We start from the raw sequence: 57,671 nt of genomic DNA on the forward strand, positions 1-57,671 counted from the left end.
ACCTTGCTGGCCGGCCTGGTACGCGCGGTCGGAGCCGATCAGGCCAGCGCCGCGCGCATTGCCGGGGCCATCGTCGATTGGCGCGATGGCGATTCGCTGAGCCAGCCGGGCGGCGGTGCGGAAGACCGCGATTACGCCGATGCCGGGCTGCCGTACGGCGCAAAAGACAGCCCGTTCGAAACCCAGGGCGAGTTGCGACTGGTACTGGGCATGAATGGCGAACTGTATCGCAAGCTGTTGCCCAATCTCACGCTGTACAGCGGACGTTCGCGGCCGGAAGCGCGCTTTGCGCCGGGCCCGGTGTTGACCGCGATGGGCCTGGATGCGCAGCAACTGATGGCGCAGCGTGACGCGCCGCCGGGTTTGCCGGGCAGCGAGGCGACGGTGGGTGGCTCGGACATTTATAGTATCGAGAGCCGGGCACGACTTAGTCAGGGGCGCGAGGCGGTGTTGCGGGCGGTCGTGTCCACCAGCGCGTCCCCATTACCAGGGTCGGCCTACACCGTATTGCGTTGGGAAGAGGGAGCAGCAGTGCAATGACCGCATGGCGGGATACCTTGGGTCGCATCGGCTTACGCGCCATGCCGGGGGCAGGAGGCTTTTGGCGCTGGTGGCAACAATCGCTGCTGGCCTGGTTGCCGCAGCGTTGGCAGTGGCAGTTGGGCTTGTCCCAGGCACGCCTGTTGTTGCAACCCGATGGCGATGCGTTGCAATTGCTGCGCCAGCGCGATCACAGCAGCGACACCATCGCAAGCCTGCCGTGGCCGGTGCAACCGCAGGAAGTGAATGCCGTGCTACCGCCCGCGCTGGAAGGCCTGCCGCGGCATTGGCTGTTGCCGGCGGCGCATGCATTGCGCCGGCCTTTGCGCCTGCCCGCAGCGGCAGCGGCGCGCTTGCAGGATGTGGCGCGCTTCGAGATCGATCGGCAAACCCCGTTCACTGCCGACCAGGTGTATTTCGACGCACGCGTGCTAGATGTTCGCGAAGACGGCCAACTCGATGCCGAACTGGTGGTGGTGCCGCGGCGCATGATCGATGGCCTGGCCGGTGTGCCAGAGGCGTGGAGCACTGCGTTGTCGGGCATCGATGTCGCCGATGCGCACGGCCTGCCGTTGGGCGTGAACCTGCTTCCACCAGCGCGGCGTCTGCGTCGCAGCGACCCGATGCAGCGCTGGAATCTGTTGCTCACTGCCGCCGCGCTGGTCTTGCTGGCGGTGGCCGGTTGGCTGCTGCTCGACAATCGTCGGCAGGCCGCCGACGATCTGCGTGCCAAGGTGCAGGCCAATGCCGCGCGCGCGCGCCAGGTCGCCGCCGAACGCCAGCAATTGCTGGATCTGGTCGAAGGTGCGACGTTCTTCCAGCAGCAACGCACCACCCGGCCTACCTCGGTGGAAATCTGGGACGAGCTGAGCCGGCGTCTTCCCAGAGGCACCTATCTGGAAAAATTCTCCGTCGAAGGCGGGCAATTGCAGTTGATTGGATTGAGCAACGAAGCCTCCTCGCTGGTGCGTCGTCTGGAAGGCTCGCCGCTGTGGCGCACACCGTCGTTGACCGGCGTGTTGCAGAGCGATGCCGGCCGCAACGTCGACCGCTTCACCATTACCGCTGAGCTGGTCGGCCCCGACGCCAAGGAGGCGGCCGATGCCACGCAGCGTTAAGCGCGATCGCTGGATCGCTTTGGGTCTGTTGTTGCTGGTGACCGGCGTGGCTTACCTGGTGCTGGTGCACCCGTGGTTCACCCAACCGATGATCGCGGTGCAGGACGATCTGCAATCGCTGCGCGAGCGCGAGTTGCGCGTGCGCGTGCAGTTGCAGCAGGCCCCGCAGGTCAGCCAACGGCTGCGCCAGGCGCGCCAGACATTGGAAAGCCGCCCAGGTTTTTTGCCGGAAACGTCCGCCGAACTGGCTTCGGCAGGTTTGGTGCAGCGTCTGGAGCGCGCGGTGGTGGAGGCCAGTCCCGGCAACCGCAGCTGCGCCATCAGCAACCGCTCGCCGTTGCAGCCGGAAAGCAAGGACCGCTTCACCCGCGTCGCGGTGCAGGTGCGTTTGCGCTGCGGCACGCCGGAATTAGCCTCGGTGTTGTACAGCCTGGAAAACGGCACGCCGCGGCTGTTCGTGGACAACCTCAACGTGATGGCCCAGCGCTACCAACTCTCGCCCAACGAGAGCGGCAACGGCCTGGATATCGCCTTCGAACTGGCCGGTTATCTGCGGCCGGGCGCCAGTGCCGCACCGCTGAACACCGACGCCGCGCCCGCTGCTCCTGCCGCCGCGGAGGCCAGCAATGCGCCTTGACATGATCGGCCTGCGCACCTGGTTGTTGGCCACTGTGGTCGGCTGGGCATTGCTGGTGTGCGTGCTGGCCGTCGCCGGTCTGGGCAAGCGCGTCGAGCTGTTGCCCGACGACCCGGCACTAGTGCAGCGTCTGCCCACGCTGTCGGCACCGGCACCGGAACGCTTGGGAGCGTTCGAGAAGTATTCGGAAATCGCCGCGCATCCGGCCTTCGCCGAAGACCGCCTGCCGCATCCGTTCTTCCTGTCCGGCAACGATGCCAGTAGCGCCGCATCGACGGTACGCCTGACCGGCGTGCTGCTCACATCCAACTTCAAGATGGCTACGCTGACCCTGGACCCGCAGGACTCGGTGCGTGTACAACTGGGCGGCGAGGCGGTCAAGGGCTGGCGGCTGCTCGCGCTGCAGCCGCGCAGCGCAACCATCGAAGGTCCTGGCGGCACTCAGACACTGGAGCTGCAGGTGTTCAACGGCCAGGGCGGACAACCGCCGACCGCCAATGCGGTCGCTCCCGGCGCCACCCCACCGCTACCGCCGGCCGACGCTGCGGCTGCGCTGGTGCCGCAGCCGCAGACCCAGCCCGCCGCGCCGCCACAGCAGCTCGGTGGGCAGGCAGCGCCGACGGTGCCGCCGCAGCGCAGCGACGGCGCCCAGGAAGCTCCACGCCCCTCCGACGATCAGATGCGTGCCATCCGCGAACGTATCGAAGCCCGACGCCGCCAGCTGCAACAGCAGCGCCAGAGCGGCTCTACCCCCGGTCAGACCCAGTGAGTGAATGCATGACCCCGCGCCTGTTTTCCGTGTCCCTGCTGATTGGCCTGCTGGCTGGTTGCGCCACCACTCCACCGCCGGACGTGCGCCGCGACGCGCGCCTGGACCCGCACGTCGGCGCTGCCGGCGCCACCCAGAGCACTGCCGAGCAGCGCACGGACGGCAACGCCAGCGCCAAGCCCAGCCCGGTGATCCGTCGCGGCAGCGGCACCATGATCAACCAGAGCGCAGCTGCCGCACCGTCGCCCACGCTCGGCATGGCCAGCAGCGGCAGCGCCACTTTCAATTTCGAAGGCGAATCGGTGCAGGCGGTGGTCAAGGCGATCCTGGGCGACATGCTCGGCCAGAACTACGTCATCGCCCCCGGCGTGCAAGGCACCGTGACTCTGGCCACGCCCAAGCCGGTGTCGCCGGCGCAGGCCTTGAACCTGCTGGAAATGGTACTGGGCTGGAACAACGCGCGCATGGTGTTCAACGGTGGCCGCTACAACATCGTGCCTGCCGACCAGGCGCTGGCCGGCACCGTCGCGCCCAGCACCGCATCGCCGTCGGCCGCACGCGGTTTCGAAGTGCGCGTGGTGCCGTTGAAGTTCATTTCCGCCAGCGAAATGAAGAAGGTGCTGGAGCCCTACGCGCGTCCCAACGCTATCGTCGGCACCGACCCTGCGCGCAACGTGATCACCCTGGGCGGCACCCGCGCCGAGTTGGAAAACTATCTGCGCACGGTGCAGATCTTCGACGTGGATTGGTTGTCGGGCATGTCGGTTGGCGTGTTTCCGATCCAGTCCGGCAAGGCCGAGAAAGTCGCTGCCGATCTGGACAAAGTCTTCGGCGAACAGAGCAAGACGCCCAGCGCCGGCATGTTCCGTTTCATGCCGCTGGAAAACGCCAACGCAGTGCTGGTGATCACCCCGCAGCCACGCTATCTGGACCAGATCCAGCAGTGGCTGGACCGCATCGACAGCGCTGGCGGCGGCGTGCGTTTGTTCTCGTACGAGTTGAAGTACATCAAGGCCAAGGAGCTGGCCGATCGTTTGTCGGAAGTATTCGGCGGGCGTGGCAATGGCAACGACTCCAATGCCTCGCTGGCACCGGGGTCGGAAACCAGTGTGCTCGGTGGTGCACTGGGCAATCGCGACAGCAGCATGGGCGCCAGCTCGGGCATGACTGGCGGCAGCCTCGGCGAGAGCGGCGATGGCAGCTCGTTAGGTGGCAGTAGCGGCAGTGGCAGCAGCAGTGGAGGCTTGGGCAACGGCAGCCTGCAGCTCTCGCCGCGCAGCAATGGCAATGGCGCGGTAACGCTGGAAGTGGAAGGCGACAAGGTCGGCGTATCGGCAGTGGCCGAAACCAATACCTTGCTGGTGCGCTCCACGCCGCAGTCGTGGAATTCGATTCGCGACGTCATTGAAAAGCTCGATGTGATGCCGATGCAGGTGCATATCGAAGCGCAGGTGGCTGAGGTCAGCCTGACCGGCGATCTGCAGTACGGCGTCAACTGGTTCTTCGAGAACTCGGTCAATGCCTCCACCGACCCCAACGACGTGGGCACCAATGGCACCGGCATCGGCGTCGGCGCCGGTCTGCCCAGCGCCGCCGGGCGCAGCATCTGGGGCGATATCGCCGGCAAGGTCACCGGCAGCAGCGGCTTGGGCTGGACCTTCCTCGGCAAGAATGCCGCGGCGGTGATCACCGCCTTGGACAAGGTCACCAACCTCAAGCTGCTGCAGACCCCGTCGGTGTTCGTGCGCAACAACGCTGAGGCCACGCTCAACGTGGGCACGCGAATTCCGATCAATTCCACGTCGATCAACACCGGGCTGGGCAGCGACAGCAGCTACTCGTCGGTACAATACATCGATACAGGTGTGATCCTTAAAGTGCGCCCGCGGGTAACCAAGGACGGCATGGTGTTCCTGGACATCGTGCAGGAAGTGAGCACGCCCGGTTCGCGTCCCACCGCCTGCACCTCCGGCGAGACCGTGGTCAACAGCTCGGCCTGCAATGTGGACATCAACACGCGCCGGATCAAGACCGAGGCGGCCGTGCAGAGCGGCGACACCATCATGTTGGCCGGCCTGATCAACGACAGCACCAGCGATGGCAGTTCCGGCGTGCCGCTACTGAGCAAGTTGCCGGTGGTCGGCGCGCTGTTCGGACAGAAATCGCAGGAAAAGCGCCGCAACGAAGTGATCGTGCTGCTGACCCCGACCATCGTGCGCAACCCGCAGGAAGCGCGCAATCTCACCGACGAATACGGGCAGAAGTTCAAGGCGATGGAGCCGTTGCCGGCGTTGGGCAAGAAGTAAGTGCCGATGGCCCTGCCCATCGTGTACTGCCGGTTGATGTGGACGATGCGGCGTTGGATTGTCTGCCTGTGCGTCTGGGGCAAATGCCCCAGATGCGTTCTGAACTCATCCGCTGGCCGGTAGTCGGGTGCGATTGGCGTACTCGCTGTCTTGAGCATGTTCTACACACGCTGCTGACGATGGAAGCGGAGGTGCCTCTATATCCGGGACGCTGTTTTCATAGTCCTACTGTGTCATAAATAGGTTATCCTGCAAGCAGTCTCTCCCACGGCGGGATCGTGATGGCCGCAGTCAGCAACAAAGCGCGTTTCTCCGCTTATCTCGATGAACTCTCCGCCGCGCTCGGTCATGCTGACCGCACTGCGGGCCTGCGAGGCGATTGCAGTGCGTTGATGCTGCCTTTGGAGCGCAAGAGTGTTGAGCCCCTGGCTGCTCATCTGGATCCGCTTCGAACCAGGGCTCGCCATCAAGCCTTGCACCACTTCGTGGCCAAATCAGAGTGGTCCGATGCGGCCATGTTGGAGCGGGTTCGTCAGTACGTTTCGTCGCTGCTGGATTTGAAAGACGAGGTGTACTGGATCGTGGACGACACGGGTTTTCGCAAGAAGGGCAGGCATTCGGTCGGTGTGGCCCGACAGGACTGCGGCGAGATCGGCAAGCAGGACAATTGCCAGGTGGCCGTGAGCGTATCGTTGGCGACGCCGGCAGCGAGCATTCCGATCGCTTTCAGGCTGTATCTGCCTGAAGACTGGGCCAGCGATGCAGCACGCCGGGGAAAAGCGGGAATTCCCCACGAGATTGAGTTCGCGACCAAACCGCAGATCGCACTGGCGCAGATGAAAGCAGCCCATGCCACGGGAGTGGCGCGCGGCACGGTGTTGGCCGATGCAGCCTATGGCAGCAATACGGCCTGGCGTGACGCGCTGGCTTGCCTGGAACTGAACTATGCGGTGGGAATCGTGTCGAGCGTGAAAGTCTGGCCGCCCGGACAAAGGCCCGAATCGCCGGCGGCGTGGAAAGGCCAAGGCCGACCTCCGGTTCGCCATCGTCGTACAGCCGACCATCAGCCACAGTCGGTGCAAGCGCTGGCGCTGTCGTTACCCTCCCGCGCCTTCAGGACAGTCGCGTGGCGGGAAGGCAGCAACGCACCGTTGTCGGGACGTTTCGCCGCCGTACGCGTACGTGCAGCACAAGGTGATCGCTTGCGTCAGGAGGAATGGCTGTTGATCGAATGGCCCAAAGGCCAAGACAGGCCGACCCGATACTTTCTGTCCAACCTGCCGGTAAACACGCCGCGCAAGGATCTGGTAAGGACGGTCAAGGCGCGCTGGTGGATTGAACGCGATTATCAGGATCTGAAACAGGAATTTGGCCTGGATCACTACGAAGGCCGTGGCTGGCGGGGCTTCCATCATCACGCGAGGTTATGCATCGCTGCCTATGGGTACCTGGTTGCTGAACGCTTGCGCGGGGCGCATCAAAAAAAACCCTCGGAATGCGCGGAATCTCCCTTACCCGAGAATTACCGACCGCGCGGCAAGGCAATCGCGCGCCCAGCGCCACGCGAGCGACTCGATCGCGACGCTGCGCTGGACAATCGCCATGGACATCGCAGCGGCACTACTTGACCGGATGCCTCCGCATCTGCGGATTTACTGACACAGTAGGACTAATGGAAGTGTTTCGATTCCACTTATATCTGAGAATTCATCGACATTGTGGCAGATGTGGTCAGCAGGTGCGCTTGTAGAAGAGATAGGGAAAACTTTCTGTGACAATAATCATGTCGCTACAGGCGAGACTTATACGCAGCGACACGAGAGTTACTACGATGCAAACTATCCTTGGTGAGGTAAATATCATGTTTAATAAATTTGGTCTTGTAGTGGCTCTTGCTGCTTTTTCATTTGATATAAGTGCATTTGAAGAAATAAAAGATAAGAAGTGGGAAGAAGCCTCCATCGAGACCCAGTCTCAGGCGCTCTCATTCGTTGAAGACGTTTCCCGTGCACGAAGTGCGGGTTTATCTGTCGCCGCTAGCGAGATAGGCGTTTCGGATACAGTAGCTGCTTCTAAGACCAGCGATTTGCCAAAGATCCAGCATGGCACACAGAAGCGTTTCGGAAATGTACTCTTCGACACTCAGTTGCGAGAGGAAAACGGCAAGCCAGTAGTTATCTTAGAAGCAAGTCAGGGCTGTATACATCGGGACTTTGCAAAGCAGAAGCTGTTGCTTGGAAGGGTGGTCTCGCCACCGCTGGCTAACGATCCCAGGCCGACGTTCGGTTACGCGCTTTTTTCCGGGGGATCGGCAGCGACAATGTTTTTCGATGCGACAGGATCTAAGTGTTTGACAGGCGTTAGAATTGAGGATCCCACAAGGCTAACGCGCCAGATTCGCGAAAGTGAACTGGAAGCAGGTAGGAAATGATCAAGTTCTAACGCTTGATGAAATAAAAGTGTCGCCGTCGCAAATGTAGGCGGCACTTTTAACGAGTCGTCCCTGAAAAACCCTTTTCAAGCGCCAAGTGCCGTCGGTGACAGCGGCACGGCGCTAAATGACGACCATCCCATCGCCCGCCTCCAGGCACGCAAAAACGCGATCCAGCGCAGCAGCCAGCGCAGGGTGTAGCCAGCGGCGCAGCCGAGCACGTGCAGCGCATCGCCTTGTGCACCTTTCAGCCTGCAGCGAGGCAACCTGCAGATGTCCGATCACCGGCTCCACCGCCTGCCGTCGCTTGATCCAGCGCCATTGCCGTCGCGTCAGCGTCTTGGCTTTGCCACGATGGAGCACCTGTACCCCATCGACCTCGCGTCCGCGATCGCCAAGGTCCACGATCGCCACCGTCGGGGTGACATTCACATCCTGCAGCAACCCGCGTGTCTGCTCCAGCTGCTCGGCCAAGGTGTCGCCGTCGTACGGATTGCCCGGGAAGCTGCGCGCACCCACGACCAATCCCTTGCAGGCGGTGACCGCAATGCCGACCTTGACGCCGAATGCGAACCCCTGACGCGCCTTGCCCTTGCCGATGTATTCCACTTCCGGGGCATGCAATGCGTACAGTTTTTGTTTGTCCTTCGGACGCTGCGTGTACAGCCGTTGCGCACGTTCCAGCCAGACCGCGATGCGCTCGCGCACGCCGGTGTTTACCTGATCGAGTTTGCGTTGGATGTCGCGTACGAGCCGTCCCAGCACTGTGCGTTGATGTCGCAGGATGCGCTGCATGACCCAGGCGCTGCCGCCAGCGCGTCAGCGAGCTGGGATCGCACGGCAAGCGCGTCTGGAACACGACTTCGCCGGTGAAGAACTGCCAATACGGATTTTCCAGCCAGCGCTCGCACACCGCTTCATCGAACAGGTCGTCGGCGTGTTTGAGGTACAGCAAACCGGCGATCAGCCGCGCCGGCAGCGCGGGACGACCGCCACCGGCTGGCGTGGCCGGAAAATGTGGCAAAAGCGCCTGCTCCAACGCCGCCCACGGCATGCGTTGGCTCAATTGCACCAACGGATGACGCAGATCGATCTGGTTCTCCAGGCGCGAACGAAACAATTCGTCGGCGGGTCTGTCTTCGGCAGCAGGACGGCGTGTACGCATCGACGGAAATTGCAAAAAACCAGCCCTCAGCGTCGCGAAAACTGGTAGTTCTGGCACGCCTGTATCGCCAACAACGCCTTGCGGTCATTGGCTGGTTGGGGTTTTTCAGGGACGACTGATTACCGCATGTTTCGCGCGCGATGCCGCGATTGCCACCGCCACGCCATGGAGCAATGTGGGCGAGGCCTGCAGCTGGCCGCGGCTGGGCGAACTCAACCCGATGCCCGACGCACCCGAGCGGCTTGCGGTTGCCTGTGCCGCGATGCCGCCGCTGCACCCGGAACTCCCGTCGGCGATTGGGCATGCGGTGCTGTTGTACCGAACTGCGCGACGCAAGGCTGGTGGCCTGGACGCTAGCAGTTACGGCTCCTGGTACGCCGCGCTGGTGGATTTGAGTCTGCGCATGGGCGGGCTGGGCTGGCGCAATGTGTTGTGCGACACCGCTTTCGTCGCCTCCCCACGCGAGGGACGCCCGGCTGACGGCGATATGGATGCCTTGGCCACTCGCTGGCCGGCCTGGCATGCGCGCCTGGCCAACTTCCTCATGCACGACCCGCTGCGCGCACAGCGCGATCAACTCGCGCAGCTGCTGGCCGATTTACCGCCGTCGCATCCACAACGCAGGCTATTCGACGCGTAGCCGTCTCGCGAACGCGCCGGCCAGAGTTGTTGGGGCCGCCGGCAGCGTCGCATGCTCTGCATCGATTCCCGATTCCCGATTCCCGATTCCCGATTCCCGATTCCCAGCGCTACAGCGCAGCCCGCGTCGGCGCCTCGGTCCGCACCACCACCTCTAGTGCATCGTGACGCCAGGATTCGATATCCAGCTCCACGGCGCGACCGTCTTCGGCAAAGCTGATCCGCTGCAGACGGAAGCATGGCGTGCCGGGGGTAGATTGCAGCAGCATGGCTTGCGCGGCATCCAGCCCGGCCGGATGCATCGATACCTGCGCGCGGCTCAGGAACAACCCGAGTTTCTGGTTGAACACGCTCGACAGCGACCCAGCAAGATCGTGTTCTAGCAGGCCCGGCGACCACGCCGCAAGCACCACGTTGGTTTCCAGCAAAACTGCGCGACGATCGATCCAGCGCCGACGTTGCAAGACGAACACGTTTTGATGCGGGCTATCCAATCGCAACGCCGCAGCGTAGGCAGCGCCCGCAGGTTGCCGGGTAGCGCTCAACAATTCGGTGCGTGGCTTGCGTCCTTGTGCGGCTACGTACTGCATGAAACCTGCGATGCTGGTGGGGTCGTAGCGCACGCGCGGTGCGCTGACGAACCAGCCGCGGCGGTTTTCGCGGTAGATACGGCCTTCGGCTTCCAGCAGCTGCAAGGCCTCGCGCAAGGTGATGCGGGTGCACCCGAAACGCTCTGCAAGCGCGCGTTCCACCGGCAGGCGTTGGCCCGGACCCCATTCGCCAGCGGCGATCTGCGCGGAAATCACTTCGGTGATGGCGTGTTGGCGCGACACGCTCATGCCGACAACTGCCGACGCACGACACGAACGATGGACGAGGCAGTGAGGGTAAAGAGGTGCATGGGGGCGATGGTAAAGAAGAACGCGTGGGCAAACAGCGCCTAGCTCAGCTGGCACCCGCCAGGTTCCGGTTCTGTTGGGTTTTCCAGCTGCGCCATCCATACACTGCCAGCAGCACGAAGCCCGCGTAGAGCAGGGCGGTTGGATACAGGCCCTTGCTGACGAACACGCCCACGTAAATGCAATCGAGCACGATCCACAGCACCCAATTGGCGATGCGTTTGCGCGCAGCCCACACGCTGGCGACCAGGCTGAAGCTGGCTAGCGCCGCATCCAGCCACGGCAGCGCCGCGTCGGTGCGGCGATGCATGTAGGCCCCGAGTGCGGCGGCAAACGCAGCGCCGATGCATAGCCAGACCCAGAGCTCGGCGCGTGGTATCGGCAACGGGCGAATTCGCATGTCCGCAGCTGTCCCAGGTTGCCAGTGCCACCAGCCGTAGAGCTGGGTCAGTACGTAGACGCCTTGCAGCAGCATGTCCGAGTACAGCTTCCACCGATAGAACAGCCAGGCATACAGCGCCACCGCCACGATACCGACCGGCCAGCACCAGTAAAGGCGTCGCGCACTCAGCCACACCCCGAGCAGGTTGATCACAACGGCGATGGATTCGAGCAGTGACATGGAATGCCTGGGGGGAAGGTGCGGCCAATAAGCGGTAGGCGCAGGGGTCAGAAATCCACCTGCACCGTCAAACGCACAGTACGCGGCGCACCGGGGAACAGGTAAGCATCGCCTTGGTATTCGCCGGCATCGCGCCAGTAGCGCTTGTCGAAGATGTTGTCCACGTTCAAGCGCCAGGTGGTCGCAAGGCCGCCCAGTGCAGTGGCATAACGCGCTCCCAGGTTGGCGACCGTATACGCCGGCACGCTGGCATTGCCGCGTCGGTCGGCGTACTTGCGCCCGCTGTACTGCACGCCGGCCAACAGAGCCAAGCCATCGACACCGGGCAGGTTGTAATCGGCCTGCACGCTGGCGCGCAACTTGGGCACGTTGATCGCCTGGTGGCCTTCATACTCGGCAATGTCGGTGTCTTCGGCGCGTGCGCGGATCGCCGCGACGCTGGCGAACAGGCGCAACTGTCTGGTGGCCGCGCCATCGGCCGACAGTTCCAGGCCACGGTCGTTCAGGCGGCCTTGCTGCACATAAAGCAAGCTACCATCGGCCTGCGGTTGAGTGAACTGATAGGCCTGGCGGATGTCGAAGAACTCCGCGCCCAGACGCAGGCCCTCCAGCTCGATTTTTGCGCCGGTTTCCAGCTGATACGCGTTGGTAGGTGGCAGGATCGCGTCGGCGTTGTCGGCAAACCACGGTGCGGTGCCGCCAGCGGCCAGGCTCTTGGCGTAGCTGGCATATACCGACGTCTGCTGCTGCGGTTTGAACAGCAGCGCGGCCTGCGGCAGCACGGCATTGTTGCGCGTGCGACGTTCCAGTACGCCCTCGCGATCGAAGGCGCGCTCGTCCAGACGCACATAACGCGCGCCCAGCGATAGCTCCCATTGCGACCCGAAGCCGATGCGGTCGGCCAACACCAAGGCACGCTGACGGCTGTCCAGACGGCGCTGCTTCGGGTCTAACGGCACGTCGGTTTGCGCGAACACCTCCGGGTCGCGGTCGATGCTGCCGCTGCCGACGAATGCGTTGACCGAGCCATAGCGATCGATGGTGCGGCGCAGCAAATCGACGCCGATGCTCAGGCGGTGATCCAGCGCGCCGGCGACCACATGGCCTTCCAGCGTGGCGCGCAGTTGATCGTGCACGCGGGTGTCGTCGGGGCTGCGATAGTCGTAGACGTCGTACTCGCCCTGCTCACTGAAAAAGTTGGGCATGGCGAGATCGGAGCAATTCGCCGCGCCATAGCAGCCCCAGGCAAACGCAGAGAAATCGTTGATCACCGAACGGCTACGCGAGGCGTCGGCAGTGGCACGCCAGTTATCGTTGAATTGGTAGGCGTAACGCAGCTGCGCATTGAGCGAATCCATCTCCACCGGCCGCGACCACGGCTGATAGCCGAGCAAACGATGCACATCGATATCGCGCGGGACCTGTGTGCCGCCCAGCAATTGATAACCGGGCACCGAGCGTTGTTGCCGGTGCTGATATTCCACGTCCAGCTGCAGCAGCGAATGCGGCGTGATCTTCCACTCCCCTGCCAGGGAGAGGAAATTGCGATAGCCATCGGTATGGTCGACATAGCTGTCGATGTCTTCGTGCGCAGCGTTGATGCGCAGGCCCAGCGTGCGCTCTGCACCGAACCAGTCGCCCAGATCGGCGGCGACATAGCGCGCGCCTTGCTCGTCGATGCCCAGGATCACGCTGCGCACATGCTCGGGCCGCTTGGTGCGGTAGTCGATCAATCCGGCCGGCTCGTTGACGCCGGACTGCAGCCCGGCCAAGCCTTTGAGAATCTGCACTTGCTGCTTGTTTTCCAGCGCGATCGATTGCTCGCCCACCGCGTTCATGCCATTGATGCGATAGCTGTTGGCGGCATTGAGCGAGTACCCGCGCACCACGAAATTTTCGTAATAGCCGATCGGCGCGTATGCATCGCCCGCTGACGCATCCGCACGCAGCACCTCGCTGAGCACGCGCGCTTGACGGTCGAGCAATTGCTGTCGATCGATAAGGGCAATCGAGGCGGGCGCATCCAGCAGGCGGGTTGCGCCAAATCCGGTCAATGCCGTGTTGGCATCGCTGCGCTCGCCACGCACGTTGACCGCATCCAGCTCCACCGCATCGGCATCGGGTTGCTGCTGGGCAAACGCAGGAGTGCTGCAGCACAGCGCCAGCGCGAGCGCGCGGCGGGAGAGCAGGTTGGTAGTAGAGACAGGCATGCGCAAGACTCGAAAAGTGCAGAAGTAAACGCTCATGGCAGCTTGCGCGCACGCGCCTGCAGATGCTCAAGCAAGTGCTGGCCATCGGCGCTGGCAAACCAGTCCGCGTGACCAAGCAGATAACGGTAATAGGCGATGTCGGCATTTGCAGGCGAGCGGGTGATACCGGCGAAGTATTCGATTTCGCTCAGGGCGAAGTCGGTATGCACGATGGGCAACAGTGCCGCCAGGCAGCGCAATTGGGTCGCGTCCAGCGGGCCATGTAGCGTGTAGCCATCCAGTAGGGCATCAAGCTGGCTCAGCTCGGCCTGCGCGCGCGCGCCGGTGTCCAGTCGCAACCATGGGATCAGATTGCGTTCGATCGCGGTGGCCAGGTCGAACAGCGCGCTGTTGCAATCGCTCAATCCGAAATCGAAGATCGCACTGACCTGGATGTGCCCGTAACGGGTTTCCCAAAGCAGGTTGGAGGCATGCCAGTCACCGTGGGTCCACAGCGGCGGCATGGCGCCCGGCGCCGACAGCAGCGGCCATGCATGGGCATGCCATGGCAGAACATGGGTAGCCAGGTCGCGTTGCCAGGGGCGGTGCTGCAAAGCGGCGGCCAGGCGCGGACGGGTTGGCAGCACGTCTTGCAATGCTTGCACCGGGTCGGCTTGTGCGAACAGCCGCAGGTTGGCCACCAGCACGCTGGTGGTGCGTGCGGGCGCATCGAAGCTCTGCGCGGCGCGGTGCAGTTGCGCCAATGCGGCACCTGCGGCATGCGCATGTGCGACGTCCACGAACGGTGTCCACGACAACGCATCGCGGTAGAGATCATGCCCGGTGCCGACGCGTTGCACTTCGTAGACCCAATCGTCTTGAGCCAGTGCAGTGCGGCCCTGTGCATCGTGCAGCACCTCGACCACGGGTGCACCTGCCCAACGCAGATGCGCCATGTAGCTGTGTTCCTCGCGCAGCGCAGTGACACTGCGCACGCTGCAGTGGTGGCGTTTGATGATCGTGGGGCCGGTGGCGGTGTCTACGCATGCGGCTGCGGAAAACGGACGCGCGCTGTGCCAGCGCACTGCGGTGCATTGGCCGAGGGCAGGAAAGCGCCGCAACACGCGAGAGATTTCGTCGGCGGTCAACACCGGCCAGTCCGGCAGCGCCAGCTCCAGGCTCATGCCATGCACCTGGTGCGGCGCACTCATGGACGCACGCTCGGCAAGCCCGCGCGGCCGGCTGCGTGAGTTGGTGGTATAGACCAATCGACCGAGGTCGATAACACGGACCCGGCGCGCGCGCCAGCAAAACCAAAGACGGCGCTGCGGGGCCGTCGCAGCGTCGCAGGCACCATCAGCCGGTCGCGAAGCATGGAATGTGAAGGGAAGCGCGGAACCGAAAGGTCGCTGGCCGTCATCTCAAAGATCAGGTGTGGGAGTGCGCCGTGGGCGGCGCCAACGAAAGGCCGCTTTGCGGCTCCGGGCGTGCAGTATGCCTTCTGCGGCCACCGGCGGTCATGCCGGTTTTGGCGGGCGCGATATTGCACATGCTCGAATTGGCGCAATCGCGCCGTTCCCGAGGTACGCCGTTGCGCCACTGCGCGCGTTTATCGCAGCCGTGGCGCGGCTTCGCCTTCGCCTTCGCCCAGAGCCCAGAGCCCAGAGCCCAGAGCGTCTTGCTTGAGATAGCGCTGCGCTGCCTTGGCACCGGATAATGACCGAATGACTCCCGTCCAGATCGCCGCCGTCGTCGTGACTTACCAGAGCAGCAGCACCATCGATGCGTGCTTGTCGCGATTGCGTGCGGCCGAGGGCATCAGCGAGATTCGGGTGGTCGACAACGCCTCCAGCGACGACACCCTGGAGGTGGTGCAACGGCATGCATTGGCCGATGCGCGGCTGCACTTCATCGCCAATCCGGACAACCCCGGTTTCGCCACCGCCTGCAACCAGGGCGCGCGCGATTCGCAGGCGCCCTGGCTGGTCTTCATCAACCCGGACCTGATGGTCGAGCGCGACACCGTGCTGCAGTTATGCGCACGCGCGGCTGGACATGCGGCGGTGCTGCTCGGGGTGGAGCAGGTGGACGAGCAGGGCCGGCCAGATGCAGCGGTGCGCCGACGCGACCCGGACTTTGCCGCGATGCTGCGCGCGCCGCGCGCAGCATCGCAGTTGGCGGTGCCGGCCGACTTGTCGCTAACCCTGCAGCCGGTGGATGCCATTTCCGGCGCGTTGATGCTGATGCAGCGCAGCCTGTTCGACCGGCTCGATGGCTGGGACGGGGGCTACAGGCTGCATGCCGAAGATCTTGACCTGTGCCGGCGCGCGCGTCAGTCCGGCGCGCTGGTCGCGGTGGCCAACGATTTGCAGGTGGTGCACGTGCGCGGCGTGTCCAGCCGCGCGCGGCCGTTCTTCGTGGAATGGCATAAACACCGCGGTCTGTGGCGCTATTTCCGCAAGTTCGAGGCGAGCCAGCGGGGGGCGATCACTCGGCTCGGTGTATGGCTGGCGATCTGGACCCACGCCGCCGCTCAGGTACCGCGGTTGTTGCAGAAGAAGTGACATTTGCCGCGTGCTCGCTGTGCAGATCGCGCCTGCCAACGAAACAGGAGCGCGCGCAAGTGCGATCGCTTGCGCAAGAGGTTCAACATGTCGCTGGCGAAACGGTGAAGGTGGCCTTCACTGATCAGGGCGACACCGGGCAAGAACCTGCGCAAGTGGCCAGGAAAAAAATATCGAGCTCCGCGTGATCAAGCTGCAGGAGGCGAAGAAAGTCTCTCGTGTTGCTGCCGCGTCGCTGGGTGGTCGAGTGCGGCTTCGGATGGGCCAATCGTTTCCGACACCTCACACACGACTTGCGGCTACGCCAAGACTGAAGTGGACTATCTGCGCAGCCTGCGCTTCATCAAGCCGGATGTTGCCGACTTTCTGGCGCTGTTACATCTGGATCGCAAGTATCTGAGCCTGTCGGTATCGGCCACCCATCCGGGCGAGATCGAGCTGACCATCGGCTGCCCGTGGCTGCATACGATACTGTTCGAAGTGCCGTTGCTGGCGATCATCCATCAGGTGTGGTTGCGCAACACCTCCGAGCCGGATTTCTAACAAGGCCGCACCCACCTGGGACTGCTCGCTAAGTTTTGTTAGCCACTCGAAGGCACACGCCGGCGCTATTTGCGGCATTGGCATGGCGAGTTGCTGCCGCGGCTGCGCGATTGGCAGGTGGCCGCGCTGGAATCGTGGGCGCGCGAGTACGGCGGCGATCTGGGTATTGCGTTGTCAGATGTGGTCGGGCTGGACACGTTTGTGCGCGATTTTGAGCTGTACTTTTGCAAGCTGTTCGACGGCATGCGCCACGCCTCCGGCGATCCGTTCGAATGGGGCGAACGCGTCATCGCGCATCTGGAGGCGCACCGCATCGACTCACAGACCAAGGTGCTGGTGTTCAGCGACGGCCTCAATGTCGACAAGGTAATGCGGTTGTAAGCGCACTTCCACACGCGCCACCGGCAACGGCGCGCGCCGGCTCAGCCAGGACTACATCGGCGTGGGCGTCGGCGTGCGCTATCGCAACGGTGGTTTCAGTGCCGACATCGGCAGCACGCCGATCGGATTTCAGGAACGGTTATGTGGGCCTCGGTTTCCCCGTGCATTAGAGCGGTCGCACCGCGAGGCAGACGGTGACTTTGAAGGTCGATGCCAGTATCGGCGTGGAGCACATTTCACCACCGATGCCTCGCCGTATTTTCCCACCGACCTGACCTTGCAGTACGCAGCCTACGATGCCGCATCGCTGGCCGCACTGCGTGGCAGTTGTTGCTGGGCGGGCGCATGATCTTCAACAATGCGCGCGACGACAACCAACTCAGCAGCAATTTCTAGCTGCGCTTGGTGATGGATCGCTTGGGCGCTGCCTTGGGTCGCGCCCGAGGTGCTGAGCTCTCCATACGCTGTGGATCATTGAGGCGTATGGAGCGCTTGCTGCGTTGCCAACACGGCAAGCAGCAGGTGCGCGAAGTGTTCTGGAGCGCGTACATCCGAATCTGCATGCCGTCCCGTACCAGCGACGATTGCCAGCGACGTTGGATGAGGCGCTCTGACGCAGTGCAGATCGTTTGGTCTGCTTCGAACAACGCAATTGCGGAGAAAACGAACGGCGCCTCTCGGCGCCGTTCGCATGACCTAGATCCACACACAACCATCGTCGCTTACGGCCGTACCTTGGTCGCGCAAACGAAGACCGCTGCTTGTTGAATGCGGCTGATCGCGCCCTGGCTTTGCAGCTCACGCGCGTGCTCGTTCATGCAGGTCAGGTAGCCGAGACGGTTGCCAGCATTTTGCGTCTTGCACAGGCTGCTTTCGGCCGAGATGTTCGCACCGGGAATCAAACCGCCGCTCTCCACGGTCGGCACCAGCGTGTTGCAGCTGCCCAACCTGGCCGGCGCGCTGTTCAAGGTCCAACCGATATCGGCAAATAGCGCCGGGGTCAGGTCGACGTTCAGATGCGCCTGCACCTCCGGTGCGTCGACCGGTTCCATCAACGCGTTCGGCTGCAGATCGGTATCCAAGTGCGAGAACGTCGAACCCCCGGCCACCACGCTGGGCGTGTACAACCGCGTACGGCCCTCGCTGTCGGCGCCTTGCAGCAGTTGCGGATCTTGGTACAACCCCGCAACCACTGCAGTACTGCGCTTCAGACGCACACCGTCGGCCTGCGACACCATGATGGCCGGAATGGTGATGTCGGTGATCGGCGGGTCGGCATTGTCCATCGTCTGCACGCCAGCGGCGTTGTTGGCAACGATCACGCCTACCGCACCATTGAGCTGAGCGTTCTTCACCTTGATCGCAAACGCACAGGTGCCACGGTCGATCAGCGCCACCTTGCCGGCCACCTCGGCGGCATTGACGAACGGCGTTTCGCAGCCATCGCTGGTCGACGATGCAGTCACGCCATCGTTGACCGTCACCACCGAGCGCGCCGGGAAATTGGCCGCGTTCGCCAGCGGCCCGAAGCTGGCAAAGCCCACTTCGAACTTGCCGGCCGCGCTGGCCGGTGCGGTCACCTGCAGCAGGGTGCGCGGGTCCAGGATCAACGCCGCCTCGCGATTGACGCGCGCCCCGGCCCACACCGTGCGACCCGGCGTGCGCATCGCTTCGGCGCGCAAGGCATTGGTCATGGCCGGGTCGTCGAAGCGCTTGTTCTGCACGTTGTCGTAGGCCTGCGCGGTATAGACGTCGGTCAGGCCGCTGCCCGAGCCGAGCACGCCGGTGGTATTGTTGAGGAAACCAATTACTCCCAAACCGTGGCTCAGCTCGTGCATCACCACGTTGAGGAAGTTGATCTGGCCCGCTGGCGTCTTGCCGTCCAGGCCCAGGTACCAGCCCGAACCGGCCACGCAATCGTCCTTGCCCAGGTCGCCGTTGAACTGCGAAACCACATCGGCTGGATCGTTCGGATCCGGGTCCAGATCCTGCCCGGCAATTGCATCGCCCAGCGCGGACGGATACAGCGTCTTGGGCTTGGAACCGGGGAAGTCGTTGACGACCCAATTCGGCCCGGCCCGGCCCAGAACGCCGAAGTCGGCGCTGCAGGGCAGGGGCGCGAACGAGGCAGACACCTTGATCTCGACTTTGCTCTGCAACACCGCGCCCCACAGATCCATCGCGTACTTGTACACGATCCGGCGTTGTTCGCCGACCGAACGGCCCGGATTGCCGCCCAACGGCGCGGCGGCCGTCGGATCGTTCAAGCCGACCACGGTGCCGGCATCGCCATTGATCAGCGTGACATTGGCAGCCGATGCATGCAGCGGCGCCAGTGCGGCGCCCACGGCTAGAGACAACAGAAACACGGGCTTATTCATGTGCATGCGGCAGCGCTCCCTGCTCGGCGTGGGCGGGTTGGCCTGCCTCGGCGTCTTCGCTGTGCTCGATGACGATGCTGCCGTCGGCTTGACGCGTCGCAACCAACGCGCTCATTTGCGTGGCCGGTAACTTGCGCACCACGGTGCCATTGGGCAAGCGACGCTCGGTGGCGCGTGCGTCCGCCTCGGTCTGCGGAACCGTCATGCGCGCGCTACTGCTGCTGACAGTCGAGGGGGCTTGCTGATCCAGCGCCGCGCTTTCGGCGTCGGTTAGCGGACGTCGCTTGCCGGTGGTGAGATCGATAGCGACCTTGGAACTGCTGGTGGCAACCTCCTGCGCCGCTGCCAATGCCGGCAGGCAAAGGACACACAACACACCGGGCAACATCCATTCTGGCTTGCGAAAGCTCATCATCGTTCGGGTTTCCTTGAGTCCAACCGGGGGAAAAACGCTGTGTTGACACCAGCGTTCGAGAGAACTGTTCGGCTTAGTCTGTTCATGACTCAGTCATGAATCAGTGACTTGTGTCGGTCTTTTGACATGGGCCGATGAATGCGAAGGATTGGCCCGAAAAAGTTAGCCGTACGCTTGTGTCGGGATATTCGTCCGCCTGTATGCTTCTGTGGAGCGGTTGCCCGTAGTATTCGATGCAGGTGCTGGTGTCTGATTCCTTCTCCCATCGGCACTGCGGTCCTCTTCGAGGAGGAGACGAGTGAGGAGAAGCTGTTTCGCAAGGGCGGATGAAGGGGCGTGAAGCCTGGAGTCACCCAATACGCGAGGTGGCTTCGCCCCGAACCCTCACCCCAACCCCTCTCCTGCAGGAGAGGGGCTTACGGCTTCAAGTGCCTCGCTGGCCGTGTGGTAAACAACGACCGACGTTCGCCCGTTCGTGCAGACCCATCTGGGGGGCGCCTCTGTCGCCCTTCCGAAGTAGTGCTGGAGATCGTGCCGGCGGCTACCAGCGCATTCTTCAAAGAAGACGGACAGCGCGTGCTGGACGACAGCGGGCAGCGCGTCAGCGGCTGAAGTGACTGCCTGGCGGTTGGATGGTTCTTCAGAGCAGCAGACAAAAAACGATGCGCTCACCACCAGGCGGGCGCCGCCGATGCTCGGTGTGGCATGGAGTACTCGTGCACTTTGGCTTTGAGCGCAAAGTTCACGCACATCTGTAAACTGCTCGCTACGTTTGTCAGTCGCTCGGGCATCGTTCCAACAACCGTGCCATCTCTCTGTAAAGGCGTCATCGCAGGTCTCTGCGCAGTCCACAGTGCGCATCTGTCCACAACGCTTGGCTTAAGATCGGCGCAACGTTTTCAGGAGTATCCGCATGATTCGCGAGATCATCCGCATGGGCGACAAGCGCCTGCTGCGCGTGGCGCCCCCGGTGACCAACCTGGGCAGCGCCGAGCTGCATGCATTGGTGGCCGACATGTTCGACACCATGGACGATGCGCGCGGCGTCGGTCTGGCCGCACCGCAGATTGCGGTGAATCTGCAACTGATGGTGTTCGGTTTCGAAGCCAGCGCACGTTATCCTGAAGCGCCGGCGGTGCCGCTCACCGCGTTGGCGAACACGCAGATCGAACCGTTATCGGACGAGATGGAAAACGGCTGGGAAGGCTGTCTGTCCATTCCCGGCCTGCGCGCAGTCATTCCACGCTATCGCTTTATTCGTTACCGCGGCTTGGCGCCAGACGGCAGCCCGATCGAGCGCGAGGCCGAGGGCTTCCACGCACGTGTGGTCCAGCACGAATACGACCATCTGGTCGGCCGTCTGTATCCCTCGCGCATCGAAAACTTCGACACCTTCGGCTTTGAAGACGTGTTGTCCTACGAGCTGTAATGCAGCGACACAACGTGTGCGCTCAATAATCGACTGCGCTTCTTGTCAGCGCGATATGGCACTGCATTGCGCATGTAGAAAGGGCGCCTTGCGGCGCCCTTGTCGTGCTTACTTCAGCGCCTTGAAGCGCAGACGCTTGGGACCTGCATCATCGCCCATGCGGCGGCGCTTGTCTTCTTCGTACTCGCGGTAGTTGCCCTGGAAGAACTCCACGTGCGAGTCGCCTTCGAACGACAGGATGTGCGTGGCGATGCGATCGAGGAACCAGCGGTCATGCGAAATCACGAAGGTGTTGCCGGGGAACTCCAGCAACGCGTCTTCCAGCGCACGCAGGGTTTCGATGTCCAGGTCGTTGGACGGTTCGTCGAGCAGCAGCACGTTGCCGCCCTGCAGCAGGGTCTTGGCCATGTGCAGACGTCCGCGCTCACCACCGGACAGCGAGCCGACCATCTTCTGCTGGTCCTGTCCCTTGAAGTTGAAGCGGCCGATGTAGGCGCGCGACTGGATCTCCACGCCGTTGATATTGAGGATGTCCAGGCCGCCAGCGATCTCCTGGAATACGTTGTGGTTGCCTTCCAGTTTGTCGCGGCTCTGGTCCACATACGACAGCTGCACGGTTGGGCCTACCACGATCTCGCCGGAATCGGGCTTTTCCTGGCCGGCGATCATCTTGAACAGGGTCGACTTACCGGCACCATTGGGGCCGATGATGCCGACGATGGCACCCGGCGGCACGATCAGCGACAGATTATCGATCAGCAGACGGTCCCCGAACTTCTTGGAGACGTTCTTGAACTCCATCACCGCATTGCCCAGGCGCTCGCCCGGCGGGATGAAGATTTCGTTGGTCTCGTTACGCCGCTGATAATCGACCGATTGCAGCTCTTCCAGGCGGGCCAGACGGGCCTTGCCCTTGGTGCGGCCGCCCTTGGCATTCTGGCGTGACCATTCCAGTTCCTTCTGGATCGCCTTCTGGCGTGACTTTTCCTGATTGTCTTCCTGCTTGAGGCGCTCGTCCTTCTGGGTCAGCCAGTCGGTGTAGTTGCCCTTCCACGGAATACCGCGGCCGCGATCCAGTTCCAGGATCCACTCGGCCGCGTTGTCGAGAAAGTAGCGATCGTGCGTGACCGCCACCACGGTGCCGGTATAGCGCGCCAGAAACTGCTCCAGCCACTCCACCGACTCGGCGTCCAAGTGGTTGGTCGGTTCGTCGAGCAGCAACATGTCCGGCTTCTGCAGCAGCAGGCGACACAGCGCAACGCGGCGCTTCTCGCCACCGGAGAGCTTGCCGACCACTGCATCCCACGGCGGCAGGCGCAGCGCATCGGCTGCCACATCCAGCTGGTTTTCCAACGTGTGCGCATCGCCTGCAGCCAGAATCGCTTCCAGACGTTCCTGTTCCTTGGCGAGTGCGTCGAAATCGGCGCCTTCTTCGGCGTAGGCCAGATACACCGCGTCCAGCGCGGCCTGGGCTTGCAGTACGTCGCCAACGCCTTCTTCGACCGCTTCGCGCACGGTGTGCTCGGGGTCGAGCTGCGGTTCCTGCGCCAGGTAGCCGACCTTGATGCCGGCCTGCGGGCGGGCTTCGCCCTCGAAATCGGTGTCCACGCCGGCCATGATCTTCAGCACCGTGGACTTGCCCGCGCCGTTCAGACCGAGCAGGCCGATCTTGGCGCCCGGGAAGAAGCTCAGCGAGATGTCCTTAATGATCTGCCGCTTGGGTGGGACCACCTTGCTGACGCGGTTCATGGTGTAGATATATTGCGACATGGGTGCTCCGTGGACGCAGGCAGCTCGCCGGTCGAAGCCGGAGGCAGCGGAAAAGGAATGACAGCGATTATACGGGTAACTGACTTGCCCCGCGTCGGCGACGCTGCAGCTAAACGGCAGCTTACTTCTCACCTGAATAGGTATTTTCGTAATCGATTCCAGCCAGAATGCGTTAAGGCGATTAGCGCGCTAATGAAAACGCGACCTCGCAAACAGGAACTGTCATGAACCGCAAACGCATCGTTACCGTTGTGCTTTCCTCCATCCTTGCGCTGGGGTCCTTCGCACCGGCTGCATTCGCCGGGGATTGGGGCCGCGACCATGATCGCCGCGGCCCTGACCGCGATCAGCGCAGCGACTGGCGCAATGATCGCCATGATGACCGCCGCGACTGGCGAGACGACCGCCGGGCCGACCGCCGCCAGTGGCGTGAGGACCGTCATTACTACAGCAATGGCTACCGCGAGGGCTATCGCGAGGCGCGTCATCAGGAGCGTTATGACGATCGCGGCCTGGGCTATGCCTATTACCCGGCGCGGGTCTACCGTCCCGTCCCGCCGCCTTACTGGGCGCGTGGTCAGCGCTACCACGGCCCGAACTACGTGATCAACGATTACGACCGCTACAACCTGCGTCGCCCGCCGTATGGCTACCGCTGGCAGCGTGACGACGCCGGCAATCTGCTGCTGGTCGCCATCGCCACCGGCGTCATTGCCGACCTGGTGCTCCACCACTAAGCGGCACCGATCTGCTTGGCTTGGTCGGGCATCGCGCCGGCCATCACGCAAAGGCGTACTTCGGTGCGCCTTTGCGTGCGCATGGGCATCGATGAAGCGCATGCCGCCCTCGACAGCATGGCGATTGGTCACCTGTGTACGCGGGGGCTTACAATCTGCGCCCCTATCTAGCCACAGCTGCCCCGGAGCTCTGCATGTTCTCGCGTGACGTCCGACTGGAAACCTACGACCCCGAACTGGCCAAGGCCATCGCCGCTGAAGTCGGCCGCCAGGAGGATCACGTCGAACTGATCGCCAGCGAGAACTATTGCAGTGTACTGGTGATGGAGGCGCAGGGCAGCCAGCTGACCAACAAGTACGCCGAAGGCTATCCGGGCAAGCGCTACTACGGCGGCTGCGAATTCGTTGACATTGCCGAACGATTGGCGATCGACCGCATCAAGCAGGTGTTTGGAGCCGACTATGCAAACGTGCAGCCGCATAGCGGTTCGCAGGCCAACCAGGCGGTGTATCTGGCGTTGCTGCAGCCGGGCGACACCATTCTGGGCATGAGCCTGGCGCACGGCGGTCACCTGACCCACGGGGCCAAGGTCAATGCCTCCGGCAAGCTGTTCAACGCGGTGCAGTACGGTGTCAACGCGCAGGGCCTGATCGATTACGACGAAGTGCAACGCCTAGCTACCGAACACAAGCCGAAGATGGTCATCGCCGGTTTTTCTGCCTATTCGCAGAAGATCGACTGGGCACGCTTCCGCGTCATCGCCGACAGCGTCGGTGCGTATCTGTTCGTCGATATGGCGCACGTCGCGGGCCTGGTGGCTACCGGTGTGTACCCGAGTCCGATCGAGCATGCGCACGTGGTCACCTCGACCACCCACAAGACCCTGCGCGGCCCGCGCGGCGGCATCATCCTGGCCAAGGGCGCCAGCGAAGAGCTGCAGAAGAAGCTGCAGTCGATCGTGTTCCCGGGCATCCAGGGCGGCCCGCTGATGCACGTCATCGCTGCCAAGGCGGTCGCCTTCAAAGAAGCGCTGGAGCCGGAGTTCAAGACCTACCAGCAGCAGGTGGTCAAGAACGCCCAGGCGATGGCCAACACGCTGATCGCGCGCGGCTACAAGATCGTCTCCGGCGGCACCGAAAACCACCTGATGCTGGTCGACATGATCGGACGCGACGTCTCCGGCAAAGACGCCGAAGCCGCCCTTGGCAAGGCGCACATCACCGTCAACAAGAATGCGGTGCCGAACGACCCGCGCTCGCCGTTCGTCACTTCCGGCCTGCGTCTGGGCACTCCTGCCATCACCACGCGTGGGTATCTGGAGCAGGACAGCATCGACCTCGCCAACTGGATCGCCGACGTCCTCGACGCCCCGACCGACGAAGCGGTGTTGTCGAAGGTGCGCGATGCGGTGGCTGCGCAGTGCAGGAAATATCCTGTGTATGGCTGATGCGGGAATGGTGAATAGGGAGACGGGCATGGTAAAAATAACGTTTTGATAGCTCTGCTGTTGCGATTCCCTATTCCCATCTCCTTATTCCCGGCCGCCTGATGCACTGCCCCTTCTGCCAGCACAACGACACCCGCGTGATCGATTCGCGCGTGTCCGAAGACGGCACGACAATCCGTCGGCGCCGCGAGTGCGAGGCGTGCGGCGAGCGTTTCAGCACCTTGGAGACAATCGAGCTCAAGCTGCCGGCCGTGGTCAAGAGCGACGGTGGGCGCGAGGCATTCGATGCGCGCAAGTTGCGCACCAGTTTCGACCGTGCGCTGCAGAAGCGCCCCGTCTCCGAAGAACAGATCGAGGCGGCAGTGCGCGCGGTGGTGCATCAGCTGCGCATGTCGGGCGAGCGCGAAGTGGACTCGCTGCGAGTGGGCGAATACGTCATGGTCGAGCTGCGCAAGCTCGACCATGTCGGCTATGTGCGCTTCGCCTCGGTGTACCGCAGTTTTCAGGACGTGGCCGATTTCCGCGAGGAAATCGAAAAACTAGAGCGCGAACTCCCGGTTGGCAGTGATCAACTGCCACTGCTGGAAGCGGCGTTGGAACGTGCCGGCAAGCCCGGCAAGCGTTGAAGGCGATGCGGATCGCCTGCGTGGCCGATACGCCGCAGCATCTGTCTGCCATCGCGCAGGCGCATCTGCAGGCCTTTGGTGGTCTGCTCCCGGACTGGAACGTCGACGCGGCGCTGAGCGAGTTGCGTAGTCACACCCGCGATGAGGTGATCCCGACGACGTTGGTGGTGCTGGATCAGGCGCAGTGGCTCGGCTCGGTGAGTCTGCTGGATAACGACGACACCCGCATTCGGCAATGGTCGCCCTGGCTGGCCTCGCTGTATGCGCAACCGCAGGCGCGCCGGCAGGGTATTGGGGAAGCGCTGGTGGCGCATTGCGTGCAGGCCGCCGCGCAGCTGGGAGTGAGCGTGTTGTATCTGTATTGCGAGCCGGTGTCGGCACCGTTCTATCAGCGGCTGGGCCGGCACACGCACGCCGAGTTGTTGCTCGGGCCGATGCAGATCGTGGTGATGTGCATCGAACCGCAGGGGGCGGCGCAATGAGCGCGACAGCCGACGATCATCGCTGGATGGCGCAGGCATTGCGGTTGGCCGAGCGTGGCGCGTACACCACGCGGCCGAATCCGATGGTCGGCTGCGTGATCGTGGGCGATGGCGTCTGCGTGGGTGAAGGCTTCCACCAGCGCGCCGGCGGCCCGCATGCGGAAGTGTTCGCGTTGCGCGCAGCCGGTGAACTGGCGCGCGGCGCCACCGCTTATGTGACCCTGGAGCCGTGCGCGCATTACGGGCGCACGCCACCGTGCGCGTTGGCCTTGATCGAGGCTGGCGTGACGCGCGTGGTCGCGGCGATGGCCGACCCGTTTCCGCAGGTCAACGGCGGTGGTTTTGCGTTGTTGCGCGAGGCCGGAATCGAGGTGCACAGCGGCGTCATGCAAGCGCAGGCGCGCGCGCTCAATCGGGGATTTCTGTCGCGGGTGGAGCGTGGCCGGCCGTGGTTGCGGGTCAAGCTGGGCGCCAGTCTCGACGGGCGGACCGCGCTGGCCAGCGGTGAATCCAAATGGATCACCGGCGCCGATGCGCGTGCGGATGTTCAGCGCTGGCGTGCGCGTGCCGGCGCGATCCTCACCGGTGCGGGCACGGTGCTGGCCGACGACCCCTCCATGACGGTACGGCTGGGCGACGACACGCAGTTCGCGCCGCCGCTGCGTGTGGTGCTCGATGCCGGGTTGCGCACGCTGGCGTGCGAGCACATTCGTCAAGGCGATGCGCCGACGCTGTATCTGCATGGCGATGATGTGGCGGTGCCGTCGATCGACGCTGCGGAATTCGTTGCCATGCCGCTGCATGCTGGCCACTTCGATCTCACCGCCGTTTTGGTGTTGCTCGCCGAGCGCTGGGTCAACGAGATACATGCCGAAGCAGGTGCGACGCTGTGTGGCGCGTTACTTCATGCCGGCCTGGTCGACGAACTGCTGGTCTACGTGGCACCTGTGTTGCTCGGCGATACCGCCAGGCCGCTGCTTGCCGGGCTTGGCATCGAAACGATGGCGCAGCGGTATGCGTTGCAACTGCTCGATGTGCGCCAACTGGGGCAGGATTTGCGCTTGCGTTACGCGCCGGTTGCTGCGGTGTGACTGCTGCGCAGCGCGCTTGTTCTTGCGTGTGTTGTTGATGCGTATGGATCAGTTGCACGCATAAAAATGGTGTTCTCCGAATTGATGTTCGTGGCTCCACTGCGTTGCAGGGCGGAAAAAGCTGATGCCTCTCGTCCAAGTACGCGAATTAACGGATATTTCACAATGCTGGCAATGAGGGATTTCCTGACAAGACGCAGTGTCCTGTCAGCCTTGCCTGACGCTCAGCAATCGCGTGCCGATCTGCCCTGTTAGACTTTGCGGGCCGGTTTGCCGGCACTCACGAACGTCTTCAGGGCGGGGTGCGATTCCCCACCGGCGGTATGCATGCGCAAGCGTGCGAGCCCGCGAGCGCTTTCGCATGCCAGTCCCGGATTTTCAGTATTGGGGCTCTTCAGTGCGCAAGGTCAGCAGATCCGGTGCGATGCCGGGGCCGACGGTATAGTCCGGATGAAAGAAGACGGCCAACGCACAGCGTTGCGGCTGTGTGCGCCTGTTTGCCTTGTGGCGTTTTTCGCTCAACTCCTGCGAGAAACGACTATGTCCACGCGTCACCTGTCGCGCTGCGTCGCGATGTTACATCGCACTCCATCCGTCCCGTCGCTGCCGCAAGCGGAGGCGTGCTGATGTTTACCGGAATCATTGAAGGCGTCGGCCGTCTGTCTGCGCGCCAGCCGCAAGCCGGCGATGTGCGTTTCACCTTCGCGACCGGCAACCTGCCGTTTGAATCGGTACGACTGGGCGAGAGCATCGCGGTCAACGGCGTGTGCCTTACTGTGATCGGGTTCGATGCGGAGAGCTTTCAGGCCGACGCCTCGACCGAAACTCTGTCGCTGACCACGCTAAGCGCATTGCCTGAAGGTGCGTTGCTTAATCTGGAGCGTGCGATGCGCCCGACAGACCGCCTCGGTGGACACCTGGTCAGCGGGCATGTCGATGGCCTGGGCCAGGTGCAATCGGTGCATGGCGATGCGCGCGCGCAGCGCTGGCGTTTTGCCGCGCCGCCGGCCGTGCTGCGCTATGTCGCCAAGAAGGGATCGATCTGTGTGGATGGGGTCAGCCTCACCGTCAATGAAGTGGACGCAGACGGCTTCGAAGTCGCGTTGATTCCGCACACGGTGGCAAATACCGCGTTTGCGCAGACCGCGGTAGGTGCGGCAGTAAATCTGGAAATCGATCTGGTGGCGCGCTATGTCGAACGCCTGCTCGGCACGCGGGGTGAGGCATGAACTTCGCGCCGGTTCCCGAGCTGATCGAAGCACTGCGCGCCGGGCGCATGGTGGTGATCGTCGATGACGAGGACCGCGAAAACGAAGGCGATCTGATCATGGCGGCCGAGTTGGTCAAGCCGTCAGACATCAATTTCATGGTGACCCACGCGCGCGGCCTGGTGTGTTTGTCGCTGACCCGCGAGCGTTGCGCCCAGCTCGGCCTTGCGCCGATGGTGCGCAACAACACCGCGCAGTTCCACACCAACTTCACCGTCAGCATCGAGGCGGCCGAAGGGGTGACCACCGGCATCTCCGCCTACGACCGCGCGCATACCGTGCGCACCGCAGTGCGCCCGGATGCCAAGCCGCAGGATCTGAGCCAGCCGGGGCATATCTTTCCGCTGATTTCGCAGCCGGGCGGCGTGCTGACCCGCGCCGGTCACACCGAAGCAGCCAGCGATCTGCCGATGCTGGCCGGGCTGGAACCGGCGGGTGTGCTGGTGGAAGTGCTCAATCCGGACGGCAGTATGGCGCGCCGCCCGCAGCTGGAAGTATTCGCCTGCGAGCATGGGCTGAAGATGGGCTCGATCGCCGATCTGATCGCGTACCGGCTGGCCAACGAGCACACCGTCGAGCGCGTGGACGAACGCGAAATCGCTACCGAATTCGGCCCGTTTCGGTTGGTGACCTACCGCGACCGCATTGCGCACGATCTGCATTTTGCGCTGGTGCGTGGCACCGCCGATCCGCACACGCCGACACTGGTGCGCGTGCAGGTAGAAAACCCGCTGGCCGATCTGCTGCATTGGCGGCGCGATGATTTCGGCGTGGCGGCAACCGACGCGTTGCGTGCGATCGCCGCTGAGGGGCAGGGCGTGATGGTGGTGCTTTCGGCACCGCGCGACAGCCAATCGTTGTTGACACGGCTTCGTCAGCAGCCCGAAGCCGCGGCTAACGCCAAGGACGTCAGCCAATGGCGACGCAATGGGGCTGGCGCGCAGATCCTGGCCGAACTGGGCCTGGGCAAGCTGCGCGTGCTGGGCACGCCGCGGCGTCAGGTGGGGTTGGCCGGGTTCGGGCTGGAGGTGGTGGAGTATCTGGAATGCCACGCTGGCATAGGCGTGTGTTCGTTGCCGCCGGCTGCCGTGCCCTGAGAGCGGCTGACGGCCCGTAGCGAGTGGTCATCGGGTGTCTACGCACGACGCGTGGGAACTGCAGTGGTCGCGTGATGGCGACCGTTTCGCCGCATCAACCGATCCGTCTGGCGGCTGCGCAATCGGCTGATCGCCGCTCCAAAGCACGTCTGACACGCTTGGCCGGGTCTGCTTCGGCGGCCCCGGCCTGCACGCCTCGGCCGGACCTGGGCCAGGCAACTGTTAAACTTTACGACCCCTTGAGTTGCCGACCCGCATGACCCACTACGAAGGCGATCTTCGCCCCACCACCGCGCGCTTTGCGATCATCGCCAGCCGCTGGAATGCCCGTATCACCGACGCGTTGGTCACCGGGACGCGCCAGAGCCTGGCCGGCAACGGCATTGGCGAGGACGCCATCGACGTGATCCGCGTGCCGGGCGCCTGGGACATTCCGATCGCCGTCAACCGCGTGGCGCAGTCCGGCCAGCATGGCGCGATCATCGTCCTGGGCTGCGTGATCCGTGGCGAGACCCGTCATTACGAACACGTGGCCGACCTGTGCGCCGAAGGACTGATGAGCGTGCAGTTGCAGACCGGCGTGCCGGTGCTCAACGGCGTACTGGCGGTGGAGCGCGTGGAAGATGCCGAGGCGCGTGCTGGCGGCAGCCATGGAAACAAGGGCGAAGAATGCGCGCTTGCGGCGCTGGAATTGGTGAATTTGATGGAGTTGTTGCCATGAGCAAACCCGGTGGACATGCCCGCCATGGTCGTCGCGACGGCATCGACCCGGTGTTGCGTTCGCGCGCACGCCGGCGTGCCTTGCAGGCGATATATGCCTGGCAGATTTCCGGTGGTTTCGCTAGGCAGGTGATCGGCCAGTTTGCGCATGAGCAGGCGCACGAAGTTGCCGATCTGGCGTATTTCGAGAGCCTGGTCGAAGGCGTGCTCACCAATCGCGCCGAGCTGGACACCGCGTTGAGCCCGTATCTGGATCGCGGCGTGGAAGAGGTCGATGCGATCGAACGCGCAGTGCTGCGCTTGGCCACCTACGAATTGTTGTATCGGCAAGACGTGCCGTATCGCGTGGTGATCAACGAAGCGATCGAAACCGCCAAGCGCTTCGGCTCCGAACATGGCCACACCTACATCAATGGCGTGCTGGATCGTGCCGCAGTGGAGTGGCGCAAGGTTGAGTCGGGCGCGAGCGGCGCCTGAGGCGCCGCATGACGGAGAATTCGGGAACCGTAACAGCCCTGTCTCAACATGGCCCGATGCTTTTGCGGTTCCCGATTCCCCACTTCCGATTCCCGTCATCATGCCCGAATTCGATCTGATTGCTCGGCTACGCGCGCGCATAGCGGCGCGTGCCGATGTGCCGTTGGGCATTGGCGACGATGCGGCCTTGCTGCAGCCGCCGCCGGGCGAGCAACTGGCGATCACTGCCGATACGCTCAATGCGGGCGTGCATTTTCCGAATGAAACGCGTGCGGACGATCTGGGCTGGAAGACGTTGGCGGTCAATCTCTCCGATCTCGCTGCGATGGGAGCACAACCGCGCTGGTGCACCTTGTCGCTGTCCTTGCCCCATGACGATGCAGCGTGGGTGGATGCGTTTGCCGATGGTTTTTTTGCACTGGCCGATGCGCATGACATTGCATTGGTCGGTGGCGATACCACGCGCGGGCCGTTGTCGTGTGCGGTGACCGCCATCGGCAGTCTGCCGCCTGGCGCTGCGTTGCGTCGCGATGGTGCGCGTGTGGGCGACGAGGTGTGGGTGACCGGTGCGCTGGGCGAGGCCGCAGCGGCATTGGCACTGTGGCAGGCCGCTCAGTTGGATGTGACCTGTGTGGCTGCCGACCCATTGCACGAGCAGTGGCGCAGCCGCTTGCTGCGTCCGCAGCCGCGTGTGCAGGCCGGGCTGCGTTTGCGTGGGCTTGCGCATGCGTGCGTGGATATCTCCGATGGGTTGCTGGCCGATCTGGGGCATCTGTGCGAGCGTAGCGGTGTAGGGGCACAACTTGCGTTGGCTGCACTGCCGGCGATGCCACGCAGCGCCCAGATCGCTGCGCGGCAGTACATCGGCTGGCAACTCGGCGGTGGCGACGACTACGAGTTGTGCTTCACCGCCGCGCCGCAACACCGTGAGCAGGTGCGGCAGGCAATGGAATTTGCCGGAGTTGCCGCCACGCGTATCGGTCACATTGTCGCCACGCCTGGCGTGGTGGTGCGCGACGCCGACGGCAACCCGTGGCAGCCGCCGCAGCGTGGGTACCAGCACTTCGTAGGCTGACGATTGCGTTTGGCACTGCTGCATCGACTGATCATCACGACATGCGCCTCGGTTGGCGCGTCATGAATGTCGGTGATGTCCTCTGAACTGGATTCGGGGCTGATTTTGAAGATGTGGAATGCCGTTTGCTCCCCCTCATCCGGCCTTTGGGCACTTTTTCTCGCAGGCGGGAGAAGGGTGTGTCGGCAGGGGCGGTTACGTGATGGAGCGTGCAGTGGGTGTCGCTCCAGCTTGGCTAACCTTCGTCGCCTCCCGAATCTTGGCCCTTGATCCATACCGTGCCGTTTGGTACGTTCGCAGCGTTCTTTCACGTACCACGGATGCATGGCAGTTGCCGCTGGGCCATCCCGGCCCGGCTTCGCGTGGGAGAGAGCAGCATGAACAAGCATTGGACTGGGGGCATCGCCGCAATGGCGTTGCTGGTGGCATCTGCGTCGGCGGTGGCGGCCGCTTGTAGCAAGACCTACGAACGCATCCCCGGCTGGGATGGCGCGCCGATGGGCGCCCTGGTGCTGGTGCCTCAGGGGCAGGGCAGCAGTCCGTTTCCGCTGATCGTGATGCCGGCCAGCTGGTCGTTACCCAACCTGGAATATCTGGGCCGCGCCAGCCAATTGGCCAGCGACGGCTACGTGGTTGTCAGCTACAACCACCCGCGGTTTCTGGAATTCGGCCGGGCAGATCGACATCGCCGGCGCGGACACCGTGCAAGACGTCAGCGCGGGGATCGACTGGGCGCTGGCGCATACGCCGGCAAACCCGAACGCGATCGGCGCGTCGTGTATTTCGTACGGGGTGGGCATCAGCCTGCTGGCCGTCGAGCGCGACCCGCGCATCAAGGCGGTGGCCGCGCTCAGTGGCTGGGCTGATCTGGAGGCGTCGTTGCATTCCAATCGCACCGTCAGCCAACAAGGGGTCTGGTTGTGGGTCGGTGCCGGCGCGTTGAACGGGCGTCCCGGCCCGAATCTGGCGCAGATCGGCGCAAGGGTTGCCATCGGCGATTACGACGGTGCGGTGCAGGCCTTCCTGCCGTGGGTTGCCTTGCGCAGCCCGGCCACCGATGTGGCCGCACTCAACGCGCGTGGCACTGCCGTGCTGCTGGGCAATGCCTTCAACGACGGCTTAGAGCGGCTAACAAAACGACTGCGTTCACCGCCAGACGGGCGCGGCCGGTGTTCGAATCGGCATCTACCACGCGTACACTCTAGTTCCTCCGCGCCGTCCGCACCCACCTGACGACTGCTCGCTACGTTTTGTTAGCCGCTCTTAGCGTTGCAAGCAACGCGTTGGTAACAGCAAGTGTCGGTCGCGTCTGGACCATCGTCGATCTCCCTGGATGGATGGCGCACGTGCGCACAAAGCATGCACGTGCCCGGTGCGGGGCTGGGCCGCATGTCGGGGAAGCCTTGCATGCGGATGTGCCGCGCATTTGCCGCTGCACCCCAATCGCTGGCATGCGCTGATTGCGATGTTGCAGCTGTTGCGAAGCGGACGGTAAAGCTGTCAGTTCTCGACGACGGCAGGCGTCACGCTCACGGGGGTCTCCACCTTGTGCTGCGGCAGCGACGCCAGCACCGCAGTGCGAAACCGCGCGGCAAACGCGGCGTCGTTGGCTTGGTAGAACGCGCGCGCATTGGCTGACAACTTGTCCAGCTGCGCCTGCGGCATCGCCAGCGCGGCTTCCACTGCGCTGGCGATGCCCGCAGCGTCCACGTAGTAATACGACGCCAGACGCCGCAGGCGCACCTCGGCCACTGGGATCAGCACGCCGTGCTCTGGCCTGACCAATTCGTTCATCGGCTCGCCGTCGGTGGCTAGCGTCACTGCTCCCACGCTCAGCGCTTCCATCAGGTAATGGCCGAAGCCTTCGGCCTCGGACGGACAGATATGGAACAGATGCGCGTTCTGCAGCCGACGCAGTTCGGCATCGTCGAGGTAGCGAACGCGGTGATCGATATTCGGCGCCACCACCGGCCTGCCAGCGGTGCGCGGGTTCTGCACCACCGTCAGCGGCGGCCATTCCGGATGCCGCTGCCAGGTCTCCAGCAGCACGCGCGTGCCCTTGGCGGTGCTGCGCCCGGCCAGATGAAAGAACGCGCGATGACGGGGCACTTGCGGGTCGTACCGATCCGGGCTGCTGAAGCCGATAAAGCGCGTAGTGCATCCCAGGCTGCGGAAGATCCGCTCGGCGTGATGGGTCTTGCACAGCACCGCATCGAAGCGCGGCAGCAGCGGCAGCCACTTGAGCAGCAGCCATTCCGGATTGGGCACCAGAAGGTTGATCCGACCCAGCGGCAGGCAACGCGCATATACACGTTCGGAAAAGATCTGCAGCGGCACACGCCCGAACAGCGCGCGGCTGGCCCACAGGCGGGCTTCGCGCCCGGTGTCCTGCAAACGCTGGCTGGTGAATCCCATTTCCTGCACCGGCACGCCGCCATCGCGCAGCGTTTCGGCCATTAGCACCATGTCACGGGTCAGCCCCACGCCGTTATCGCGGCTGATCACCCGCATCATCGGAAACGGCTTGTCATGCGTGCACACGCCATTGCAGGGGCGGAGCGTCGATGCAATGGTTTCCTGCGCGATGTCCCGCTCTGTCATGTTGCGTCACACGTGTGCCGATGGTTGACAAATTCGATCATTATTGATGAGTGCTTCAGCCTTGCAACTGCGAGCACCATGTATCCGCTAGCCGCCACCCTGCGCAAGCTGATCGGCGAGTTCCTCAGCGCCCACGGCTACCAGGTGGACGTTGCCGGAAACGCGGCGGAGATGCGCAATAGCATTTCGCAGCGCCGCCCGGACCTCATCGTACTCGACGTGATGATGCCTGGAGAAGACGGACTGAGCGCTGCGCGGCCCTGGCCAGTGAGCGCGGTTCACCTGCGGTCATCATGCTCAGCGCGCTAGGCAACGACACCGACCGCATCATTCGGTCTGCAAGTGGGCGCCGACGATTACCTGGCAAAGCCCTGCAATCCGCGTGAATTGCTGGCGCGGGTGCGCGCCCTGCTGCGCCGCCATCTTCATCAATCTGTCCGATGGGGAGTTCGCGCTGCTGCGTACCTTCGTCGAACATCCGCAGTGGGTTCTGAGCCGCGACCAGTTGCTGGACGACACCCGCGGTCGCGACACCGATGTCTACGATCGCGCCGTCCACAGCCAGATCAGCCGCCTGCGCCGCAAGATCAACGAACGTGTCCATACCGAGTTGATTCGCACCGTCCGTAACGAAGGCTACATGCTGCTGCCTGGCGTCTCGCGCTTGTGAGCAAACCGGCACGTCGCGGGCTGTCGATCTTCGACCGTACCTTCGTGTTGCTGGCGGTGGCGCTGCTCACGGCCCAGGCGGTGGGTATCGCGTTGCTGGTGATGCGAACCCCTATCTACGAGCCGCCGGTGCACCCGCCGGAGGTGGTGGCGCTGCTGTCCACGCGCATGCCGGCCGGCACCCAGATCCTGGTGGAGAGCGTGGTCGACAACGCCACCGACATCGGCGCCGAACTGCTGCCTGGTCCGGCGATCACCCTGGATGGCGACCCTCTGGCATTGCGCCGCGCGGCGATGAATCTACTGGAAAACGCCTTGAAATACCGCAAACGCGCACGCTTGCAGCTGCAGCGCGATGGCGAAGACGGCGTGCTGTGGATCGACGACGACGGCTCCGGCATCGACTCTACGCAATGCGAACAAGTGACGTGGCGCGCCGTTATCAGATGTACGCAGACTGCGCGCCCGGCTCGGCATGCACACGTGAGACCTGCAGCACGGAGCATCGGCCGCTAATCTGCTCGGTGGAATGATGCGTCTGGATCCGCGTCCGGCGCGGTTGTGCGCGCCTGCTGGTGAGCACAGGCGTTTTGATCGATGCTCGTAGAAGGCGCCTGAGGTGACGACCAGCCCCCGCTCGTCGTCTCTCCGGTCGGTCGAAGAGCCGGAAAGCCGAATCGCCGCATGCGCACGATGCAGCGTGATCGGCGATCACCGCCCGAATCCACACCTGTGGAGACAGCAACGTGCCCGAGATCAGCAGCGCTCTACGACCGCTGCCGGCAACACGTGCTCAGTACGCGAACGAGCGGAACACGCGATCGACATCGCCGTTCCATGCACCGTGATAGAGCGCCAGCTTGCGCTCGGCGGCGGTGACGCCGCTCTCGGCGATTTCGGCAATTACGTCCAGAAAGCCGGTTTCATCCTGACCGTCGCGATTCAGGCGTGCACGCCGACGCAGACCTTCGCGCGCGATGTTGACTGCCTCCACCGCCAGATCGCGCGCGGTGCCCTTGCGGAACGGCAGGCCGAGTGCGTGCCTGGGCACGCCGTCGCGCAGCGCATGGCGCTCGGTCGTGCTGAAGTCCTTGACCAGATCCCAGGCCGCATCCAGCGCGGTGTCGTCATACAACAGGCCCACCCAGAACGCCGACAGCGCGCACAGACGATCCCAGGGGCCGGCATCGGCGCCGCGCATTTCCAGATACTTCTTCAAGCGCACTTCCGGGAACGCGGTGGTCATGTGGTCCGACCAATCGCGCAGTGTGGGCAATGCCCCCGGCAATGCAGGCAGCTTGCCCTGCATGAAATCGCGGAAGCTCTGCCCGCTGGCATCGACGTAGACGCCGTTGCGGTAGGAGAAATACATCGGCACATCGAGCAGGTAATCGACGTAGCGCTCGTAGCTGAAACCATCGTCGAACACGAAATCCAGCATGCCGGTGCGATCGGCGTCGGTATCGGTCCAGATGTGCGAGCGGTAACTCAGATAACCGTTCGGCTTGCCTTCGGTGAACGGCGAATCGGCGAACAGCGCGGTGGCGATCGGCTGCAGCGCCAGCGATACACGGAACTTCTTCACCATGTCCGCTTCGGTGGCGTAATCCAGATTGACCTGCACCGTGCAGGTGCGCGTCATCATGTCCAGACCGAGCGAGCCGACCTTGGGCATGTAGTTCTTCATGATCTGGTAGCGGCCCTTCGGCATCCACGGCATCTGGTCGCGACGCCATTTCGGCTGGAAGCCCATGCCGAGAAAGCCCAGCAGCAACTCGCTAGCCACCTGCGCCACTTCATCCAGATGGGTGCCGGTTTCCACGCAGGTGTGATGCAGGGTTTCGACTGCTGCGCCAGAGAGTTCCAGCTGCCCGGCCGGCTCCAACGTTACCGACGCGCCTTCGCGCAGCAGTGCGATGGTGTGGCCGTTTTCCTGCACCGGCTCCCAACCGAAACGGGTCAGCCCGGTCAGCAAGGCCTCGATGCCGCGCGCGCCTTCGAAGGTGGGCGCGCGTAGATCATCGAGCTGGAAGCCGAACTTTTCGTGCTCGGTCCCGATCCGCCAATCCGCGCTGGGCTTCTCGCCGGAGGCCAGCACCTGGACCAGTTCCGCGCGTTCGGTGATCGGCGTTTCGACGACGTAGCTGGGACTCGACAAGGACAGGCTCGCAAATGTGAAGGGGTGGAGCGATGTGGGGAGACTCCCCTGCCACCGCAAGGCCCGCACTATAACCGCCCGGCGGGAAAGGATTGGCGACACGGCCGTGGCGTGAGATTTATACCAACAGAGCCGGCAGTCGATCGCAGCGTCGGCGTGATCTGAGCCCACCTCGCCAGGATGCGTGCAAGGCAACATCGCCAAACTGAGCCCTTACGGTTCGGCATCCAACGTACCCGTCGGCGCGCGCAAACGCAGACAGCGAGCCGAAGTCCGTCGCCGCTCACGCCGCATGCATCGGCGGCCCGAGCCCCCACCACCTGCTGCACGGCATCACTCGGCCGCGGGCGCTTCCAAGTCCAGGCCCAGCCAGCCAGCCACGATGCTGCGCAGTTCGTCCACGCCCTGGCGCGATTGGCCGGAGTAGGTCTGTACGGTCACGCTGTCGCCGAAGCGGGCGGAGAGCTCTTTGTGGACCTTCTGCAGGGTCTGCATCTGTTGGCCACGGCCGAGCTTGTCGGCCTTGGTCAGCAGGCCGTGCGCGGGCAGGCCGCGTTCGGCCGCATAGCCCAGCATCTGCAGGTCGTAATCCTTGAGCGGGTGGCGGATATCCATGACCACCACCACCCCGCGCAAGGCTTCGCGGGTGCGGAAATAGCGGTCGATAAAGGCCTGCCAGTGCGCCTGCAGGTCCTGCGGCACCTTGGCGTAGCCATAACCGGGCAAGTCCACCAGATAGCGCTCGGGCTGGATCTGGAAGAACACCAGCTGCTGGGTGCGGCCAGGCGTCTTGGAAACGCGGGCCAGTGCATTCTGGCGGGTCAGCGCATTGAGTGCGCTGGATTTTCCGGCGTTTGAGCGGCCGGCGAAGGCAACCTCGTAGCCGTCATCGTCGGGCAATTGCCGGGCGTTGTGGGCAGACAGGTGGTAGCGGGCTTGTTCGATAAGGAGCGACATCCCCCTAGGATCGCACGTTCGGGCTTGGCGGTTTTGCTGCACTGTTCGTTGACCCTGGCGCAAAGGCGTGTCGATAATCCAAGCACGCCTGCCACAGCTAGCACCCAACGCGCGCGGGCCGGGTCCATACGGAGCTTTAGCTGATGCGCCATGCTCGTGTGCTTGTCCTCGCCACTCTCGCCGTGTCGGTCATCGCGGTCGTGGCGTTTGCGCAATCGGCGGTCACGCCGGTCACCGATCCGCCGCCCGTGCGCGTTGCGCCGCTGGAGGTGGACCTGTCCAAAACCACCTGGGGCGACGCCAAGGCAGGCCAGACCAAGGCCGTCGCCTGCGCGGCCTGCCACGGCCAGGATGGTAATCCGGCGGCGGCCATGTACCCACGCATCGCCGGGCAAACCGAGCGCTACGTGGCGCATCAGGTCGCGCTGATCGCCAGCGGCGAGCGCACCACCGGCATGTCTGCGGTCATGGTGCCGTTCGTCAGGGACCTCACTGCGCAGGACATGCGCGACCTGGGTGCCTACTTCGCCACCCAGAAGTCGTCCGCCGGGGTCGCCGACGATGCGGTGGTCAGCGACGGGCCGTATCAGGGCCTGAAGTTCTACGAGGTCGGCGAAAAACTCTACCGCGGCGGCGACATCGCGCGCGCAGTGCCGGCCTGCATGGCCTGCCACGGCCCGTCCGGCAGCGGCAATCCGGGGCCGGCGTATCCGCGCCTGGGTGGCCAGCATGCCGAGTACGTGGCACGGCGGCTGAAGGAATATCAGGCAGGCACCACCCAGGAGCGCAATCCGGCGCTGTTCAATATCATGGCGCAGGTGGCGCGCCCGCTGACCGAGCAGGAGATCCAGGCGCTGGCCAGTTATCTGCAGGGTCTGCACGACCGCGCCGACGATGCGGCCGCCGCACGGGCACCTGCCGGGACACCCGCACGCTCATGAGTTGACTGCCGCAGCTGCCACACCGTTTCACGACGCCGGTCCCGCGACCGGCGTCGTCGTTTCATCCCCCCTCGCATCCCCACGGAGCCCGCATGAATCTGCTTTCCCGCCTGTCCCTGCTGTTATTGAGCCTGGTGCCGCTGGTGGCCTGTGCCATCGACAAGAATGCGCCGCCGGTCGAAGGCGAGGACTATCTGCTGATCGACGACGGCCAGCCGTACGCCCCGCTGGCCGGCAAGATCGAAGTAGCCGAAGTGTTCGGCTACACCTGCCCGCACTGCGCGCATTTCGAGCCGGTGCTGGACGCCTGGGTGGCCAAGCAGCCGCCGTATGTGCGCTTCACTCCGGTGCCGGCGGCATTCGGCGGCTCCTGGGATGCGTTCGCGCGCGCCTACTTGGCCGCCGACATTCTGGGTGTGGCCAAGCGCAGCCATCGCGCCATGTTCGATGCGATCCACGAAAAGCAAAGCGTGCCCTCCCAGAACGTGGCCCCGGAAGAACTGGCCGCGTTCTATGCCGGTTACGGTATTGCGCAGCAGCGCTTCATCGAGACCTTCAAGAGCGAAGCGGTGGACGCCAGACTCAAGGCCGCACGCGAGTTCGCGCTGCGCAGCAAGATCCCCGGCACGCCGGCCATCATCGTCAACGGGCGCTATCTGATCGGGGCGCGCAATTACCCCGACATGCTGCGCGTGGCCGACTACCTGATCGCCCGCGAGCACGCCGCGCCGGCCAAGCGCTGAACCCCAAACGGCCACCGACTGCCGCCCGTGGCATCATGCGCCCCGCGGCCGCCCGGCCTTTTCCTCGTCCCACGCTGGAGATCCAATCCGATGAAGACCCGCTTCGCCCTGACGCTGATGGCGCTGCTGCCGATCCTGGTCGCCTGCAAGGCCCAGGACGGCTCGTCCGACACCGCGCCTGCCGCCGCCCCGGCTGCCGAGACGGCACCTGCGCCGGCTGCCGCCGCCGCACCGCCTGCGGTTGGCGAGCGCGCCGCCACGCCGCCGGCCGCCGCGCCCAGCGCTGCCCCGCGTGCACCGAACGGCCCCGATCCGGTCGCCGGCACCGACTATCTGGATATCGAAGGTGGCCAGCCGTATCAGCAGGCTGCCGGCAAGATCGAAGTGGCCGAGGTGTTCGGCTATGTCTGCCCCGCCTGCAACGCGTTCCAGCCGCTGATCGGGCCGTGGAAGGCCGGTCTGCCCTCGGACGTGCATTTTGTCTACGTGCCGGCGATGTTCGGTGGCCCGTGGGATGACTACGGCCGCGCCTTCTATGCCGCCGAAACGCTGGGTGTGCAGGAAAAGACCCACGAAGCGCTGTACAAGGCCATCCACGTCGAGCAAACCCTCAAGGGCGAGCGCGGCAAGGATTCGGTGCAGGACATCGCTGCGTTTTACGCCAAGTACGGCGTGGACCAGAACACCTTCATCAACACCATGAGCAGCTTCGGCGTGTCGGCCAAGACCAACCGCGCCAAGCAGTTCGCCAAGCGCAGCAAGATCACCGGCACCCCGACGCTGATCGTCAACGGCAAGTATCTGGTCAAGGGGCAGAACTTCCCGGACATGCTGCGCATCGCCGATCACCTGATCGCGCGCGAACGCGCCACGCTGGCCAAGTAAGCCGAGCGATCGCAACGTCGTGAACGCTTCGGACTCGCGCACCCTGCGGGTGCTGACCGCCAATATCCAGGCCGGTTCCAGCACCCGCCGTTATAGCGACTATGTAACCCGCAGCTGGTCGCACGCGCTGCCGCTGGGCAGCAAGCGCACCAGCCTGGACAGCATCGCCAAGCTGGCCGGCGAACGCGACATCGTAGGCCTGCAGGAAGCCGATCCGGGAAGTCTGCGCTCGGGCTTCACCAACCAGACCCACTACCTGGCCGAGCGCGCCGGTTTCGATTACTGGAGCCACCAACCCAACCGCCGCATGGGCGGGGTGGCCTCCAGCGCGAATGGGTTGCTGAGCAAGTTGGAACCGGTGGAGGTGCAGGATCACGCCCTGCCAGGCCGCATCGGCGGGCGCGGCATCCTGCTGGCCAAGTTCGGCCAAGGCCGCGACGGTCTTGCGGTGGCCGTGGCGCACTTGTCGCTGGGCGCAAATTCACGCATGGCGCAATTGGCCTTTATCGCCGAGTTGTTGTCAGATCATCCCAACGCGATGTTGATGGGCGACTTCAACTGCGTGGCCGATCGACCGGAAATGCAGGCCTTGTATATCCACACGCGTCTGCAACCGCCGAGCTGTGTGCTGCACACGTTTCCCAGCTGGCGACCGGATCGGGCGATCGACCACATCCTGGTCAGCGACAGTCTGGTGATCGAACATACCGAGGCGATTCCGGCCGCGTTTTCCGATCATCTGGCGGTGGGTATGAATATCCGCGTGCCATCGCAGCTGCTGCGTTAGACGACGCGAAAGTGTTGCTCTCAAGAATCAGGTGCAACATGTGGATAAATCGAATGTGTGCATAAGAGGCGCTATCAAAACTACTGCGCAGTCGCCAGGCGAGCGCGGACCGCCGGGCCGTGCGCATGTCGTCGCACTGTTGCACCATCCAGGACTCACATGAAAGCTGTCGTCTACACAGCCTTTTCCCAGCCTCCCCATCTGCTGACGGTCGAAGATCCAACGCCCGAGCGTCACGGCGTGGTCGTTCAGGTCCGCGCCACGGGTGTCTGCCGCAGCGATTGGCATGGCTGGAAAGGCCATGACCCGGATATCCGGCTGCCGCACGTGCCCGGTCACGAATTGGCGGGCATCGTTGCCGAGGTGGGCAAGGACGTCACAAAGTGGAAGGTCGGCGATCGCCTCACCGTTCCTTTCGTCGGTGGCTGCGGCGCTTGCGCGGAATGCGACAGCGGCAATCAACAGGTATGCCATCGCCAATTCCAGCCGGGCTTCACTCATTGGGGTTCGTTCGCCGCCTATGTCGGGATACACAAGGCGGATTTGAATCTTGTCGCGCTGCCCGACAGCATGGACTTCGCCACGGCGGCGAGTCTGGGCTGTCGTTTCGTCACCGCGTTCCGTGCCGTCGTCGATCAAGGCAAGGCAACGGCCGGACAGTGGGTGGCGGTTCATGGCTGCGGTGGCGTGGGACTGTCCGCGGTCATGATCGCGACCGCCATCGGAGCGAACGTCGTCGCCATCGACATCTCGGACGAGGCGCTGGAACTGGCCCGCTCGCTCGGTGCTGTGGCGACCGTCAACGCGAGCCGCGTCGCCGACGTCGTCGGAGCTGTGCGAGAAACGACAAAGGGTGGCGCGCACGTGTCGCTGGATGCGCTCGGCCATCCGACCACCTGCTTCAATTCCATCGATAACTTGCGACGCCGCGGCAAGCATGTCCAGGTCGGGCTCATGCTGTCCGATCACAGCCAGCCCGCGATACCGATGAGCAAGGTCATTTCCCACGAACTCGAGATCTACGGCAGCCATGGCATGCAGGCGCACCGCTATGACGCGCTGCTGGAGATGATCGGCGCAGGCAAGCTGGCGCCCGAAAAGCTGATCGGCAAAACCATCTCCCTCCACCAGTCCATCGATGCGCTGATGAACATGGATCGGTTCGAGACAACGGGCGTGACTATCGTCACCGAGTTCTGACCGGCCGCCGCCACGCCATGCCTGCGCGCGTACGTTCCATCGATACGCATCGGCGCCGTCGGTCGTCGGTCGTCGGTCGATCCGAGGGACCGGAGGGACCGCTGCCAACGTGCGACAGGCGCACACGGGCGTGGGCCGATATATGCGTCTACTCCGCGCATGCTGCCATCACTCCCTCCTAGTCCAACGATGCGTCGAGGTCGGCGAGCAAGGTCTGCATCGATAGGTCGTTCAACGGCCTGCCAACAAGAACGACCGCTACGTCATTCGCAGCATGTGAAGAGCTGCAGGTGAAGTACCGACTGCCCACCCGCAGCGAGCGCGTTCGCCAACGATTTGAATGCTTCGCGTTGTGCAGGCCGCTTCGCAGGTGGATCGGTCAAGATGCGCGGCATGGCACCGGTCACCTTCAAGCCGGGCTCATCCGGCACAAACAGGTCTCTCCGTCGAGAGGAGCATCCCCCCAGGCAGGTCTTGAAGCAGGCTGAGCCTAGCACTAGCACCAGCGGCAGTAAGCCGCCGCTTCCACGGCCGCCCAAACGGCGACGGGTAGAGCAGGAGGAGCCTGGAACGGCACCGCAACGCAGGGCGCCCTTGCCCGTGCATGCACGACCCGGAGCACGTGGCGGCGCATGGGACGGGCGCGCCCAGCAACAGCCGGCGACTCACTCGCACCGGCTCGATGATTCCACCCACTGGCACGATACCGCGCCCGGACGGCGCCCGGACAAAATGCCCGCTGACGCCAGCGCCGCGTCGTCGCATCGGCGGCCAACGCATGGCTTGGAGCGGACGAAGGATTTTTGCCTGACCGAACAACAGCCCGATCGGGTGGCGAGGAAACGGCCGCGGGAAGAGCAAGAGCTGTATCGGCGGCCACAACAGCGGCCAAAGCATGATGGCTTGGAGCTGACGACAACGGCTCTTCGCCTGGCCGAACAAAAGCTCGACCCGGCGGCAAAAACACGGCTGCAGAAAGAGGTAGAGCGGTATTGGCGACAGTTGGATACGCCCAGCCGGCTAGCTCAGACCCACAACGCTCGCCTGTGCGTCGCCATGGCACAGGACAACGAGCTGGCGCGTCGTATGGAGTGCAAGCTGGCCCTGCCCTTTCTGGATGAGGGCAACAACGCGGAAACCAATGCGCAGCGGCTCAACAAATACCTTCAAATAATTAATAATGCAGGGCCGGCCCCAAGCTTAACGCAAGACGATCTTGATCGTTGCACCGACCTCGCGGCGGAGTATCTCTACAAGACCGGGTGGTTCAACGGTGCATCGCTGGCACAGCTGGCCCATGTGGGCAACAAGCTGAGCAAGCACCCGGACCAGCCGGCGTGCATGCAGGCAATCGCGTGGATCGCCGGACAGGTGGAGCAGACCGATGCTCGCTTGGGTCTGCATGCTCGCGAACTGGCCCTGTTACTGAACGCCTTTGCCAAGAACACCGACAGCAGCAGGTGCGAACGCGCGGCGGCTCGCCTGGCACGTTACCTGCAGCGTGAACACCGCACCCGGCAGTCTCTGAAGGCGCAGGGCATCAGCTTGGCACTCAATGCCTTCAGCAAGTGGTTCGATCACCCGGACTGCCGGTCCATGGCGCACTCGCTCGCCGCGCGGCTGGCCGACGATCGCCCTTTGCGCAACCAACTCAACCCGCAAGGCGTGGCCAACGCGTTGAACGCACTGAGCAAATGGCCCGATACGCAGGACTGTGAGGCCGCCGCCAGCGCTCTGGCCTCGCGGCTGGCCGACGAGCGCCGTTTGCGCAACGCCCTCAACTCGCAAGAAGTGGCCAACGCGTTGAACGCACTGAGCAAATGGCCCGGACGCGCGAGCTGCGGGAAGGTCATCGACGCCTTGGCCGGGCGGCTGGCTGCGGACCACGATTTGCGACAAGCCCTGGATACGCAACACGTGGCCAACGCGTTGAACGCACTGAGCAAATGGCCCGACACGCCGGACTGCAAGGCCGCCGCCCGCGCGCTTGCCGCGCGGCTGGCCCACGAGCGCCGTTTGTGCAACGCCCTCGACCCGCAAGGCGTGGCCAATGTGCTCAACGCCCTGAGCAAATGGCCCGACACGCTGGTCTGCGAGAAGGCCGCCCGCGGGCTTGCCGCGCGGCTGGTCGACGAGCGCCGTTTGCGCAACGCCCTCAAACCGCAAGAAGTGGCCAACGCGTTGAACGCCCTGAGCAAATGGCCCGACACGCAGGACTGCGAGGATGCCGCCCGCGCTCTGGCCCTGCGGCTGGCCGAGGATCGCGCCGACGATCGCGGTTTGTGCAAGGCCCTCGAACCGCAACACGTGGCCAATGTGCTCAACGCCCTGAGCAAATGGCCCGAAACGCCGGACTGCAAGACCGCCGCCAGCACTCTGGCCTCGCGGCTGGCCGACGAGCGCGGTTTGCGCAACGCCCTCAACCCGCAAGGCGTGGCCAACGCGTTGAACGCACTGAGCAAATGGCCCGACACGCCGGACTGCCAGGCCGCCGCCAGCGCGCTGGCCTCGCGGCTGGCCGACGAGCGCGGTTTGCGCAACGCCCTCGAACCGCAACACGTGGCCAACGCGTTGAACGCCCTGAGCAAATGGCCCGACACGCAGGACTGCGAGGACGCCGCCAGCGCGCTGGCCTCGCGGCTGGCCGACGACGATTCCGATTTGTGCAAGGCCCTCGACCCGCTAGGCGTGGTCCACGCGTTGAACGCACTGAGCAAATGGCCCAAAACGGAGGACTGTGAGGCCGCCGCCAGCGCGCTGGCCTCGCGGCTGGCCGACGAGCGCGGTTTGTGCAACGCCCTCGACCCGCAAGGCGTGGCCAACGCGTTGAACGCCCTGAGCAAATGGCCCGACACGCCAGACTGCAAGGCCGCCGCCAGCGCGCTGGCCTCGCGGCTGGCCGACTATGCCGGTTTGCGCAACGCCCTTGAACCGCAACACGTGGCCAACGCGTTGAACGCCCTGAGCAAATGGCCCGATACGCCGGACTGCGAGGCCGCCGCCAGCGCGCTGGCCCCGCGGCTGGCCAACGAGCGGGGTTTGTGCAACGCCCTCAACCCGCAAGGCGTGGCCAACGCGTTGAACGCCCTGAGCAAATGGCCCGACACGCCGGTCTGTGAGGCCGCCGCCAGCGCGCTGGCCTCGCGGCTGGCCAACGAGCGGGGTTTGTGCAACGCCCTCAACCCGCAAGGCGTGGCCAACACGTTGAACGCCCTGAGCAAATGGCCCGACACGCCGGACTGCGAGGCCGCCGCCAGTACGCTAGCCTCGCGGCTGGCCGACGATGCCGGTTTGCGCAACGCCCTCAACCCGCAACACGTGGCCAACGCGCTCAACGCACTGAGCAAATGGCCCGTACGCGCGAGCTGCGAGAAGGCCATCGACGCCTTGGCCGGGCGGCTGGCTACGGACCACGATTTGCGCAACGCCCTGGAAGTGCAACACGTGGCCTTGTCGCTCAATGCGTTGAGCAAATTGCTCGGAGGGGTGGCCTGTCGCCAGACAGCGTTGCTGCTCGCCGAGCGCGCAGGCTCGGCCGAGCTGCCATGGCAGCAGTTCTCCATGCGCTGGCTCGCCGTGGTGGGCAACGCGATATCCCGTCTGCTGCGGGTGGACGACGAGGAAGAGTTCCAGACCTTGGGTGGTGCCAAATTGCAGGCGCTGGCCGGGCACCTGGAGCTGCGTCGCGAGCGCTTCGCGTCCGCCTCGGTCTCGGAGATCGGAGTGCTCTTCAAGGCCCTTTCATCGGCGCAGCTTCATCGCCAGATACGCCCCCTGGCACGACCAGCGCTGGAGCGGGTCGCAGCGCTCATGCACGACGATGGATTACGCGAAACGAACCTCGAGGGGCTAGGCAGCCTGTGCATGGGCCTGCTGCCGCTGATCCGCAGTCCGGAGCTGACCCCTCGCCATCGCGGTCACGCCCTGCGCGTATTCAACACGTTGCAGCCGATCGTAGCGCGCAAGATCGACTCGTACCTCACAGTCGGTGGCTCACGTGCATCGGCCCAGACCGAACAGCACGCCACGCGTTGCCCGGCGTTGACGTTCTTCCAGGTGCTCAAGACCTACGCGGTGGTGAGCCGGCAATGGAAGCCGCGCCACCTCGAAGGCGCGCGCCAGCAATTGCGCCAGCGCCGCGAGCAGCTGGCGCAATGGGTCGACCAGACGCTCGAGCGCACGCGCGAGGCCATCGAGGCGGACCTCGGCGAGATGAGCTGGAACCTGATCGCGCAGATCGAGGCGGGCGACCAGGTGTTCGACGCCCTGGACCGGCGCATGGCCAAGGAGGCGCCAAGGATCGCGCAGGCCCATCCACCGAGCCGCTTCGACCTGGGCGCCGGGCGCCTGGGCATGCGTTCGGCACCCGGCCAGCCCGTCGTGCCGGCACCCGGCATTGGCAGCACCACCCACATCGTGGTCGATCTGCGTGGCAAGCAAGTGTCGACCAACGCGGCCGAGACGGACAAGCCTTACTCGCTGTTCACGCGGCTGACGGGCCTGCCGCTGGTGGAGGTTCAGCTGCCGGGATCGATTTCGACGTTCATGCTCGCGCGCACGCTCACCTACCAGGACGAGCCCTGGCGCTTCGACATGTTCGGCGGCAGCCGCGCCACGCGCGGCAACATGAGCCGCCCCGCCGATCTGCTGTCCGGCGCCTCTGCATCGCCGTCGCTGCTGCCGGCGATCCGCTATGCCGACACCGTCCCGGGCAGCAGCCTGATGAAGCTCATCGCCAAGCTGGCCCCGCAGCGCGAGGACTGGTCGCGCATGCAGCGCTCGCTGCTGGAGATGGTGCCGAGCGACCACGTCGTGGAGGGCACGCTGCGCCTGGGCTTTTTCGACGACGTCAGCGGCCCTGCGCACCCGTTCAAGCTCACAGCCCCCGACGGGCGCCCCCTGGCGCTGTGCCCCAACGATGGCTGCGGCTTTCTGAAGCTGGAGGTGGCCCTGCGCATCCCGGCCTTCCGTGAGCGCGTCTGTGCCTGGGAAGCGGTGCAGGCCGGCCGGGCCAGCCAAGCCCAGCGCGACCTTCTGGCCAAGGACAAGGGACCCACGCGGCTGGCACCGCAGGCGCTGCAGCACTTCCCGCGCGACCAGGCGGCGCTGCAAGAGGCGCACGAGGCGATGCGGCGCAGGCTGCAGGCGCTGCCGCCCAAGCTGAGCCAACTGGCGCTGTACGAGCTGGCCACCAGCGGCGGCTACGAGGGCCAGAGAATCCGGGCGGTGCCCTCCGCCGACAACAAGGTGCACCTGCCGCGCGAGCGCAGCGGCGCCTTCGATGCCGCCGGCGGCGCCTTGCTGGTCGGCAAGCCGCCTTACGACAAGGAGAACCTGCTGCCGGTGCCGCAGGCGCATGTCGCTACCGCAGCGCAGGGCGATGCCACGGCCGAGTTCCTTTCGCAGTCCTTCGGCATCCAGTACAGCTACACCGGCTTCGACGACAGCTCGGGCGACGCAGCCGGCAGCGGCCCGGCGATGCTGCACAGCAAGGGCATGCTCATCGTGGTGCCGGCGCGGAACTGGCCGGCGCAGTTCGCCGACGTGGACCTGGCCTGCTCCAAGGAAGATCTCAAGACCCTGTCGCGCTGGACGGCCGGACGCGACCGCGGTGCCGTGCCGCAGGACATGCTCAGCACCGGCAGCCTGCGGCTCAAGGACATCGTAGAACCCGGGCGCATGGGCGCCCTGCCGATCCCGGAGCTGCGCAAGCGCAACATGGACACCGACGGTGACGATGCGTTCGTGTACGCGGGCTACCCCAGGCTGGCGGAGCTGATCGCGCGCGAGATGGCCGATCGTGAGGTGCGGCGCGGCCAGCCACGCTCCTTCAAACCGCCGAAGACCGCCACGCCGGCCATCGACCCAGACACCGGCCACTACCAGCCCGGGCGGCTGTCCGAGATCATGTCGCTGCAGCGTGGCGGCCAGGTCATGGGCACGGCCAGCACCCTGGCGGCGCGCTTCATGGCGCAGCCCGACCAGCTGCGCGAGGCAATGGCGCGCAAGATGATGTTCGGTACTTACGACGGTATCGAGCGCGACCTGCGCGACGGCTTGCGCCAGGTGCTCGACGGCGAGACCACAGATCCCCGGGTGTTGTTGGGGCAACTGCGCGCCCAGGCGCGCGAAGCGATCGGACGCGCCCATATGCCAGAGGCGCGTGAAGCGGCCGAACTGCTGCACGCGCAGCTGCTTGAGCTCGAACCGGCGACGGCTCGCTCAGCCGAGGCGCCGCACCTGCCCGACGCGCTGGCTGAAGCGTTCCCAACGCTCGCCCGTGCCTACATGGCCGCGCCCGATGCCGACGCACGTCTGCGCGCCATCCTCGACAACTACCCGGTGTGCCTGTTGTCGCATGCGCAGTTCCCGGAGGGGCAACCAGGGCTCATCCCCGACGAGCCGGAACTGAGCATGCGCAACCTGTTCACTATCGCCATTAAGGTAGGAACCGATGCGCTGAAATCCGACACCGGCACAGCGCTGTTCGCCAAGATCGTGGAGTCTTGCGAACGATCCGAGCGAGCGTTCGCCGAGCGGGTACGCAGCGTGCCGTACGGCAAGACGACTGCCCGGGCCATGCACGAGGGCCGCTTCGACGCCGAGCAGACCAAGGTGCTCCTGCAGAACATGCCGACGATGGCGGCGGGCGTCATGCAAGACGCGCTGCACGCGCTGCAGCAGGCAGGCCTGATCGACTCGCCGCCACCGCCGGCCGAGCGCCTGCGCGCCGTGAAACACGAGGACATCGTGCGTGCGACCGAGGCCCTGCTCACACGCGCCAGAGAGATGGAGCCCGTGGTCACCGACATGCTGACGCGCGCCGCCGAGCTCCATGGTGGGCGACTGGAGGGAATGCGCCATCAATTCAAATCGCCCGGCTCGCTGGTGGAAAAATTCGAGCAGCAGATAGCTTTGAAACACAAGACCCTGGAAGAAGCGGCCGCTGGCATAAACGACGCCCTGCGCTATAGCGTGGTACTGGAGCCGCGGCACTTCACTGCCGGCCTGCGCGGCATGCTGGCCTCTCTGGACGATCAGGGCCATGTGCGCGTCAAGCTGGTCAACTTGTTCATGCGGTACCGGCAGGCATTCAAGGCAGTCAACGTCACGCTGCGCAGCCCCGAAGGCGCGCTCTGGGAGATCCAGTTCCACACGCCGGACACCTTCAAGCTCAAGGAGCAATTCCACGACCTGTACAAGGACAGCTTTGCGCTGCAGCTTCGGGGCGTCTCACAGGCCGATCAGCGCGAACTGCAGGCGCCTGCGCAGGCGGCCTTCAGCGGGGTGAATGCGCCGCCGGGCTGCGAGGAGATCGACGATTGGGAATAAGCCCTGCCTTGAACCGACGGTGGCGATCGTGGACCTGGGCGATCGCGGGCGCGAGGTCGATGGCGTGCAGGTCCTGCATCGCGGCAAGGCCAAGACGCTGACGCGACGTGATACGCCCAGGGTTCCGTAGACATCTCAAGGCCATGGAAAATGGCAGATTCGGAGGTGTCCATGAGCAGCAAGCGGTATACGGATGAGTTCAAGATCGAAGCGGTCCGACAAGTGACCGATCGTGGGTTCAAGGTGGCAGAAGTTGCCGAGCGACTGGGTGTGACCACGCACAGCCTCTACGCCTGGCTACGCAAGTTCGGCAAGCCTGGCGTGGTGCAGCGCGCCGAGGCGGACCAGAGCGCCGAGGTTCGGCGTCTGAAGGCAGAGTTGCGTCGGGTTACCGAAGAGCGCGACATCCTAAAAAAGCCGCCGCGTACTTTGCCAAGGGGTAAAGGCAAAGTACGCGTTCATGCAGGCCCATCGCAGCGAATTCAGGCTGTGCGCGATGTGTCGGGTGTTGCGCGTCAACCGGGCGGGTTATGACGCCTGGTTACGCTCGCCCGACAGTGAGTGCGCAAAGCAAGACCAACGCCTGCTGGGAGTGATCAAGCACCACTGGTTGGCGAGCGGCAGTGTGTATGGGCATCGCAAGATCGCCCAGGATCTGCGCGATCTGGGTGAGCGTTGCAGTCGCCATCGGGTGCATCGGCTGATGCGCACCGAGGGACTGCGTGCCCAGGTGGGCTATGGTCGCAAACCGCGCTTCCATGGTGGGACGCAGGGAAAGGCGGCGGCCAACCTGCTTGACCGACAGTTCGACGTGACGAAGCCGGACACGGCCTGGGCGAGCGATTTCACCTTCATCCGCACGCAGGAAGGCTGGATGTATCTGGCTGTGGTGATCGATCTGTTTTCCAGGCAGGTCGTCGGCTGGGCGATGCGCGATCGGGCCGATACCGAGTTGGTCGTGCAGGCCTTGTTGTCTGCGGTCTGGCGGCGCAAACCCAGCGCTGGTTGCCTGGTTCACTCGGACCAAGGGTCGGTCTATACCAGCGATGACTGGCAGAGTTTCCTGGCGTCCCATGGCTTGGTGTGCAGCATGAGTCGGCGTGGCAACTGCCACGACAACGCACCCGTGGAGAGCTTCTTCGGCCTGCTCAAACGCGAGCGGATCAGGCGGCGGATCTATTCCACCAAAGAGGCCGCACGCACCGAGGTGTTCGACTACATCGAAATGTTCTACAACCCAAAACGCCGTCATGGTTCAACTGGCGACCTGTCGCCTGCAGAGTTCGAGCGGCGCTACGCGCAACGAGGGTCTTGAGTGTCTACGGAACCCTGGGCGTATCAGTTCACGGCATCTGCTGTGCCGTGTGCTTGATCCGTAGTATTTCTACGGTTCGGGCCTCAGTTAGCACCCGGTAAAACACGATGTAGTTACGGTGAGCGACCAGCTCGCGAACTCCATCCGGCAACCCTGGGCGTCCGGTACGTCCTAGCTCTGGATGCTGGGCAAGCGGGGTGGTTTTGTCGCGTAGCTCCTGGCCGAAACTGCGCGCTCTGGTGGGATTGTCTTTGCCGATATAGCGGACGATCGCGCGCAGATCGTCACGGGCCTTGGGCCGCCACTCGATGCGATAGTGGGTGGGGTACTTCGCCATAAGTCAGTTGACCGACATGCTCATGCCCGCTTCCTGCGAGCCGGCTTGTGTTCGGCCTCAAGCGCAGAAATGTCGGCGTCCATTTCGGCCATCACTTCGTCGTGCGACAGGTTAGGCCGAGGATCTTTGATAGCGTCGCCAATCTCCAGTGCCAGCCAGTGGGTGTAAGCGGCAGCCTCGTGCGCCTTGCGCATCGCTTCGGAGCGACCACGGGTGCCGGCTGTTTCCAGCTTAGCGTCGGGGTTCCAAGCGCTCGCGTCGAACGCTCCTACCGTGATGCCGATATCGAGCAACACATGCAGGGCGGCGGCTGGATTGCCAAACTTGCGCGGCTCGGTGCTGCGCGCTTTCGCCAACACGGCGGCCGGACCGTTCCGCGTAGCGATCTGGACGAAGAACGCGCCGCCCTCCCCTTTCAGGGTGACGCCAGCAACACCGCCGGATGCCTTGGCGACGCGAAGCTGTTCAATAGTCATGCTTTGCATGTTGTCCCTCGTCAATCATGTTCATATTAAGTAGGTTGATTGTGCATAATTTATGGATGACGTGCAAGGCGTCTGGCGGTCCGAAAACGTTCGTTTTGTAGACTGATACGCTCAGGGTTTCCTAGACATCTCAAGGCCATGGAGAATGGGAGATTCGGAGGTGTCCATGAGCAGCAAGCGGTATACGGATGAGTTCAAGATCGAGGCGGTCCGGCAAGTGACCGATCGTGGGTTCAAGGTGGCAGAAGTCGCCGAGCGACTGGGCGTCACCACGCACAGCCTCTACGCCTGGCTGCGCAAGTTCGGCAAGCCTGGCGTGGTGCAGCGCGCCGAGGCGGACCACACCGACGGTGCCAATCCTCAATCCCTGCCGACCCTCTGGTCGACCTGGCCTGCCTGCAGGCGTGCGCGAGCTGGTCGTGCATCAGAATTAGTCGCCCCTGAAAAACCCCAACCGCCCAACGACCGCAAGGCCTTGATGTCTGCACCGGCGTGCCAAAACTACCAGTGTTCGCTACGCTGAAGGCTGGTTTCTGGCAATTTTCACTCATGCGTACACGCCGTCCTGCTGCCGAGCACATGCCCGCCGAGGAGTTGTTGCGTTCGCGCCTGGAGAACCAGATCGATCTGCGTCATCCGCTGGCGCAGCTGAGCCAACGGATGCCGTGGACGGCGTTGGAGCAAGCACTTTCATCGCGCTTGCCGGCCACCCAGGCCGGTGGCGGTCGGCCGGCATTGCCGGTGCGGCTGATTGCCGGTTTGCTCTACCTCAAACACGCCGACGACCTGTCCGATGAAGCGGTGTGCGAGCGTTGGCTGGAGAATCCGTACTGGCAATTCTTCACTGGCGAGGTCGTGTTCCAGACGCGCTTGCCGTGCGATGCCAGCTCGCTGACGCGCTGGCGGCAGCGCCTGGGTGAGGCCGGGATGGAAGAGCTGCTGGCGCACACCATCAACGCCGCGCATGCGATGCAGGCGGTGGACGCACGCGAGTTGTCGCGGGTGATCGTGGACACCACGGTGCAAGAGAAGGCGATCGCCTATCCGACCGACAGCCGTTTGCTGGAGGTAGCACGCAAGAAGCTGGTGTTACTGGCCAAGCGGCACGGCATCGGATTGCGGCAGAGCGACGCGCGGCAAGGCCTGGCCTGAGCCGCAAGGCAGGTCGGTATGCGCATGCGCGCCAGTTCAAGCGCATGCGGCGCGTGCTGCGACGTCAACGCACAGTGCTGGGACGGCTCATGCGCGACATCCAACGCAAACTCGATCAGGTAAACACCGGCGTGCGCGAGCGCATCGCGGTCTGGCTGGAACGTGCGCAACGGCTGTACACGCAGCGTCCGAAGGACAAACAAAAACTGTACGCATTGCATGCCTCGGAAGTGGAATGCATCGGCAAGGGCAAGGCGCGTCAAGCGTACGAATTTGGCGTCAAGGTCGGCATTGCGGTCACCGCCTGCAAGGGATTGGTCGTGGGTGCGCGCAGCTTCCCGGGCAACCCGTACGACGGGGATACCTTGGCCGAGCAGCTGGAGCAGACACGCGGGTTGCTGCAGGATGTGCGCGTAGAACCGACGGTGGCGATCGTGGACCTGGGCGATCGCGGGCGCGAAGTCGATGGCGTGCAGGTCCTGCATCGCGGCAAGGCCAAGACGCTGACGCGACGGCAATGGCGCTGGATCAAGCGACGGCAGGCGGTGGAGCCGGTGATCGGACATCTGAAAGACGACTGCAGGTTGCCTCGCTGCAGGCTGAAGGTGCACAAGGCGATGCGCTGCACGTGCTCGGCTGCGCCGCTGGCTACACCCTGCGCTGGCTGCTGCGCTGGATCGCGTTTTTGCGTGCCTGGAGGCGGGCGATGGGATGGTCGTCATTTAGCGCCGTGCCGCTGTCACCGACGGCACTTGGCGCTTGAAGGGGATTTTTCAGGGACGACGACGTAGTTGTCGCAGATCAGATGCACGTCCAGATGCTTGGGGACGTTCGCTTCGATGTCCCTCAAGAATTCCAAGAACTCCTGATGGCGTCGCTTGGGCTTGCATTGCACAAGTACAGTGTCATTGGACCACGCCAAGCGCCGCTAACACCTTGGTGGTCACGCTGTACAGGACTTGCAGCAGCATGGCGCGCATCAGTTTCTCTGGCGCGATGTCGGGGCAACCGCCCTTGACGTCGGCCTCGTGCATTGCAGAGAAGCGAACATCCATGTTGGCCAGCGCGTCGTTGACCCACTGCTGGATCGGGCGCAACGGGTGCTCGGATAGCACGAAATTCTCCACCTTGACGCTGGTGAACAGCGTCGCGTTGTATCCGTCTGCTCCTCGCATGCAGCCATCAATCCTTATCCAACGATGCGTCCATGGTCGGCAGCAGCAACGCCTGCGTCGATAGGTGTTTCAACGGCCTGCCACGACCGCCACATCACTGGCAGCATGTGAAAAGCGTGCGAGTGATGTGCCGACTGCCTACCTACAGGGAGCGCATTCGCCAACGATTGGAAGGCTTCGCGTTGTACGGCCCGCTTCGCAGGTGGACCGGTCAACATCCGCAGCATGGCAACCGTCACCTTCAAGCCGGGCTCATCCGGCACAAACAGGTCTCTCCGTCGAGAGGAGCATCCCCCCAGGCAGGTCTTGAAGCAGGCTGAGCCTAGCACTAGCACCAGCGGCAGTAAGCCGCCGCTTCCACGGCCGCCCAAACGGCGACGGGTAGAGCAGGAGGAGCCTGGAACGGCACCGCAACGCAGGGCGCCCTTGCCCGTGCATGCACGACCCGGAGCACGTGGCGGCGCATGGGACGGGCGCGCCCAGCAACAGTCGGCGACTCACTCGCACCGGCTCGATGATTCCACCCACTGGCACGATACCGCGCCCGGACGGCGCCCGGACAAAATGCCCGCTGACGCCAGCGCCGCGCCGTCGCATCGGCGGCCAACGCATGGCTTGGAGCGGACGAAGGATTTTTGCCTGACCGAACAACAGCCCGATCGGGTGGCAAGGAAACGGCCGCGGGAAGAGCAAGAACTGCATCGGGGCCCACAACAGCGGCCAAGGCATGGCTTGGAGCTGACGACAAGGGATCTCCGCCTGACCGAACAAACGCTCAATCGGGAGGCAAAAGAGCTTCTGTGGCAACAGCGGGCGCGATATCGGCGACAGTTGGATGCGCATAGGCGGATAGATCAGACCCACAACGCTCGCCTGTGCGTCGCCATGGCACAGGACAACGAGCTAGCGCGTCGGATCGGCTGCAAGCTGGCGCTGCCCTTCCTGGATGGGAGCGTCGACGCGGAACCCAATGCGCAGTGGCTCGACAAATATCTTCAGATGCTTGCCAGTGCAAGGGGGGGCGCAGGTGTAACGCAACGCGATCTTGATCGTTGCACCGACCTTGCGGCGCAGTATCTCTACAAGACCGGCTGGTTCGACGGTGCATCGCTGAAACAGCTGGCCCATGTGGGCAACAAGCTGAGCAAGCACCCGGACCAGCCGGCGTGCATGCAGGCAATCGCGTGGATCGCCGGACAGGTGGAGCAGGCCGATGGTCGGTTGGCTCTGGATGGCCGCGAACTGGCCTTGTTACTGAACGCCTTTGCCAAGAACACCGACAGCAGGAGGTGCGAACGCGCGACCGCTTGCTTGGTACGTTACCTGCGGCGTGAAAACCGGGCCCGGCATTCTCTGGACGCGCAGGGCATCAGCCTGGCACTCAATGCCTTCAGTAAGTGGTTCGATCACCCAGACTGCCGGTCCATGGCGCACTCGCTCGCCGCGCGGCTGGCCGACAATCGCGGTGTGTGCAACGCCCTCAAACCGCAAGAAGTGACCAACGCGTTGAACGCCCTGAGCAAATGGCCAGACACACCGGTCTGCAAGGCCGCCGCCAGTGCGCTGGCCTCGCGGCTGGCCGACGAGCCAGGTTTGCGCAACGCCCTCGACCCGCAAGGCGTGGCCACTGCGTTGAACGCCCTGAGCAAATGGCCCGACACCTCGGTCTGCAAGGTCACCATCGCGCTGGCCTCACGGCTGGCCAACGATCCCAGTTTGCGCAACGCCCTCAACCCGCAAGGCGTGGCCAACGCACTCAACGCCCTGAGCAAATGGCCCGACACGCCGGTCTGCAAGGCCGCCGCCAGCGCGCTGGCCTCGCGGCTGGCCGACGATCCGGGTTTGCGCAACACCCTCGAACCGCAACACGTGGCCAGCGCGTTGAATGCCCTGAGCAAATGGCCCGACACGCCGGTCTGCAAGGCCGCCGGCAGCGCGCTGGCCTCGCGGCTGGCCGACGAGCGCGGTTTGCACCACGCCCTCGAACCGCAAGGCGTGGCCAACGCGCTCAATGCCTTGAGCAAATGGCCCGATACGCCGGACTGCGAGGCCGCCGCCAGTGCGCTGGCCTCGCGGCTGGCCGACGAGCGCGGTTTGCGCAATGCGCTCAATCCGCAAGAAGTGACCAACGCGCTCAACGCTCTGAGCAAATGGCCCGACACGCCGGTCTGCCAGGCCGCCGCCAGTGCGCTGGCCTTGCGGCTGGCCGACGAGCGCGATTTGCGCAATGCGCTCAATTCTCAAGAAGTGACCAACGCGCTCAACGCCCTGAGCAAATGGCCCGACAAGCCGGTCTGCCAGGCCGCCGCCAGTGCGCTGGCCTCGCGGCTGGCCGACGAGCCAGAGTTGCGCAACGCCCTCAATCTGCAAGAAGTGGCCAACGTGCTCAACGCCCTGAGCAAATGGCCCGACACGCCTGCATGCACGAAGGCCATCGACGCCTTGGCCGGGCGGCTGACTGCAGACCACGATTTGCGCAACGCCCTCAACCCGCTAGACGTGGCCTTATCGCTCAATGCGCTGAGCAATTTGTTCGGAGGGGTGGTCTGTCGCCAGGCAGCATTGCTGCTCGCCGAGCGCTCAGGCTCGACCGAGTTGCCATGGCAGCAGTTCGACATGCTCGGGCTCGCCCAGGTGGCCAACGCGCTGTCCCGCCTGCTGCGGGTGGATGAGGAAGAGCTCCAGACCTTGGGTGGCGACAAACTGCAGGCGCTGGCCGGGCACCTGGAGCTGCATCGCGAGCGTTTTGAGTCTGCCTCAGTCTCAGATATTGGGCTGATCTTCAAGGCCCTTTCATCGGCGCAGCTTTATCGCAGGATGCACCCTCTGGCGCGACCAGCGCTGGAGCGGGTCGCAGCGCTCATGCACGACGATGGATTACGCGAAACGAACCTCGAGGGGCTAGGCAATCTGTGCATGGGCCTGCTGCCGCTGATCCGCAGTCCGGAGCTGACCCCTCGCCATCGCGGTCACGCCCTGCGCGTATTCAACACGTTGCAGCCGATCGTAGCGCGCAAGATCGACTCGTACCTCACAGTCGGTGGCTCACGTGCATCGGCCCAGACCGAACAGCACGCCACGCGTTGCCCGGCGTTGACGTTCTTCCAGGTGCTCA

The 57,671-nt window shown here is 64.1% G+C and carries 39 protein-coding genes, 1 other RNA gene, 11 pseudogenes and 1 riboswitch (2 of these 52 cut by a window edge); of the genes and pseudogenes, 37 read left to right on the forward strand and 14 right to left on the reverse strand.

Going from position 1 to position 57,671, the window contains the following annotated elements:
* The 7 genes from J5I97_RS03230 to J5I97_RS03260 all read left to right on the forward strand — a co-directional run.
* On the forward strand, positions 1 to 540 hold the 3' portion of the coding sequence (locus J5I97_RS03230) for a general secretion pathway protein GspK (RefSeq protein WP_208589042.1). 312 nt of this gene lie to the left of the window's left edge; the window shows 540 of its 852 coding nt (coding positions 313–852); its start codon lies beyond the left edge, outside the window; its stop codon occupies positions 538 to 540.
* Positions 537 to 1,658, forward strand: coding sequence for a PilN domain-containing protein (locus J5I97_RS03235; protein WP_208589044.1), 1,122 nt, complete (start codon positions 537 to 539; stop codon positions 1,656 to 1,658). The genes J5I97_RS03230 and J5I97_RS03235 overlap by 4 nt, the downstream gene beginning before the upstream one ends.
* Positions 1,642 to 2,295, forward strand: a complete 654-nt coding sequence (gene gspM, locus J5I97_RS03240; RefSeq protein ID WP_208589045.1) for a type II secretion system protein GspM — start codon at positions 1,642 to 1,644, stop codon at positions 2,293 to 2,295. The genes J5I97_RS03235 and gspM overlap by 17 nt, the downstream gene beginning before the upstream one ends.
* Positions 2,285 to 3,064: a type II secretion system protein XpsN gene (xpsN, locus tag J5I97_RS03245; protein ID WP_208589046.1), complete on the forward strand. Its 780-nt coding sequence runs from the start codon at positions 2,285 to 2,287 to the stop codon at positions 3,062 to 3,064. Before gspM ends, xpsN begins: the two co-directional genes overlap by 11 nt.
* 8 nt (positions 3,065 to 3,072) lie before the next feature.
* Positions 3,073 to 5,370 (forward strand): type II secretion system secretin GspD, encoded by a 2,298-nt coding sequence (gene gspD / locus J5I97_RS03250; RefSeq protein ID WP_208589047.1) that lies wholly within the window; start codon positions 3,073 to 3,075, stop codon positions 5,368 to 5,370.
* A 281-nt stretch (positions 5,371 to 5,651) separates the two neighbouring features.
* Positions 5,652 to 6,998, forward strand: a complete 1,347-nt coding sequence (locus J5I97_RS03255) for an IS701 family transposase (RefSeq protein ID WP_208589048.1) — start codon at positions 5,652 to 5,654, stop codon at positions 6,996 to 6,998.
* A gap of 203 nt (positions 6,999 to 7,201) precedes the next feature.
* A complete protein-coding gene (locus tag J5I97_RS03260; RefSeq protein WP_208589049.1) occupies positions 7,202 to 7,801 on the forward strand; it encodes a hypothetical protein in 600 nt (199 codons plus the stop codon).
* An 86-nt stretch (positions 7,802 to 7,887) separates the two neighbouring features.
* Here the strand turns inward: J5I97_RS03260 and J5I97_RS03265 are convergent.
* Positions 7,888 to 8,966 (reverse strand): annotated as a pseudogene (locus J5I97_RS03265) (transposase).
* A gap of 112 nt (positions 8,967 to 9,078) precedes the next feature.
* Between J5I97_RS03265 and J5I97_RS03270 the strand changes: the two are divergent.
* Positions 9,079 to 9,606 (forward strand): annotated as a pseudogene (locus J5I97_RS03270) (glycosyltransferase); the annotation flags it as partial.
* Between the two features lie 109 nt (positions 9,607 to 9,715).
* Here the strand turns inward: J5I97_RS03270 and J5I97_RS03275 are convergent.
* The 4 genes from J5I97_RS03275 to J5I97_RS03290 form a co-directional block, all read right to left on the reverse strand.
* A complete protein-coding gene (locus tag J5I97_RS03275; RefSeq protein ID WP_208589050.1) occupies positions 9,716 to 10,444 on the reverse strand; it encodes a UTRA domain-containing protein in 729 nt (242 codons plus the stop codon).
* Between the two features lie 106 nt (positions 10,445 to 10,550).
* A complete protein-coding gene (pnuC, locus tag J5I97_RS03280; protein WP_208589051.1) occupies positions 10,551 to 11,126 on the reverse strand; it encodes a nicotinamide riboside transporter PnuC in 576 nt (191 codons plus the stop codon).
* Positions 11,127 to 11,173: 47 nt separating this feature from the next.
* Positions 11,174 to 13,336: a TonB-dependent receptor gene (locus J5I97_RS03285; RefSeq protein ID WP_208589053.1), complete on the reverse strand. Its 2,163-nt coding sequence runs from the start codon at positions 13,334 to 13,336 to the stop codon at positions 11,174 to 11,176.
* A 32-nt stretch (positions 13,337 to 13,368) separates the two neighbouring features.
* Entirely contained in the window at positions 13,369 to 14,526 is a 1,158-nt protein-coding gene (locus tag J5I97_RS03290; RefSeq protein WP_208589060.1) for a phosphotransferase enzyme family protein, read from the reverse strand.
* 513 nt (positions 14,527 to 15,039) lie between these two features.
* Between J5I97_RS03290 and J5I97_RS03295 the strand changes: the two genes are divergently transcribed.
* The 3 genes and pseudogenes from J5I97_RS03295 to J5I97_RS03305 form a co-directional block, all read left to right on the forward strand.
* Positions 15,040 to 15,879 (forward strand): glycosyltransferase family 2 protein, encoded by an 840-nt coding sequence (locus J5I97_RS03295; protein WP_208589061.1) that lies wholly within the window; start codon positions 15,040 to 15,042, stop codon positions 15,877 to 15,879.
* A gap of 147 nt (positions 15,880 to 16,026) precedes the next feature.
* Positions 16,027 to 16,800, forward strand: a pseudogene (locus tag J5I97_RS03300) (nicotinate phosphoribosyltransferase); the annotation flags it as partial.
* Positions 16,801 to 16,819: 19 nt separating this feature from the next.
* A pseudogene (locus tag J5I97_RS03305) lies at positions 16,820 to 17,281 on the forward strand (cellulose synthase subunit BcsC-related outer membrane protein); the annotation flags it as partial.
* 244 nt (positions 17,282 to 17,525) lie between these two features.
* On the opposite strand, the gene J5I97_RS03310 reads toward J5I97_RS03305, so the two are convergent.
* Together J5I97_RS03310 and J5I97_RS03315 are read right to left on the reverse strand one after the other, a co-directional pair.
* On the reverse strand, positions 17,526 to 19,184 hold the full coding sequence (locus tag J5I97_RS03310) for a PA domain-containing protein (protein ID WP_208589062.1): 1,659 nt from the start codon (positions 19,182 to 19,184) through the stop codon (positions 17,526 to 17,528).
* Positions 19,177 to 19,599: a post-PEP-CTERM-1 domain-containing protein gene (locus J5I97_RS03315; protein ID WP_208589063.1), complete on the reverse strand. Its 423-nt coding sequence runs from the start codon at positions 19,597 to 19,599 to the stop codon at positions 19,177 to 19,179. Before J5I97_RS03315 ends, J5I97_RS03310 begins: the two co-directional genes overlap by 8 nt.
* A 466-nt stretch (positions 19,600 to 20,065) precedes the next feature.
* Between J5I97_RS03315 and J5I97_RS03320 the strand changes: the two are divergent.
* Positions 20,066 to 20,211, forward strand: a pseudogene (locus J5I97_RS03320) (arsenate reductase (glutaredoxin)); the annotation flags it as partial.
* A 301-nt stretch (positions 20,212 to 20,512) separates the two neighbouring features.
* Positions 20,513 to 21,028, forward strand: coding sequence for a peptide deformylase (gene def / locus J5I97_RS03325; protein WP_208589064.1), 516 nt, complete (start codon positions 20,513 to 20,515; stop codon positions 21,026 to 21,028).
* 108 nt (positions 21,029 to 21,136) lie between these two features.
* Here the strand turns inward: def and ettA are convergent, their stop codons facing one another.
* On the reverse strand, positions 21,137 to 22,798 hold the full coding sequence (gene ettA / locus J5I97_RS03330) for an energy-dependent translational throttle protein EttA (RefSeq protein ID WP_208589066.1): 1,662 nt from the start codon (positions 22,796 to 22,798) through the stop codon (positions 21,137 to 21,139).
* Between the two features lie 224 nt (positions 22,799 to 23,022).
* Between ettA and J5I97_RS03335 the strand changes: the two genes are divergently transcribed.
* From J5I97_RS03335 to J5I97_RS03390, 12 genes and pseudogenes are all read left to right on the forward strand, one after another.
* Positions 23,023 to 23,535 carry an RcnB family protein gene (locus tag J5I97_RS03335; protein WP_208589067.1) on the forward strand — a complete coding sequence of 171 codons (513 nt, stop codon included), beginning with the start codon at positions 23,023 to 23,025 and terminating at the stop codon, positions 23,533 to 23,535.
* Positions 23,536 to 23,729: 194 nt separating this feature from the next.
* Complete coding sequence (gene glyA / locus J5I97_RS03340; protein ID WP_208589068.1) at positions 23,730 to 24,983, forward strand: serine hydroxymethyltransferase; 1,254 nt, start codon at positions 23,730 to 23,732, stop codon at positions 24,981 to 24,983.
* A 101-nt stretch (positions 24,984 to 25,084) separates the two neighbouring features.
* Positions 25,085 to 25,609, forward strand: coding sequence for a transcriptional regulator NrdR (gene nrdR / locus J5I97_RS03345; protein ID WP_208589069.1), 525 nt, complete (start codon positions 25,085 to 25,087; stop codon positions 25,607 to 25,609).
* Positions 25,606 to 26,091, forward strand: coding sequence for a GNAT family N-acetyltransferase (locus J5I97_RS03350; protein ID WP_208589070.1), 486 nt, complete (start codon positions 25,606 to 25,608; stop codon positions 26,089 to 26,091). The genes nrdR and J5I97_RS03350 overlap by 4 nt, the downstream gene beginning before the upstream one ends.
* Entirely contained in the window at positions 26,088 to 27,182 is a 1,095-nt protein-coding gene (ribD, locus tag J5I97_RS03355; RefSeq protein WP_208589071.1) for a bifunctional diaminohydroxyphosphoribosylaminopyrimidine deaminase/5-amino-6-(5-phosphoribosylamino)uracil reductase RibD, read from the forward strand. Before J5I97_RS03350 ends, ribD begins: the two co-directional genes overlap by 4 nt.
* Positions 27,183 to 27,466: 284 nt before the next feature.
* Positions 27,467 to 27,648, forward strand: a riboswitch (FMN riboswitch).
* A 160-nt stretch (positions 27,649 to 27,808) separates the two neighbouring features.
* Positions 27,809 to 28,411, forward strand: coding sequence for a riboflavin synthase (locus J5I97_RS03360; protein ID WP_208589072.1), 603 nt, complete (start codon positions 27,809 to 27,811; stop codon positions 28,409 to 28,411).
* Positions 28,408 to 29,547 carry a 3,4-dihydroxy-2-butanone-4-phosphate synthase gene (gene ribB, locus J5I97_RS03365; RefSeq protein ID WP_208589074.1) on the forward strand — a complete coding sequence of 380 codons (1,140 nt, stop codon included), beginning with the start codon at positions 28,408 to 28,410 and terminating at the stop codon, positions 29,545 to 29,547. Before J5I97_RS03360 ends, ribB begins: the two co-directional genes overlap by 4 nt.
* A gap of 256 nt (positions 29,548 to 29,803) precedes the next feature.
* Positions 29,804 to 30,268 (forward strand): 6,7-dimethyl-8-ribityllumazine synthase, encoded by a 465-nt coding sequence (gene ribH / locus J5I97_RS03370; RefSeq protein WP_208589076.1) that lies wholly within the window; start codon positions 29,804 to 29,806, stop codon positions 30,266 to 30,268.
* Positions 30,265 to 30,744: a transcription antitermination factor NusB gene (nusB, locus tag J5I97_RS03375; RefSeq protein WP_208589080.1), complete on the forward strand. Its 480-nt coding sequence runs from the start codon at positions 30,265 to 30,267 to the stop codon at positions 30,742 to 30,744. Before ribH ends, nusB begins: the two co-directional genes overlap by 4 nt.
* 100 nt (positions 30,745 to 30,844) lie before the next feature.
* On the forward strand, positions 30,845 to 31,819 hold the full coding sequence (thiL, locus tag J5I97_RS03380; protein ID WP_208589081.1) for a thiamine-phosphate kinase: 975 nt from the start codon (positions 30,845 to 30,847) through the stop codon (positions 31,817 to 31,819).
* Positions 31,820 to 32,196: 377 nt separating this feature from the next.
* Positions 32,197 to 32,941, forward strand: a pseudogene (locus J5I97_RS03385) (CocE/NonD family hydrolase); the annotation flags it as partial.
* 61 nt (positions 32,942 to 33,002) lie between these two features.
* A non-coding RNA gene (locus J5I97_RS03390) (sX9 sRNA) lies at positions 33,003 to 33,078 on the forward strand.
* A 241-nt stretch (positions 33,079 to 33,319) separates the two neighbouring features.
* On the opposite strand, the gene J5I97_RS03395 is transcribed toward J5I97_RS03390, so the two are convergent.
* On the reverse strand, positions 33,320 to 34,420 hold the full coding sequence (locus tag J5I97_RS03395) for a glycosyltransferase (protein WP_208589082.1): 1,101 nt from the start codon (positions 34,418 to 34,420) through the stop codon (positions 33,320 to 33,322).
* A gap of 78 nt (positions 34,421 to 34,498) precedes the next feature.
* Between J5I97_RS03395 and J5I97_RS03400 the strand changes: the two are divergent.
* Positions 34,499 to 35,090: pseudogene (locus J5I97_RS03400) on the forward strand (response regulator).
* Between the two features lie 185 nt (positions 35,091 to 35,275).
* Positions 35,276 to 35,515: pseudogene (locus tag J5I97_RS03410) on the forward strand (ATP-binding protein); the annotation flags it as partial.
* 367 nt (positions 35,516 to 35,882) lie between these two features.
* On the opposite strand, the gene J5I97_RS03415 reads toward J5I97_RS03410, so the two are convergent.
* Positions 35,883 to 37,247 (reverse strand): glutamate--cysteine ligase, encoded by a 1,365-nt coding sequence (locus tag J5I97_RS03415; RefSeq protein ID WP_208589083.1) that lies wholly within the window; start codon positions 37,245 to 37,247, stop codon positions 35,883 to 35,885.
* A 333-nt stretch (positions 37,248 to 37,580) separates the two neighbouring features.
* Positions 37,581 to 38,204 carry a ribosome biogenesis GTP-binding protein YihA/YsxC gene (yihA, locus tag J5I97_RS03420; protein ID WP_208589085.1) on the reverse strand — a complete coding sequence of 208 codons (624 nt, stop codon included), beginning with the start codon at positions 38,202 to 38,204 and terminating at the stop codon, positions 37,581 to 37,583.
* Between the two features lie 143 nt (positions 38,205 to 38,347).
* Between yihA and J5I97_RS03425 the strand changes: the two genes are divergently transcribed.
* The 7 genes from J5I97_RS03425 (at position 38,348) to J5I97_RS03460 (ending at position 51,407) form a co-directional block, all read left to right on the forward strand.
* The gene (locus tag J5I97_RS03425) at positions 38,348 to 39,145 is read left to right on the forward strand and encodes a c-type cytochrome (protein ID WP_208589087.1); all 798 of its coding nucleotides are present in this window, start codon (positions 38,348 to 38,350) and stop codon (positions 39,143 to 39,145) included.
* A gap of 92 nt (positions 39,146 to 39,237) precedes the next feature.
* Positions 39,238 to 39,888: a thiol:disulfide interchange protein DsbA/DsbL gene (locus tag J5I97_RS03430; RefSeq protein ID WP_208589088.1), complete on the forward strand. Its 651-nt coding sequence runs from the start codon at positions 39,238 to 39,240 to the stop codon at positions 39,886 to 39,888.
* A gap of 90 nt (positions 39,889 to 39,978) precedes the next feature.
* Positions 39,979 to 40,773 carry a thiol:disulfide interchange protein DsbA/DsbL gene (locus J5I97_RS03435; protein ID WP_208589089.1) on the forward strand — a complete coding sequence of 265 codons (795 nt, stop codon included), beginning with the start codon at positions 39,979 to 39,981 and terminating at the stop codon, positions 40,771 to 40,773.
* Positions 40,774 to 40,822: 49 nt separating this feature from the next.
* Positions 40,823 to 41,560, forward strand: coding sequence for an endonuclease/exonuclease/phosphatase family protein (locus J5I97_RS03440; RefSeq protein WP_208591535.1), 738 nt, complete (start codon positions 40,823 to 40,825; stop codon positions 41,558 to 41,560).
* 159 nt (positions 41,561 to 41,719) lie between these two features.
* Entirely contained in the window at positions 41,720 to 42,760 is a 1,041-nt protein-coding gene (locus J5I97_RS03445) for a zinc-dependent alcohol dehydrogenase family protein (protein WP_208589090.1), read from the forward strand.
* A gap of 600 nt (positions 42,761 to 43,360) precedes the next feature.
* On the forward strand, positions 43,361 to 50,092 hold the full coding sequence (xopAD, locus tag J5I97_RS03450; RefSeq protein ID WP_208589091.1) for a XopAD/skwp family type III secretion system effector: 6,732 nt from the start codon (positions 43,361 to 43,363) through the stop codon (positions 50,090 to 50,092).
* 171 nt (positions 50,093 to 50,263) lie between these two features.
* Positions 50,264 to 51,407 (forward strand): IS3 family transposase gene (locus J5I97_RS03460; protein WP_208589092.1). Its coding sequence is split into 2 segments (ribosomal slippage): positions 50,264 to 50,511 and positions 50,510 to 51,407, totalling 1,146 coding nucleotides; the frame shifts between segments, so codons are not numbered across the junction.
* A gap of 28 nt (positions 51,408 to 51,435) precedes the next feature.
* Here J5I97_RS03460 and J5I97_RS03465 read toward each other — a convergent pair.
* Together J5I97_RS03465 and J5I97_RS03470 are read right to left on the reverse strand one after the other, a co-directional pair.
* Positions 51,436 to 51,744, reverse strand: coding sequence for a type II toxin-antitoxin system RelE/ParE family toxin (locus J5I97_RS03465; RefSeq protein ID WP_208589093.1), 309 nt, complete (start codon positions 51,742 to 51,744; stop codon positions 51,436 to 51,438).
* Between the two features lie 20 nt (positions 51,745 to 51,764).
* Positions 51,765 to 52,220 carry a hypothetical protein gene (locus J5I97_RS03470; protein ID WP_345776697.1) on the reverse strand — a complete coding sequence of 152 codons (456 nt, stop codon included), beginning with the start codon at positions 52,218 to 52,220 and terminating at the stop codon, positions 51,765 to 51,767.
* Positions 52,221 to 52,395: 175 nt separating this feature from the next.
* Between J5I97_RS03470 and J5I97_RS03475 the strand changes: the two are divergent.
* Together J5I97_RS03475 and J5I97_RS03480 are read left to right on the forward strand one after the other, a co-directional pair.
* Positions 52,396 to 52,569: pseudogene (locus tag J5I97_RS03475) on the forward strand (transposase); the annotation flags it as partial.
* A 209-nt stretch (positions 52,570 to 52,778) separates the two neighbouring features.
* Positions 52,779 to 54,144: pseudogene (locus J5I97_RS03480) on the forward strand (IS5 family transposase).
* Positions 54,145 to 54,316: 172 nt separating this feature from the next.
* On the opposite strand, the pseudogene J5I97_RS03485 reads toward J5I97_RS03480, so the two are convergent.
* Positions 54,317 to 54,556 (reverse strand): annotated as a pseudogene (locus J5I97_RS03485) (IS5/IS1182 family transposase); the annotation flags it as partial.
* 432 nt (positions 54,557 to 54,988) lie between these two features.
* On the opposite strand from J5I97_RS03485, the gene xopAD (J5I97_RS03490) reads away from it, so the two are divergent.
* Positions 54,989 to 57,671: the 5' end (the start) of a XopAD/skwp family type III secretion system effector gene (xopAD, locus tag J5I97_RS03490; RefSeq protein ID WP_208589098.1), read on the forward strand. It continues 3,266 nt past the right edge of the window; the window shows 2,683 of its 5,949 coding nt (coding positions 1–2,683); it begins with the start codon at positions 54,989 to 54,991; the stop codon falls past the right edge of the window.

Source organism: Xanthomonas fragariae (genome assembly GCF_017603965.1).
GTDB classification, from domain to species: Bacteria; Pseudomonadota; Gammaproteobacteria; order Xanthomonadales; family Xanthomonadaceae; genus Xanthomonas; species Xanthomonas fragariae_A.

Coding starts and splice junctions, on each gene's coding strand:
- J5I97_RS03235 (WP_208589044.1), top strand. CDS start 537: ATGACCGCATGGCGGGATACCTTGGGTCGCATCGGCTTACGCGCCATG.
- gspM (WP_208589045.1), top strand. CDS start 1,642: ATGCCACGCAGCGTTAAGCGCGATCGCTGGATCGCTTTGGGTCTGTTG.
- xpsN (WP_208589046.1), top strand. CDS start 2,285: ATGCGCCTTGACATGATCGGCCTGCGCACCTGGTTGTTGGCCACTGTG.
- gspD (WP_208589047.1), top strand. CDS start 3,073: ATGACCCCGCGCCTGTTTTCCGTGTCCCTGCTGATTGGCCTGCTGGCT.
- J5I97_RS03255 (WP_208589048.1), top strand. CDS start 5,652: ATGGCCGCAGTCAGCAACAAAGCGCGTTTCTCCGCTTATCTCGATGAA.
- J5I97_RS03260 (WP_208589049.1), top strand. CDS start 7,202: ATGCAAACTATCCTTGGTGAGGTAAATATCATGTTTAATAAATTTGGT.
- J5I97_RS03275 (WP_208589050.1), bottom strand. CDS start 10,444: ATGAGCGTGTCGCGCCAACACGCCATCACCGAAGTGATTTCCGCGCAG.
- pnuC (WP_208589051.1), bottom strand. CDS start 11,126: ATGTCACTGCTCGAATCCATCGCCGTTGTGATCAACCTGCTCGGGGTG.
- J5I97_RS03285 (WP_208589053.1), bottom strand. CDS start 13,336: ATGCCTGTCTCTACTACCAACCTGCTCTCCCGCCGCGCGCTCGCGCTG.
- J5I97_RS03290 (WP_208589060.1), bottom strand. CDS start 14,526: ATGAGTGCGCCGCACCAGGTGCATGGCATGAGCCTGGAGCTGGCGCTG.
- J5I97_RS03295 (WP_208589061.1), top strand. CDS start 15,040: ATGACTCCCGTCCAGATCGCCGCCGTCGTCGTGACTTACCAGAGCAGC.
- J5I97_RS03310 (WP_208589062.1), bottom strand. CDS start 19,184: ATGAATAAGCCCGTGTTTCTGTTGTCTCTAGCCGTGGGCGCCGCACTG.
- J5I97_RS03315 (WP_208589063.1), bottom strand. CDS start 19,599: ATGATGAGCTTTCGCAAGCCAGAATGGATGTTGCCCGGTGTGTTGTGT.
- def (WP_208589064.1), top strand. CDS start 20,513: ATGATTCGCGAGATCATCCGCATGGGCGACAAGCGCCTGCTGCGCGTG.
- ettA (WP_208589066.1), bottom strand. CDS start 22,798: ATGTCGCAATATATCTACACCATGAACCGCGTCAGCAAGGTGGTCCCA.
- J5I97_RS03335 (WP_208589067.1), top strand. CDS start 23,023: ATGAACCGCAAACGCATCGTTACCGTTGTGCTTTCCTCCATCCTTGCG.
- glyA (WP_208589068.1), top strand. CDS start 23,730: ATGTTCTCGCGTGACGTCCGACTGGAAACCTACGACCCCGAACTGGCC.
- nrdR (WP_208589069.1), top strand. CDS start 25,085: ATGCACTGCCCCTTCTGCCAGCACAACGACACCCGCGTGATCGATTCG.
- ribD (WP_208589071.1), top strand. CDS start 26,088: ATGAGCGCGACAGCCGACGATCATCGCTGGATGGCGCAGGCATTGCGG.
- J5I97_RS03360 (WP_208589072.1), top strand. CDS start 27,809: ATGTTTACCGGAATCATTGAAGGCGTCGGCCGTCTGTCTGCGCGCCAG.
- ribB (WP_208589074.1), top strand. CDS start 28,408: ATGAACTTCGCGCCGGTTCCCGAGCTGATCGAAGCACTGCGCGCCGGG.
- ribH (WP_208589076.1), top strand. CDS start 29,804: ATGACCCACTACGAAGGCGATCTTCGCCCCACCACCGCGCGCTTTGCG.
- nusB (WP_208589080.1), top strand. CDS start 30,265: ATGAGCAAACCCGGTGGACATGCCCGCCATGGTCGTCGCGACGGCATC.
- thiL (WP_208589081.1), top strand. CDS start 30,845: ATGCCCGAATTCGATCTGATTGCTCGGCTACGCGCGCGCATAGCGGCG.
- J5I97_RS03395 (WP_208589082.1), bottom strand. CDS start 34,420: ATGACAGAGCGGGACATCGCGCAGGAAACCATTGCATCGACGCTCCGC.
- yihA (WP_208589085.1), bottom strand. CDS start 38,204: ATGTCGCTCCTTATCGAACAAGCCCGCTACCACCTGTCTGCCCACAAC.
- J5I97_RS03425 (WP_208589087.1), top strand. CDS start 38,348: ATGCGCCATGCTCGTGTGCTTGTCCTCGCCACTCTCGCCGTGTCGGTC.
- J5I97_RS03430 (WP_208589088.1), top strand. CDS start 39,238: ATGAATCTGCTTTCCCGCCTGTCCCTGCTGTTATTGAGCCTGGTGCCG.
- J5I97_RS03435 (WP_208589089.1), top strand. CDS start 39,979: ATGAAGACCCGCTTCGCCCTGACGCTGATGGCGCTGCTGCCGATCCTG.
- J5I97_RS03445 (WP_208589090.1), top strand. CDS start 41,720: ATGAAAGCTGTCGTCTACACAGCCTTTTCCCAGCCTCCCCATCTGCTG.
- J5I97_RS03465 (WP_208589093.1), bottom strand. CDS start 51,744: ATGGCGAAGTACCCCACCCACTATCGCATCGAGTGGCGGCCCAAGGCC.
- J5I97_RS03470 (WP_345776697.1), bottom strand. CDS start 52,220: ATGACTATTGAACAGCTTCGCGTCGCCAAGGCATCCGGCGGTGTTGCT.